The organism is Microvirga ossetica, from assembly GCF_002741015.1.
GTDB classification, from domain to species: Bacteria; Pseudomonadota; Alphaproteobacteria; order Rhizobiales; family Beijerinckiaceae; genus Microvirga; species Microvirga ossetica.
In genome coordinates this window covers 113,926-169,572 of sequence record NZ_CP016620.1, presented here as the reverse complement: position 1 = coordinate 169,572, position 55,647 = coordinate 113,926, and the positions used below count along the sequence as shown (strand labels likewise).

Annotated in this window: 56 protein-coding genes and 8 pseudogenes (1 of these 64 only partly in view); 27 read left to right on the top strand and 37 right to left on the bottom strand. The window is 61.1% G+C overall.

The features are described 5' to 3' along the window. Positions 1-480: 480 nt before the first annotated feature. Entirely contained in the window at positions 481-1,653 is a 1,173-nt protein-coding gene (locus tag BB934_RS43745; protein WP_099515819.1) for a YihY/virulence factor BrkB family protein, read from the bottom strand. A 244-nt stretch (positions 1,654-1,897) separates the two neighbouring features. On the opposite strand from BB934_RS43745, the gene BB934_RS43740 reads away from it, so the two are divergent. The 4 genes from BB934_RS43740 (at position 1,898) to BB934_RS43720 (ending at position 4,688) form a co-directional block, all read left to right on the top strand. Then, positions 1,898-2,392, top strand: coding sequence for a YciE/YciF ferroxidase family protein (locus BB934_RS43740; RefSeq protein WP_099515818.1), 495 nt, complete (start codon positions 1,898-1,900; stop codon positions 2,390-2,392). A gap of 661 nt (positions 2,393-3,053) precedes the next feature. Then, positions 3,054-3,476, top strand: coding sequence for a hypothetical protein (locus tag BB934_RS43730; RefSeq protein WP_157934696.1), 423 nt, complete (start codon positions 3,054-3,056; stop codon positions 3,474-3,476). Between the two features lie 120 nt (positions 3,477-3,596). Continuing rightward, positions 3,597-4,334 carry a Crp/Fnr family transcriptional regulator gene (locus tag BB934_RS43725; protein WP_099515815.1) on the top strand — a complete coding sequence of 246 codons (738 nt, stop codon included), beginning with the start codon at positions 3,597-3,599 and terminating at the stop codon, positions 4,332-4,334. An 84-nt stretch (positions 4,335-4,418) separates the two neighbouring features. Beyond that, positions 4,419-4,688: a DUF6894 family protein gene (locus BB934_RS43720; protein WP_157934428.1), complete on the top strand. Its 270-nt coding sequence runs from the start codon at positions 4,419-4,421 to the stop codon at positions 4,686-4,688. 137 nt (positions 4,689-4,825) lie between these two features. Here the strand turns inward: BB934_RS43720 and BB934_RS43715 are convergent, their stop codons facing one another. Next, on the bottom strand, positions 4,826-5,830 hold the full coding sequence (locus BB934_RS43715) for a sensor histidine kinase (protein WP_237050401.1): 1,005 nt from the start codon (positions 5,828-5,830) through the stop codon (positions 4,826-4,828). A 315-nt stretch (positions 5,831-6,145) separates the two neighbouring features. On the opposite strand from BB934_RS43715, the gene BB934_RS43710 reads away from it, so the two are divergent. From BB934_RS43710 to rsgA, 5 genes and pseudogenes are all read left to right on the top strand, one after another. After that, the gene (locus BB934_RS43710) at positions 6,146-6,487 is read left to right on the top strand and encodes a response regulator (RefSeq protein WP_099513771.1); all 342 of its coding nucleotides are present in this window, start codon (positions 6,146-6,148) and stop codon (positions 6,485-6,487) included. A 74-nt stretch (positions 6,488-6,561) separates the two neighbouring features. Then, on the top strand, positions 6,562-6,819 hold the full coding sequence (locus BB934_RS43705) for a DUF6894 family protein (RefSeq protein WP_099515814.1): 258 nt from the start codon (positions 6,562-6,564) through the stop codon (positions 6,817-6,819). Positions 6,820-6,997: 178 nt separating this feature from the next. Then, complete coding sequence (locus BB934_RS43700; protein ID WP_157934695.1) at positions 6,998-7,207, top strand: hypothetical protein; 210 nt, start codon at positions 6,998-7,000, stop codon at positions 7,205-7,207. A gap of 638 nt (positions 7,208-7,845) precedes the next feature. Beyond that, positions 7,846-7,971: pseudogene (locus BB934_RS51380) on the top strand (DUF6894 family protein); the annotation flags it as partial. Between the two features lie 68 nt (positions 7,972-8,039). Then, a pseudogene (gene rsgA / locus BB934_RS43690) lies at positions 8,040-8,771 on the top strand (ribosome small subunit-dependent GTPase A); the annotation flags it as partial. Between the two features lie 340 nt (positions 8,772-9,111). Here the strand turns inward: rsgA and BB934_RS43685 are convergent. The 8 genes and pseudogenes from BB934_RS43685 to BB934_RS43655 all read right to left on the bottom strand — a co-directional run bounded on the left by BB934_RS43685 (position 9,112) and on the right by BB934_RS43655 (position 12,086). Further along, positions 9,112-10,063, bottom strand: a pseudogene (locus BB934_RS43685) (IS630 family transposase). A 99-nt stretch (positions 10,064-10,162) separates the two neighbouring features. Beyond that, positions 10,163-10,450, bottom strand: coding sequence for a trehalose-6-phosphate synthase (locus BB934_RS43680; protein WP_099515810.1), 288 nt, complete (start codon positions 10,448-10,450; stop codon positions 10,163-10,165). Further along, positions 10,419-10,676, bottom strand: coding sequence for an MgtC/SapB family protein (locus BB934_RS43675; RefSeq protein WP_257792398.1), 258 nt, complete (start codon positions 10,674-10,676; stop codon positions 10,419-10,421). The genes BB934_RS43680 and BB934_RS43675 overlap by 32 nt, the downstream gene beginning before the upstream one ends. A 51-nt stretch (positions 10,677-10,727) precedes the next feature. Beyond that, the gene (locus BB934_RS48665) at positions 10,728-10,868 is read right to left on the bottom strand and encodes a hypothetical protein (protein ID WP_173909579.1); all 141 of its coding nucleotides are present in this window, start codon (positions 10,866-10,868) and stop codon (positions 10,728-10,730) included. A 41-nt stretch (positions 10,869-10,909) separates the two neighbouring features. Continuing rightward, complete coding sequence (locus BB934_RS50775; protein WP_335645690.1) at positions 10,910-11,044, bottom strand: hypothetical protein; 135 nt, start codon at positions 11,042-11,044, stop codon at positions 10,910-10,912. 189 nt (positions 11,045-11,233) lie between these two features. Further along, positions 11,234-11,407, bottom strand: coding sequence for a hypothetical protein (locus BB934_RS48160; protein ID WP_157934693.1), 174 nt, complete (start codon positions 11,405-11,407; stop codon positions 11,234-11,236). 116 nt (positions 11,408-11,523) lie between these two features. After that, positions 11,524-11,733, bottom strand: a complete 210-nt coding sequence (locus BB934_RS43660; protein ID WP_099515808.1) for a hypothetical protein — start codon at positions 11,731-11,733, stop codon at positions 11,524-11,526. A gap of 143 nt (positions 11,734-11,876) precedes the next feature. Next, positions 11,877-12,086: a cold-shock protein gene (locus BB934_RS43655; RefSeq protein WP_099515807.1), complete on the bottom strand. Its 210-nt coding sequence runs from the start codon at positions 12,084-12,086 to the stop codon at positions 11,877-11,879. 496 nt (positions 12,087-12,582) lie between these two features. Here BB934_RS43655 and BB934_RS43650 point away from each other — a divergent pair, with 496 nt between their 5' ends. The 3 genes from BB934_RS43650 (at position 12,583) to BB934_RS43640 (ending at position 14,892) form a co-directional block, all read left to right on the top strand. Next, complete coding sequence (locus BB934_RS43650; protein ID WP_099515806.1) at positions 12,583-13,302, top strand: spermine/spermidine synthase domain-containing protein; 720 nt, start codon at positions 12,583-12,585, stop codon at positions 13,300-13,302. Positions 13,303-13,415: 113 nt separating this feature from the next. Next, positions 13,416-13,610, top strand: coding sequence for a hypothetical protein (locus tag BB934_RS43645; RefSeq protein WP_099515805.1), 195 nt, complete (start codon positions 13,416-13,418; stop codon positions 13,608-13,610). A 328-nt stretch (positions 13,611-13,938) separates the two neighbouring features. Next, positions 13,939-14,892 (top strand): alpha/beta fold hydrolase, encoded by a 954-nt coding sequence (locus BB934_RS43640; RefSeq protein ID WP_099516128.1) that lies wholly within the window; start codon positions 13,939-13,941, stop codon positions 14,890-14,892. 20 nt (positions 14,893-14,912) lie between these two features. On the opposite strand, the gene BB934_RS43635 is transcribed toward BB934_RS43640, so the two are convergent. Then, positions 14,913-15,512: an ATP-dependent Clp protease proteolytic subunit gene (locus BB934_RS43635; protein ID WP_099515804.1), complete on the bottom strand. Its 600-nt coding sequence runs from the start codon at positions 15,510-15,512 to the stop codon at positions 14,913-14,915. Positions 15,513-15,683: 171 nt separating this feature from the next. Here BB934_RS43635 and BB934_RS43630 point away from each other — a divergent pair, with 171 nt between their 5' ends. Further along, positions 15,684-16,103 carry a CopG family transcriptional regulator gene (locus tag BB934_RS43630; protein WP_099515803.1) on the top strand — a complete coding sequence of 140 codons (420 nt, stop codon included), beginning with the start codon at positions 15,684-15,686 and terminating at the stop codon, positions 16,101-16,103. A gap of 93 nt (positions 16,104-16,196) precedes the next feature. Continuing rightward, positions 16,197-17,466, top strand: a pseudogene (locus tag BB934_RS43625) (extracellular catalytic domain type 1 short-chain-length polyhydroxyalkanoate depolymerase). Positions 17,467-17,682: 216 nt separating this feature from the next. Here the strand turns inward: BB934_RS43625 and BB934_RS43620 are convergent. From BB934_RS43620 to BB934_RS43590, 7 genes and pseudogenes are all read right to left on the bottom strand, one after another. Then, on the bottom strand, positions 17,683-18,756 hold the full coding sequence (locus BB934_RS43620) for an ABC transporter ATP-binding protein (protein WP_099515802.1): 1,074 nt from the start codon (positions 18,754-18,756) through the stop codon (positions 17,683-17,685). Positions 18,757-18,774: 18 nt separating this feature from the next. Continuing rightward, positions 18,775-19,434 (bottom strand): pyroglutamyl-peptidase I, encoded by a 660-nt coding sequence (locus BB934_RS43615; RefSeq protein WP_099515801.1) that lies wholly within the window; start codon positions 19,432-19,434, stop codon positions 18,775-18,777. A gap of 18 nt (positions 19,435-19,452) precedes the next feature. Beyond that, complete coding sequence (locus tag BB934_RS43610) at positions 19,453-20,220, bottom strand: ABC transporter permease (protein ID WP_099515800.1); 768 nt, start codon at positions 20,218-20,220, stop codon at positions 19,453-19,455. Between the two features lie 2 nt (positions 20,221-20,222). Further along, positions 20,223-21,062: an ABC transporter permease gene (locus tag BB934_RS43605; RefSeq protein ID WP_157934692.1), complete on the bottom strand. Its 840-nt coding sequence runs from the start codon at positions 21,060-21,062 to the stop codon at positions 20,223-20,225. Positions 21,063-21,116: 54 nt separating this feature from the next. After that, the gene (locus BB934_RS43600; protein ID WP_099515798.1) at positions 21,117-22,283 is read right to left on the bottom strand and encodes an ABC transporter substrate-binding protein; all 1,167 of its coding nucleotides are present in this window, start codon (positions 22,281-22,283) and stop codon (positions 21,117-21,119) included. 193 nt (positions 22,284-22,476) lie between these two features. Next, positions 22,477-23,625, bottom strand: a complete 1,149-nt coding sequence (gene repC, locus BB934_RS43595; protein WP_099515797.1) for a plasmid replication protein RepC — start codon at positions 23,623-23,625, stop codon at positions 22,477-22,479. 184 nt (positions 23,626-23,809) lie between these two features. Beyond that, a pseudogene (locus BB934_RS43590) lies at positions 23,810-24,761 on the bottom strand (IS630 family transposase). Positions 24,762-25,534: 773 nt separating this feature from the next. Here BB934_RS43590 and BB934_RS43585 point away from each other — a divergent pair. Beyond that, positions 25,535-26,492, top strand: a pseudogene (locus BB934_RS43585) (IS630 family transposase). A 50-nt stretch (positions 26,493-26,542) separates the two neighbouring features. On the opposite strand, the gene BB934_RS43580 reads toward BB934_RS43585, so the two are convergent. Both BB934_RS43580 and BB934_RS43575 read right to left on the bottom strand, forming a co-directional pair. Further along, the gene (locus tag BB934_RS43580; RefSeq protein ID WP_418294845.1) at positions 26,543-26,923 is read right to left on the bottom strand and encodes a hypothetical protein; all 381 of its coding nucleotides are present in this window, start codon (positions 26,921-26,923) and stop codon (positions 26,543-26,545) included. A gap of 125 nt (positions 26,924-27,048) precedes the next feature. After that, positions 27,049-28,284, bottom strand: a complete 1,236-nt coding sequence (locus BB934_RS43575) for an IS256 family transposase (RefSeq protein ID WP_099514402.1) — start codon at positions 28,282-28,284, stop codon at positions 27,049-27,051. Between the two features lie 1,084 nt (positions 28,285-29,368). Between BB934_RS43575 and BB934_RS51375 the strand changes: the two genes are divergently transcribed. Further along, positions 29,369-30,160: a PRC-barrel domain-containing protein gene (locus BB934_RS51375; RefSeq protein WP_418294844.1), complete on the top strand. Its 792-nt coding sequence runs from the start codon at positions 29,369-29,371 to the stop codon at positions 30,158-30,160. Positions 30,161-30,292: 132 nt separating this feature from the next. Here BB934_RS51375 and BB934_RS43560 read toward each other — a convergent pair whose 3' ends face one another. The 3 genes and pseudogenes from BB934_RS43560 to BB934_RS43550 form a co-directional block, all read right to left on the bottom strand. Then, a complete protein-coding gene (locus BB934_RS43560; RefSeq protein ID WP_099509067.1) occupies positions 30,293-30,631 on the bottom strand; it encodes a GYD domain-containing protein in 339 nt (112 codons plus the stop codon). Positions 30,632-30,681: 50 nt separating this feature from the next. Beyond that, positions 30,682-31,098 carry a cupin domain-containing protein gene (locus BB934_RS43555; RefSeq protein WP_099509068.1) on the bottom strand — a complete coding sequence of 139 codons (417 nt, stop codon included), beginning with the start codon at positions 31,096-31,098 and terminating at the stop codon, positions 30,682-30,684. A 375-nt stretch (positions 31,099-31,473) separates the two neighbouring features. Beyond that, positions 31,474-31,764: pseudogene (locus BB934_RS43550) on the bottom strand (PRC-barrel domain-containing protein); the annotation flags it as partial. A gap of 561 nt (positions 31,765-32,325) precedes the next feature. Here BB934_RS43550 and BB934_RS43540 point away from each other — a divergent pair. Next, positions 32,326-33,036: an IS6 family transposase gene (locus BB934_RS43540; protein WP_099515794.1), complete on the top strand. Its 711-nt coding sequence runs from the start codon at positions 32,326-32,328 to the stop codon at positions 33,034-33,036. A gap of 240 nt (positions 33,037-33,276) precedes the next feature. Here BB934_RS43540 and BB934_RS43535 read toward each other — a convergent pair whose 3' ends face one another. The 7 genes from BB934_RS43535 to BB934_RS43505 form a co-directional block, all read right to left on the bottom strand. Then, complete coding sequence (locus tag BB934_RS43535; protein WP_099515793.1) at positions 33,277-34,245, bottom strand: ABC transporter ATP-binding protein; 969 nt, start codon at positions 34,243-34,245, stop codon at positions 33,277-33,279. A gap of 2 nt (positions 34,246-34,247) precedes the next feature. Next, positions 34,248-35,258, bottom strand: a complete 1,011-nt coding sequence (locus BB934_RS43530; RefSeq protein WP_099515792.1) for an ABC transporter ATP-binding protein — start codon at positions 35,256-35,258, stop codon at positions 34,248-34,250. Between the two features lie 4 nt (positions 35,259-35,262). Next, entirely contained in the window at positions 35,263-36,180 is a 918-nt protein-coding gene (locus BB934_RS43525) for a dihydrodipicolinate synthase family protein (RefSeq protein ID WP_099515791.1), read from the bottom strand. 20 nt (positions 36,181-36,200) lie between these two features. Next, positions 36,201-37,082, bottom strand: coding sequence for an ABC transporter permease (locus tag BB934_RS43520; protein ID WP_099515790.1), 882 nt, complete (start codon positions 37,080-37,082; stop codon positions 36,201-36,203). A gap of 2 nt (positions 37,083-37,084) precedes the next feature. Further along, on the bottom strand, positions 37,085-38,044 hold the full coding sequence (locus BB934_RS43515; RefSeq protein ID WP_099515789.1) for an ABC transporter permease: 960 nt from the start codon (positions 38,042-38,044) through the stop codon (positions 37,085-37,087). Between the two features lie 76 nt (positions 38,045-38,120). Beyond that, positions 38,121-39,704 carry an ABC transporter substrate-binding protein gene (locus BB934_RS43510; protein ID WP_099515788.1) on the bottom strand — a complete coding sequence of 528 codons (1,584 nt, stop codon included), beginning with the start codon at positions 39,702-39,704 and terminating at the stop codon, positions 38,121-38,123. 12 nt (positions 39,705-39,716) lie between these two features. Further along, on the bottom strand, positions 39,717-40,439 hold the full coding sequence (locus BB934_RS43505) for a FadR/GntR family transcriptional regulator (RefSeq protein WP_099516127.1): 723 nt from the start codon (positions 40,437-40,439) through the stop codon (positions 39,717-39,719). Between the two features lie 127 nt (positions 40,440-40,566). Here BB934_RS43505 and BB934_RS43500 point away from each other — a divergent pair, with 127 nt between their 5' ends. The 5 genes from BB934_RS43500 to nagA all read left to right on the top strand — a co-directional run bounded on the left by BB934_RS43500 (position 40,567) and on the right by nagA (position 46,401). Next, positions 40,567-41,538, top strand: a complete 972-nt coding sequence (locus BB934_RS43500) for a Gfo/Idh/MocA family protein (RefSeq protein WP_099515787.1) — start codon at positions 40,567-40,569, stop codon at positions 41,536-41,538. Beyond that, positions 41,535-42,578 (top strand): Gfo/Idh/MocA family protein, encoded by a 1,044-nt coding sequence (locus BB934_RS43495; protein WP_099515786.1) that lies wholly within the window; start codon positions 41,535-41,537, stop codon positions 42,576-42,578. Before BB934_RS43500 ends, BB934_RS43495 begins: the two co-directional genes overlap by 4 nt. After that, entirely contained in the window at positions 42,575-44,188 is a 1,614-nt protein-coding gene (locus BB934_RS43490; RefSeq protein WP_099515785.1) for a putative N-acetylmannosamine-6-phosphate 2-epimerase, read from the top strand. Before BB934_RS43495 ends, BB934_RS43490 begins: the two co-directional genes overlap by 4 nt. A 69-nt stretch (positions 44,189-44,257) precedes the next feature. Further along, positions 44,258-45,271 carry an SIS domain-containing protein gene (locus BB934_RS43485; protein WP_237050885.1) on the top strand — a complete coding sequence of 338 codons (1,014 nt, stop codon included), beginning with the start codon at positions 44,258-44,260 and terminating at the stop codon, positions 45,269-45,271. Beyond that, positions 45,271-46,401, top strand: a complete 1,131-nt coding sequence (gene nagA / locus BB934_RS43480) for an N-acetylglucosamine-6-phosphate deacetylase (RefSeq protein WP_099515783.1) — start codon at positions 45,271-45,273, stop codon at positions 46,399-46,401. Before BB934_RS43485 ends, nagA begins: the two co-directional genes overlap by 1 nt. A 406-nt stretch (positions 46,402-46,807) precedes the next feature. On the opposite strand, the gene BB934_RS43475 is transcribed toward nagA, so the two are convergent. The 3 genes from BB934_RS43475 to BB934_RS43465 form a co-directional block, all read right to left on the bottom strand. After that, positions 46,808-47,002, bottom strand: a complete 195-nt coding sequence (locus BB934_RS43475) for a hypothetical protein (RefSeq protein WP_237050884.1) — start codon at positions 47,000-47,002, stop codon at positions 46,808-46,810. Between the two features lie 256 nt (positions 47,003-47,258). Then, positions 47,259-48,758: an ABC transporter substrate-binding protein gene (locus BB934_RS43470; protein ID WP_099516126.1), complete on the bottom strand. Its 1,500-nt coding sequence runs from the start codon at positions 48,756-48,758 to the stop codon at positions 47,259-47,261. A gap of 243 nt (positions 48,759-49,001) precedes the next feature. Continuing rightward, complete coding sequence (locus BB934_RS43465; protein WP_099515782.1) at positions 49,002-49,553, bottom strand: peptidylprolyl isomerase; 552 nt, start codon at positions 49,551-49,553, stop codon at positions 49,002-49,004. Between the two features lie 644 nt (positions 49,554-50,197). Here BB934_RS43465 and BB934_RS43455 point away from each other — a divergent pair. Together BB934_RS43455 and BB934_RS43450 are read left to right on the top strand one after the other, a co-directional pair. After that, a pseudogene (locus tag BB934_RS43455) lies at positions 50,198-50,446 on the top strand (transposase); the annotation flags it as partial. Positions 50,447-50,794: 348 nt separating this feature from the next. After that, positions 50,795-51,493, top strand: a complete 699-nt coding sequence (locus tag BB934_RS43450) for an IS6 family transposase (protein WP_099515781.1) — start codon at positions 50,795-50,797, stop codon at positions 51,491-51,493. 32 nt (positions 51,494-51,525) lie between these two features. On the opposite strand, the gene BB934_RS48155 is transcribed toward BB934_RS43450, so the two are convergent. Continuing rightward, the gene (locus BB934_RS48155) at positions 51,526-51,681 is read right to left on the bottom strand and encodes a hypothetical protein (protein ID WP_157934691.1); all 156 of its coding nucleotides are present in this window, start codon (positions 51,679-51,681) and stop codon (positions 51,526-51,528) included. An 86-nt stretch (positions 51,682-51,767) separates the two neighbouring features. Between BB934_RS48155 and BB934_RS43445 the strand changes: the two genes are divergently transcribed. Next, entirely contained in the window at positions 51,768-51,974 is a 207-nt protein-coding gene (locus tag BB934_RS43445) for a DUF72 domain-containing protein (RefSeq protein WP_099515780.1), read from the top strand. Positions 51,975-52,022: 48 nt separating this feature from the next. After that, positions 52,023-52,322: a hypothetical protein gene (locus BB934_RS43440; protein ID WP_099515779.1), complete on the top strand. Its 300-nt coding sequence runs from the start codon at positions 52,023-52,025 to the stop codon at positions 52,320-52,322. A 28-nt stretch (positions 52,323-52,350) separates the two neighbouring features. Here BB934_RS43440 and BB934_RS43435 read toward each other — a convergent pair whose 3' ends face one another. The 3 genes from BB934_RS43435 to BB934_RS43425 form a co-directional block, all read right to left on the bottom strand. Further along, positions 52,351-52,746, bottom strand: coding sequence for a response regulator (locus BB934_RS43435; protein WP_099515778.1), 396 nt, complete (start codon positions 52,744-52,746; stop codon positions 52,351-52,353). Beyond that, positions 52,746-53,051 (bottom strand): response regulator, encoded by a 306-nt coding sequence (locus BB934_RS43430; protein WP_157934690.1) that lies wholly within the window; start codon positions 53,049-53,051, stop codon positions 52,746-52,748. Before BB934_RS43430 ends, BB934_RS43435 begins: the two co-directional genes overlap by 1 nt. Positions 53,052-53,189: 138 nt before the next feature. Beyond that, positions 53,190-53,381, bottom strand: coding sequence for a NepR family anti-sigma factor (locus BB934_RS43425; RefSeq protein ID WP_099515776.1), 192 nt, complete (start codon positions 53,379-53,381; stop codon positions 53,190-53,192). Positions 53,382-53,777: 396 nt separating this feature from the next. Between BB934_RS43425 and BB934_RS43420 the strand changes: the two genes are divergently transcribed. Continuing rightward, positions 53,778-55,647, top strand: partial view of a response regulator gene (locus BB934_RS43420; RefSeq protein WP_418294849.1) — the 5' portion only. Its footprint extends 1,532 nt past the window's final position; the window shows 1,870 of its 3,402 coding nt (coding positions 1-1,870); the start codon lies at positions 53,778-53,780; its stop codon lies beyond the right edge, outside the window.

Genomic DNA, 55,647 nt, shown 5'->3' with positions numbered 1-55,647 from the left:
CCTCTTTGCAAGGAACAAGGCTAGCGCGGATGAGGTAAGATCGATATTCGGCGATGGTGGTAGCGGTGGTTCAAGTGCATAAACTGTTTGGATCTGTTGTGAAACGCTTTGATTTGGCGGCCCGCGAAGGGAGTTGTCGCACTGACGAGCTTTACTTGCCTGTACTGCTCCTCGCACCAATGCCTCGTGAACCCACCGTATCAGCGGCGTACAACGTCCTCTTTCTTCCATGCGATCAAAACTTCAGTGGATGGGGATTCCTTTCATCGATTCATTGGTCGCGCCTCCGGGAACCTCTACTGCCGTTCAGGAACTCGGTGCAGGGGCGGTCGAGCTGCGCGGCGTAGTTCAAGCCCGGCCTGATCGGGAGACGGTTCAGGACAGACGCCGCATGGAGCCGAATCCTACATCAGGTGCCCGCCGTAGAGCAGGTGCCGCCCGGTAAAGGTCGCGAGTCAGCATCGGAATGAGGACGTCGGATTACGCCTTTGCCGTGCCAAGTGTGTCGGCCATGGTGGCGCCGCGCGCCCCCATCGGCTTCGTGGGACCTTCCGTGGTGTCCTTGGCGGTCTGGTGCTCCATCTCGGCGTTGACCTCGGCCCCCAGCAGCACGACGATGCTCGTGATCCAGATCCAGGTCATGAAGCCGATCACCGCTCCCAACGAGCCGTAGGTCTCGTTGTAGCTGCCGAAGTTCGCCACGTACCACGAGACCAGCATCGACACGACGAGCCACAGCACAGCTGCCACGAGGCTGCCCGGCGTCACCCACTTCCACTCGGCCTTGTCGCGGCTCGGGCCGTAGCGGTACAGCACAGCCAGCCCGAGGTTCACTACAGCCAGGAGAACCGGCCAGCGGGCGATGGCGAGCAGCCATTCGAGGCTGCTGCTGAGGCCGACGAAATCCAGCAGGACGGGCAGGACCACGATTCCCGTCAAGGCGAGGAGAATGAACCCGACAGCCGCCAACGTGAAGCCCAGAGACTCGAGGTTCAGCTTTAGGAAGCCGCGCTTCTCCTCCTCGTCGTAGACGATGTTGAGGGCGTCGATGACCGCCTTCATGCCCGCGTTGGCGCTCCACAGCGAGAGCACCAAGCCGAAGACGAAGCTGAAGCCCAGGGTGCCGCCGCCCTGGGAGGCGATGCGGGTGACCTGCTCACGGATGATGTCGAGCGCGCCGCCCGGCAGCACGCCTGAGAGGGCATTGAGATGGTCCTGGATCGTCGCGGGATCAGCTACCAGGCCGTAGACCGACACCAGGGCGGCGATCGCCGGAAAGATCGCGAGCAGGGCATAGTAGGTCACGCCTGCTGCCACGGCCATGACCCGATCTTGACCGAACTCCTCGTAAGTCCGCCACAGGATGTCCTTCCAGCCGAGCGTCGGGATCTGCGTCGGCGTGGCGGCTTCGCGTCCGCGCTCCTTCTCGCCTGCTGCTGCGGGAGAAGCAGGCGGCCCAGCGCTGCGATCCTGACCTGGTCGACCCGCACTGGCCTGACGACCTTCGTGCTTGACTGCCGCTCCCGCACTTGCGGTGCCGACGAGGACGTGACGCGCCAGCGCCCATCCGGTTACGATGGCCAGCATGGTGACCGTCGCGGAGAGGGTCCGGCGCTCCTTTGGGTCCTGAGGCGGGGAAGTGGCGGTGGTCATGACGGAAGTACGCTCTCCGGTACGCGGGATACGCGCTAGGCTTGGCCATTGAAGTAACCGGGATCGGCGGCCCCGGATTCCCAGATCCCAATGCTGTCCGGATCCACGCACCCGGCGGTCGCGGGGCATCGGCTCACCTGCCTCCGGCTTGTCCACATTCCGCTTTGGAACTTCGGTGATGCCGTGCCGTTAGTCGCCGCATCAATGCCTTGCACCCTTTGACCCGAAGCCAGGAGAACCTTTCATGGCCGCGAAACAGAAGACGCTCGACGACCTGTTCCTCCACACCCTGAAGGACATCTACTACGCCGAGAAGCAGATCCTGAAGGCCCTGCCGAAGATGGCAAAGGGCGCAGAGTCGGACGAACTCAAGGCTGCCTTCCAGACCCATCGCGAGCAGACGCAAGGCCAGATCGAGCGGCTGGAGCAGATCTTCGAACTCCTCGGCAAGCCCGCGCGCGGCGTGCCCTGCGAGGCGATCAAGGGGATCATCGACGAGGGCACCGAGATCATGGAGGACTTCGCCGACAGTCCGGCTCTCGATGCCGGCATCCTGTCCGCGGCCCAGGCCGTCGAGCACTACGAGATCACCCGCTATGGCACGCTCAAAACCTGGGCTCAGGAGCTCGGGCTGACCGAGGCCGCGACGCTGCTCGACCAGACCCTCAAGGAAGAGAAGGAAACCGATGCCCTCCTCACCCGGCTGGCCGAGGCCCGGGTCAACGTCAAGGCGGCATAGGCGTCGCTCGGCGCGGCCGGCGCCGCCCGTCACTCCGCCTTCCCAAGCCGCACCAGGACTTCCACCCCGGCGATCTCCATCCCGGAAGGCGCAGGAGAGTATCGTCATGTCTGGATGGCGCCCGTTTGGCAACGTGATTGTGGGGGCGTCTACCCTCACATCTTGCGCTGCCCCCTCTCAGCTTCAGTGAGCCGCCTCTATACCTGACTGCCAGCCGGGCCGCGATGCCCCGGACCGATTTATGCACCTGTACCAAGGCGGCGCACGGCCAGTTCCAATGTAAGCTGGCCGTGCGGGCCAACCTGCCGGGAGCAACCATTTATGCACTCGTGCCACGAGCACCAGCGTTGGACTTGTGCCCCGGTGGGTTGGCCACGGCGGATGCCCAGTAGGAAGTTGCGCCTGTGAGCGCCAGTACAGGGATCGGCAAGCGTCGTGGCGGCCCGTCTTCACCGGAGGGCAAGAAACATGACTGAGGAGAGATTAATCTGGTTTGCGGGAGTCGACTGGGGCTCGCAGAAGCATCAAGCCTGCCTGCTCGATGCTGCAGGCGTGGTTGTCGGCGAGCGGGAGTTCCCGCACGGAGGCTCGGGTCTGGCGCTCCTGTGGGATTTGCCGCATTTTCCCGACCCGGATGCCTTCCTCCGGGAGGGCGTTCCGCGTGCTGCGCAGCGGGGGCCGCGTGGCCTTCAGCGCCTGGGCGCCGGCGCAGGAATGCATCGGCTTCGGCATGATCTACAGCGCCGTGCAAGCCCACGGTCGGATGGATGTTGCCCTGCCGCCCGGACCCAATTTCTTCCTGTTCGGCGATCCCGCCCAATGTGAGCGCAGCCTCGAGGCGGCGGGCTTCCTGTCCGTGACCGTCGCCAAGGTCCCGCTGGTTTGGCGGGTGGCGTCGCCGGACGAGCCAGTTGAGGTGATCACGAAAGGGACCGTCCGCGCCGCCGCCTTGCTTCGAGCACAAGCGCCAGACGCATTGGCGGCGATCCGCGATGCAGTGCGACAAGCTGTCGGCGCCTTCGCAAGGAACGGGGCATTCGAGCTGATGATGCCGGCCGTCGTGGCCACGGCCGAAAAGCCCTGAGCCCTCGTGCCCGCGAGAAAATTGCCCGCGCGATTTTCCGATAACTGTCTATATGGAACCGGCCACGCTGGGACGATCCCGCCTCATCCGCGTTGTGGTGCTGTAGGCGGAACCCGTGCCATGCCTCAGGGTCTGAACGCCAGTCATTGCACCAACCGGCTCCTGGCCGTTCTCGAGCCCGAGGACTTTGCGGCTCTCGCGCCGCATCTCGAACTCGTCGAGCTGACGCGCGGTCAGATCCTTTATGACGCCGGGGATCTGATCAGCCATGCCTACTTTCCCCACAACGCGATCATCTCGCTTGTCAACGTCATGGAGGATGGCGCCATCAACGAGGTCGCGGTGTTCGGGCGCGAGGGCGTCGCGGGCCTGCTCAGTGCTCTGGTGACGCGGGAGGCCTTCGGCCGTTATGTCGTGCAGATGGCCGGCACCGCCTCGCGGATTGCGTTCGCGCGCCTGAACGAGGTGCGGGATACCTGTCCCAACCTTCGGCTGGTGATCCTGCTCTATGGCGAGGCCTTTCTGGCCCAGACCTTCCAGACCGTCTCGTGCAATGCCCTGCATCCGGTCGAGGCCCGCTGCTGCCGCTGGATCCTGGGCATGCACGACCGGGCGGATGGGGATACCCTGCCGCTCACGCATGAGTTCCTGGCCGAGATGCTCGGGGTCCAGCGTTCCACCGTCAGCGTCGTGACCCGCACGCTGCAAACGGCGGGCCTGATCCGGCAGAGCCGCGGCAGCATTACGATCCTCGACCGGGCCGGGCTCGAGGAGACGACCTGCGAATGCTACGGCAAGATCCGCCAAGTCTACCAGCGCCTGCTGCCCGGCACGTATCCACCAGCCCCCTCGTGGTAGAGGATCCCCAGAGCCAGCGCGAGGCTCTTGGTCTCGGATCCGAACCCCTCAATTTGGTAAGGCGTCATGCCTTGGGAGATGGATGTGGCTCGCTACTATTTCGATATCCGGCATGGAACGGACCTTTTGCGTGATGACGAGGGTGCCGAGTTCGACAGCCTGGACGCTGCGATCCGAGGGACGGCTCGCTCGGCGGCTGAGATTGGCACAGACCGGCTGGCAAGGGGTGATCTCAGCGATGTCGTCATCGAGGTGCGGAATGAGCACGACCAGCGGGTCGTCACCGTGACCGCCTCGATGAAGATCGAGCGGCATGAGCTATCGTCTCCGCCTCCGGATCTGGGGCAGGCATAATTCGCAGAACACCCAGTATGGAACCGTTCTGTCGTCCTTCCTGGGGATTACTGGGTCCTCGTTCGCCAGAATTGGATTTCACTCTCCCGCGTGGCGCTGTCTTGGGATGTTGAAGCGTGCCAGACGAGGCAGGAAACTCACCGCGCGAGGCTATCCTTGTTCATCCTCAGCGTGATGACCACGCCTTCCTCAGACCAGTCGCAGTCGATCGCGCCGCCGAGCTGAGCGGACATGCTCCGGTTGACCAGCTTGCTCCCGAAGCCTCCAGGTCCTGTGGGAGCCACAACGGGCGGGCCGCCCCGTTCGGTCCAAACAACGACCGCTTCGCTACTATCGGCTGTGCACGAGATATCGAGCGTGCCGCTGGCCACCGAGAGCGCGCCATACTTGAGTGAGTTGGTCGCCAACTCGTGGGTGACCAGGGCCAGCGTCGTCGCCGCTGCCTCTCCGACACCCATCCTCGGCACCGAGACGCGAATGCGTCCGCTGAAGGCTCCCATGTCATCGTAGGGTGCGAGCAGGACAGCAAACAGGTCGCCGAGAAGCGCCGCCGTTCCCTCCTGGCCCGGAAGCGGACGGACGAGGTCGTGGGCGCGCCCCAGAGCCGTGAGCCGGTGCGTGAGGTCCCGTGCCATGTCGGCCGTCGTCGCCGCCGAGCGGGAGGTCATCGCGGTGAGGCCCGCTGCAATGGCCAACAGGTTCTTGACCCGGTGGCTCATTTCACCTGCCAGCAACTCGTGGCCTTCCTCGGCCTGCTTGCGACCGGTCACGTCGATGAAGATGCCGAACATGATCCGGTCGACCATGCCGACATCGTCTCCTTGACCCCGAGCGGAGACCCACCGGACTTCGTCCCCGACCATGATCCGAAAGTCGATCTCATACGCGCCCAAAACCCCGCGCGTCGCCGCGAAAGCGGCCCTCACCCTGTCACGATCGGCTGGATGGATATGCGATGACAGGTCCTCAAAGGTCACACCTTCTTCGCTTCTGAGCACACCCCACAGGTCATACGCGCGCTGGTCCATGGTGAGCCTGTCGGTATCGACGTTCCACGACCACAGGGCGACCCCGGCCGCGTCAATGGCGCGGCGTAAGTTTTTTGGCTCCCACACTGGAGGAGTCGATTGTTCAGACGACACTGTGCTTTGTCCTCCTGCTCGGCCAAGGCCAGCACGACCACTAGCATGCTTCCCCTGAGGCCTTGAAGCCCGCACCACGAGGCTAGGTTCGGAAGGCAATATTCCTGTTCGGCGCTGCTCGACGATGTGCCTTCGACTGTGGTTCTTCCCAAGAAGCTCCAGCAGCGGTTCTTGGCGTAGGTCTGGCACGGCACCGATCGTACGCGGGCTCACGTACACGAGCCACAAATTCCGCCGAAGTGTCCTTATGGAATCGGATAGGGTTGATGAGGGGACCTGGCTGACCATGTATGCAGGCCATCGGGCAGGAGCAGCATGAAAATTCTGGTAGTCGAAGACGATCCCTTTGTTCGTGAGATGGCTGTGGCAGGATTGGAAGATGCCGGGTTCGAGGTCACCGAGGCGGCCAGCGGCGGGCAGGCTCTGGAACTCCTGCAAGCTGGGATTACGGTCGATGCGCTGCTGACCGACATTCGCCTGCCGGGAGCCAATGGCTGGGCGGTGGCTCGGGCCTTTCGCGAGCGCTTCCCCGATCTACCCGTCCTGTATGTGACAGGGTATGCGGAGCAGATGCAGCCTGTCCCCGGAGGGATCATTATCTCGAAAGCCTACAGGATGGCTCAGGTGATCAGCGCTCTGGGAACATGGGCGGCCTGAGAGACAGTCCCTTTTGGAACAGGCAGCGAGCCCAACGGCGTTAACGGCCATTGTTCTCAAGCGCCGGAGCGCCCATGCCTCGCTTTTTCTTCGACATTCATGACGGCGAGGACTTTGCCCCCGACCGTCAAGGCGTGGACCTGGACGATCTTGACGCGGCCAAGGACGAGGCCAGGAAAGCTCTCCGCGACGTCATATGGGACAAATTGCCGGTCGGGGACCGGCGCGACTTTACCGTCGATGTCAAGAACACGGCTGGAGAGATCGTCTGGCGGGCTACGCTGTCGCTGGTCGTGGAAACCCCATCCCAAGGCTCAACAGCAAGCACCTGACACAGAGCTACGAATTGCGCGTAAAATCCCTTTGACGGAGTGGGACGCTATCTGAGGGCAGACTGAACAGAATGATCCCCAAGCGGTTGCCTCCTTTACTGGCAGGGCTGATCGAAGCATCGGTGACTGACGGATCTGTGTGCTTCCGCCGATGAGAGACGAGCAGGAGGTCGAGCCCATGCCGAACCAGTACAACGAGCGCTGGGAAGGTCCCATCAGAGGCCTTCGTCTGCCACTTGTCGCTTGGAACAGTCTGCACAATGAAGGCATCATGACCATCGTTCAGCTCACCGCTGCTGCGGATCGGCTCGAACGACTTCCCGGGATCGGGTTGAACATGGCTCGGGTGATCCGGGAAGAACTTGCCCGTGTGTCGGCAGCCGAATAACCCGATGACAATGCCGATCTTCGAAATACAAAGAAAAAGCGCCTCTCCGAAGAGCGCACTTTAAGTTTTCGGATCCGAATGGGCAAACAAACAAATCCCGTGAGAGCGACTTGCTCATACATCGCAGGCCCCGTCATTGTTCTATATTAGACTTAAGTGCGATATTCTGAAGCCACACAGCGCAGAATTAGGTGTTTAGCTTATTGCGCACCCAGTTGAATATAAGTATAGGACTGTTACCCGTAGGGGCAACTACGGTTCAAGGGTCGCGAACATCTTCACAAGGCTGGGCGCGGCCCTTTTTCATGCGCACTCTCGGTCGGTCACAGGCACACACGGGAAAGCCGCTGCGCAATTCCGAAAGGTTTGACCACCTTGGCCATAGTCGCGCGGGCGTGAATTGACGCCGGCTAAAGACAGGCGCATGGTGACGGCCTGCGTGGAGAGAGGGATCTGACCCGGTGCAAGTCGGGTGTAAGGTACCGCCCACAGCCTAAGCCCTGGAGAGATCCGGGGCTTTCGGCGTTTTAGGGCCGAGAATTTCGCGGAAGGCTGTTTACGGAACTACGAACAACCAGCCTCCTGATGAGTTTGTAGACACCCATCAGGAGGGAACAGTGCCACGCTTCTATTTTGACATGCGGGAAGGCGACAGCTTCACCCGCGATGACGATGGCCTTGAGTTCGTCAACCTGGACGAAGCCGCCGCTGAGGCTGCTAACAGCGCGGCTGAGCTCGGACGGGACCGGTTGCCGAAGGGTCATGCCCCCGAGATCATGGTTGAGGTTAGAGATGAGCATGGCGAGCGGGTGCTGACCGTGACAGCAAGACTCCGCAGCTCGCTGGCGCCAACGTCGATACGCTGTTCATCGTCACCTCATGCAATGCTGATTTCAACCCCGCCCGGCTGGAACGCTATCTGGCGCTGGCGAACGAGGCTGGGACCACCCCGGTGATCCTGCTGACCAAGGCTGACACCGTGGCGGATGCGCGGGCGTATGAACAGCAGGCCATGGCGCTGCAACGCGGGCTGGCCGTCGTGATCTTAAACCCCCGATCCAGGGATGCCGCAGCTGCTTTGGCCCCGTGGTGCCGTGTGGGGCAGACAGTGGCGCTGGTCGGTTCCTCCGGTGTCGGCAAATCGACGCTGGTGAACACACTGGCAGGCCCGACGCAGGAGCTGGCCCAGCAAACCGGGGGCATTCGCGAACACGATGCCAAAGGACGCCACACCACGACCTCGCGCTCGCTTCACGCCATAGCCGGCGGCGGATGGGTGATCGACACGCCCGGAATGCGCACGCTCCGCGTCAGCGATGCGGCTTTTGGTATTGAGACCCTGTTCGCTGAAATCACCGAGCTTGCCCCTCTCTGCCGGTTCAGCGACTGCACCCACGCCCATGAACCCGGTTGCGCCGTTCAAGGAGCCGCAGCCGCAGGCGCGCTGGACCCGGAGCGTCTGACCCGTTGGCGCAAGCTGGTAGAGGAAAGCAACAACAACACGTCGTGCCGCAGCGGGCCGCGTGGCGGCAGTGTTACTGCGGGTCGAAGCAAGAGGCGCTGAACGACTGGAAAGGCTGCTCACCTACGCGCGATATTGATTACTATCAAAGACGTCAGGCCGCATTGGACCCAACGCAGAGGCTGTAATGCGAAAGTCGCAATCGTTCTGAGGCTGAGGATCTGCTCTTTGGATATCTTGCTGCGTAAGCCCAGGCGGGCAGCGGTATTTGTCAACACACGGCTGAGGGAGACACCGGATCTTCAGCGGTTTTATTGCGGGTGGTGTCGTAAAGGTCAGCACCGAAGCGCTGTGGGCGGCGCACGCCATAGCCCCGCGGCGGGAAGAAAGAATGCAACAGATCCGACGATGCTCTTTGTTCGGCTCCTAGAGCATCGGCTGTTCAGACGAATCCATAACCTGCGGCAGTGAAGTAGTTGCGGCATTCCTCAGCTTCGACCCCATCACAGATGTCCCCGATGGCCCGCCAGAGCGCGTCAAAGGTGCGGGCTTCGGCTTTGCGCAGATGTGCTTTGATCTTGGCGAAGAGTTGCTCAATTGGGTTCAAATCGGGCGAATAAGCAGGCAGGAACAGGAACCAGGCGCCGCGTTGCTTCAGACACTGCGCCGCCGTCTCGCTCTTGTGCGCCGGCAGGTTGTCGAGGATCACCACGTCGCCCTTGGACAAGGTCGGAGCAAGCTGGGTCTCCACATAAGTCTCAAAGATCTGACGGGTCATCGGCCCATCGATCACCCAAGGCGCCGTCAGACCACAGTAGCGCAGCCCGGCGACAAAGGTCTGGGTCAGCCAGTGGCCGAATGGTGCCCTTGCATACAGACGCTGCCCTTTGAGGCAGCGGCCGCGCAGGCGCGTCATCTTGGTGGATGTGCCGGTCTCATCGAGAAACACGAGCCGGTGCGGCTCCTGGCGCATGCGCGGCTGGCGTTTTGTGTGCCAATGCTCGCGGGCCTGGCGCACGTCGGAGCGTTCTTGTTCGCTGGCCCGCAAAGTTTTTTTTGACGCTATAGCCGTGGCGGATGTACCAGCGCGCGATGGACGCCGGCGTGATCTTGGTGCCCAAGGCCAGCAGTTCGGCCGCGAGCTGGGGCATGGTGATGTCGTTCCTCTCGGCGACGCGACGGATCAGAAACTCGCGATGCGGGTCGAGCTTGGAGTAGCGCCAGCCGCCCTCTGGTTTGGGCGCCAGGCTGCCGGTGGCCCGATACGCCGCCATGAGCCGCACCACAAACGCGACCGACACCTCAAAATGGCGCGCGGCCTCATGGCAGGAATGCCCCGCCTCAACAAAGCGCACCACCCGTTGCCGCAGATCCAGCGAGTAGGACTTGGTCATCGCTCATCTCCTCTAAAGAGGGCCGAGATAAGGGAATCACAAAGCCGTCACGCCGCATAGCCTCCGATTCAATCAGAACAGCCGATGCTCTAGCAATCATCATTCTCTTTTCTTAGCGAGCTCCAATCCGCTGCGGGCCCTACCTGCCTTGTTAGCGGCCAGATCCGTGATAAATGCCGCCGCCCACCGTGAGACATCGGAGCTCCAAAGAACTTTGGACATTGCCTCCCAGCGCGCGACCCGCTCCTCCCCGCTCATGTGCAACGCGTGCTGAATAGCCTCTGCTACTTCGACCTTGTCGTTCGGGTTGACAATGAGTGCATCCGTGAGTGGTATCAGCCCCGCTATACGCAGCTCATTGAACACTCGGTGAAGGGCCAATGTCATCCCCACGCTGGTTTTGATGTTTGATCGGAGACAGACCACGGAAGGCGAAGATGGTGAAGTGGGCAATCACGTTGGCAACATCATAGCTTCGGAGCCTTATCGCAGCTCCGACCGCGCCACTCGCCCATAGACTTGCGGCTGTGGCAGTCCCTTGCACAGCACCTGATTGCCTAATGATGGCACCCCTACCCATGAAGCCGATGCCCGCGACGAGACCTGATCCCAACAAGTTCCGCGTGTTGAATAGGGTTCCTTCAGCAGGTGATGCGTGAAGACGCTATCGCTTGCCGCCGGTTGGTTTCGCAGGTGTGCTGCCCTTGCCCTGATTCGCGAAGGGTGATGTCAGGATTGCGTCCTTCGGCTTGTCCTTCTTAGGCTTCTTTGCCTCGCGGTTGCCGCGTTGTTCGCCTTTGGCCATGGGTAGCCTCCGTTGTCGCTGAGGTCGTGCGAAAGATCATCTCAGTCGTGGGTCGTGTTGTCGAGCAGATGATCGAAGTCGGCCATTACGCGGTCGATCAGCTTGCGGCGGCGTAGATCGCTTGCATCCAGACTCTGCGCCAAGAGGCCGAGCAGATAGCGTGCCTTCTCGACCACTTCCGGCCAATCGGCGGCAGGTGCGGCTGCCAGCAGGCCTTCGAGTTCCGCCTGTCTCGTGCGCAGCGCTTCCTGATCTGCTTCGACCTCGGACCGCGAAGGTCGGTTGCCTTCTGGGCTGCCATGCCGCGATGGGTATCGAGATTGGTCGGTTGATCAACCATGACGGGCTTTCCTCTGCTTTGTCGCTTACGCTCTCTCGGCCAGAAGTCGTGCCAGCGTCTTGGCCGGCTGGGCATCCTGGCCGACAGGCTCGGGCGGCACGAGGTGCCACGCATGTGCCCGAAGCGCCCATCCCACGTCCGAGAGGCTGCCGAGCGGCTCGTGCGGCCAAGCGGGCTCGCCCGTGGGCGTGAGGATCATGAGCTGCCGTGACGCCTTTCTGCCAACGCGAGCGACATACAAGATCTCGTCATCCTGCCTGAGTAGCGCGACCGGATCGTAGATCTGCGATCCCTGAAAGAATGCGTCGCCGCTGGTCAAATGACGGAAGCCTTGGCCGCGATCTCGCTTTCGCGCACGGCATGCTCGCCGAAGCCGGACGATTTGATGCGGTACGATACTTCACCCGTCTGGTCCGCCGGCATGAGGCGCGTCACCTCGTAGATGCCGCTGGCACTTGCGCGCTTGTCCGAGATACGCGGATGGGTGATGCGGACCAACTGATGAACCTGATACTTATGGGACATTCATTCCTCCTGGGCTTAATCGTTATCGAGCAGAGCAGGTAGCCGCTGCTGGTCGTTAGCCGGTACAAACGAAAAAGCCGCCCCACGTGGGAGCGGCTTCGAGGCTTAGCGGCCCAGATTCTGGTCTGAGCCAGTGATTACGATCACGCGTTCTCGATGTTATTGACGGCGATCTTGCCGGAGCGGCGGTCTTCGGCCGTATCGAAGGAGACCTTTTGGCCTTCAACAAGGTTCCGCATTCCGGCGCGCTCAAGCGCGGTCGCATGGACAAAGACGTCCTTGCTGCCATCGTTCGGCTGAATGAAGCCGAAGCCCTTCATGTCGTTGTAGAATTTTACAGTGCCCATAACCATTGGGGTAGCCTTTCGCGATTGTTGCAGATGCACATGAGCAAAGGCTCGCAAATGCGCGGCCTGAACTCGGTTCGTCGATGTAATGGTGAGAAATTCCGAACGTGCGCCTGGCAGAACCAAAAGCGAAACGACCCGATTGTCCGGCCAAAATCCGATAAACATTCTATAGACAATTGCATGAACAATAGCAAGTACTAGCTGAAACTACCCATCACCTGCAGAAAAATTATCATTCCCAGCCATACTTCGTGGCTGCAACTCTGTAGTGCGGTGAAAGAAATCACTTCACTACTTATCGGCTCTATCTTGGGCGCAGCCACCAGCTGACATTGCTCAAACACTCAGGCGCCGAGCTGCACCGGATAAGTTGCGTCGGCCTGCCCAATTTTGAGGGAGCTGAATGGGTTTGGAGGGCGGAAGCCGTCGACGTCACGACAACTCGGCTATCGCGGATGCTGCGATGGAGCCACAATGACCAGCCAATGCGGAGCATACCATGAGTGCCCTCTTTGAGGAGCTTGATTACCGTCCCACTCCCATGGGAGCACTCAGCCTTCGGCGCCGGCGTGATCTCTTGAGTGGAGGTGACATCTACGAGATCAAGCTCGGTGACGAGTTCCTGATGTCAAGCCTGTTCACCGCATCCGAGATCGCCCTTGCACAACTCGGGCTCGCAGCCCTGCCCGGAACGTCCCTCGATGTGATCGTCGGTGGCCTTGGCCTCGGTTACACCGCACGAGCCGTGCTGGAGCATGCACAGGTGGGCTCGCTCCTGGTGGTCGACGCCATTGCGGAAGTGATCGAATGGCACCAGCAGGGCCTGTTGCCGCTCGGAGCCGAGCTAACCTCCGATCCACGGTGCCGGCTGGTTCTTGGCGACTTTTTTACCGGGGCCACTTCAGAGGCGGGCTTCGATGCTGAGCATCCAGGACGCCGCTACCACGCGATCCTGGTCGATATCGACCACTCACCGAAGAACGTCCTGCATCCGAGCCATGCAGCACTCTACACAGTCGGTGGCCTGACACGTCTTGGGGCGCACCTTCATCCCGATGGCGTCTTTGCCCTGTGGTCGAACGATCCTCCTGATGATGAGTTTCAACAGGCCCTTCGTGAGGTGTTTGCCACCAGCGCGGCCCACATCATCGCCTTCGACAACCTGCGGAACGATGGCGAGGTGACGAACACCGTATACGTCGCAACGCGCAGTCGCTAACAGCCTTGGTGGAGCTCTCGTCCTTGGGCCAGCGCCACCCACTGTCCATCCGCTCGCTCAGAGTGGATCATTCGCGGGTGCACGGGTGTTCTCGCTATGCTACGGAGATACGCATGGCCCAATTTCCTATCATGAAGACCCTTGCCCGCATTGCCGTCACACATGTTGATGGAGAGTATCGCATCCGGATCGAGGATCAGTCCGGCGACACTGCGGTTTATCGCGCCTCGTCCGATCAGGTGGTGGATCTTGCTGACATGCTCGACGATCTCCTTTCTGACGAAGACGAGGAGCAGACCGCTGGATAAGGCGCTCTGAAGCGATCTGTGATCAAGAGGGCCGTGAGCCGTCTGGGAGCTTGTTAGGAAAGGGCTTCTGCCTTGCATTAGTGCGCTGCAGCAACCGACTGGACTCTTGGGCGTTCTCCACGATCAGCCCACATGGAGAGCATGCAGGTCCCGCACGGAGACAAAAGCCGAGACGAGCCCGCCCGACCCAGACGGTGCGGCCCTTCATTCTGCCGAGCCACAGCGGGCCAATACCCATCGTCACCGTCGTACGACTGCGAAGTCGGGCGGGACGTCCCGTACCAGGCAGGCCTCTCACCCAAGTCGCTGGCGTTGGCTTGCGCCGGTTCTGGCAGGCTCGGCCGCAGCACTGGGCGCCGCTGTTCTGTACAACTGGCAGAGAGCTGAAGCTGCCGAACGCAAGACGCCGCCAACAGGCCGGTTCCTCAATGTTGATGGCGTGCGTGTGCACTATATCGAGCGCGGCGAGGGCGAACCTGTCGTGCTGATCCACGGCAACGGCACCATGATCCAGGACTTTACCGTCAGCGGCCTCGTGGATCGTCTGGCGTCCCGCTACAGGGTGATCGTGTTCGACCGACCTGGGTACGGCTATAGCAGCAGGCCCCGCCAGCTCTGGACACCACGAGCCCATGCGAAGCTCTTCCAGCGTGCATTGGGGCAACTCGGCGTCGGGCATGCAGTCGTCTTGGGCCACTCCTGGGGCACCCTGGCCGCGGTAGCCCTTGCCCTTGAATCCCCCTCGCTTGTTCGCAGCCTTGTGCTTGCCTCGGGCTACTACTGCCTAACCCTGCGGGCCGACATGTTCCTGTTCTCGCCACCGGCTGTTCCAGTGATCGGCGATGCGATGCGCCACACCATCTCTCCTCTGGTCGCCCGGGCCATCTTGCCGGGCCTGATCAAACAAATGTTTGCACAAGCGGTGGTGCCAGAGCGGTTTGAGAGGCAGTTCCCCAAGGAAATGATGCTGCGTCCGTCGCAGCTACGCGCCGCGGCTGAGGACGCAGCCCTCATGACACCCTCAGTGATGGAGCTGCAGCACCACTACCGGGAGCTGCGGATGCCGATCACGATCATCACAGGTGCCGACGATCAGATTGCGGATGTGGGCCGTCAATCGGAGCGCCTGCATCGGGAGCTGCCGCAGAGCGAGTTCATCGCCCTTCCAGGACTTGGTCACATGGTCCATCACCTGGCTCCCGACGCAGTCGCCAGTGCGGTAGAACGAGCCGCACAGAAACTTGGAGAAGAGGTTCGCGATCAGCCGCGCGTTGTTCTTTAGCAGGTCAAGCTGAGCGCTGTTCAATCCGGTAGCCCGGCGAGATACTGATCCGTCAGATAGAACACATCCTGGATCGGCATCGTCGGCGTGACGATGCCCTCGATAAAGCCGTGCCGCAGAGCATCCTCGGCAAAATAGATGGTCGTGCGGGTCGCGGCAGTCTCCACGTCTTCAACCGAGAGAGGCGCCTCAGCCTTCGAGGCTGTCTCAGAGGCGATAACACGGTGGGTCTTCTGGTCCACCGCAAGCAGCTCCAATTCGGACTTCTTCAGATCGGAGTAGCTGTACCATTCGGGCAGGGGAGCCTTCGAGAACTTGGTCTGGTGCACCATGAAGCTGGAAGCGGGAACGCCGTACCGCGTCTGGAAACCAAGGAAGAACAGCACACCCGCCGAGTCGACGCTCGACATATTGTAGATGGTCGTTCGCTCGGGCCTTGCTTTGAAGAAATTGTAGAGCTCCATTCCGGAGCTCGGGTTACCGCCACCAGTCACCAGATAGACTACGAACTCGTCCACGCCGCCTTTAGCGGCACTGATCGAGAAGACGTAGCTTGTGAGCGCGTCACACATCTTCTTGCTGATGATGGCGCTGCAGTAGATGTGCTGAACGGTGGGCATTGCAGTCTCCCCATCAGATCTCACGCCAGGCCCGGCTCCCGCTCAGGAGCCTGACGAGTGATATAGACGCGAGGAAGCGGATCGGGTTCAGCGAAAGATTATCGGCAGGTCTTGAACTCGCCTGCCGCACCGTCTATTTACCATCCATACAGATGGTTGAGGGATGGCCACATGGCGAGCAATTTGCACGAACTTCGGCCTAAGGCATCGGATAGCGAGAAGATCACGATCAACCTTGGCTATGTCGACTTGGGCCATATCGATCTGCTCGTGCAGGAGGGCTTCTACTCCAATCGGACCGATTTCATCCGGACAGCCATTCGAAACCAGCTTGATCGGCACAACGATGCCGTCAAGAAATCGGTCGAACGACACCGGCTCGACCTCGGCCTGCGTCACTACAGCCGACAAGATCTCGAAGCCGCCCAAGCGGCCGAAGAAGTGCTGCACATCCAGGTTCTCGGTCTCGCCAGCATTGCCAACGATGTCACGCCTGAGCTGGCGCAGCAGACGATCGCGTCCCTTCACGTCCTTGGCGCCTTGCACGCCAGTCCCGCTGTCAAAGAGGCGCTGAAGGACCGCATTCGCTGACCATCCGCTAGCACCCGCCGCACAGTAGAACCTGCCCAACCCTTCCCGCGAGGAAGGGATAGCCCCGCTTTGTCCAACAACAGGACTGAAACCATGAACGCAAATCCAAACATCAACATGCTCGAGGCAACCCGCCTGACCCGTGAAGGTCGGCTCGCAGAAGCCATGGCACTCCTTCAGGGAATGCCTTCATCTGCCCATCCGTCACCCGCTGCGGACGATAACGATAAAGACGCAGGCAAGCGCCTAGGGAGGCCTGCCGCGCGGATCATCGATATGATGCCGCCATCGGTCCGGAGGAGTGGCATGGACCCCGCCGAAGTTCACCTTCCCAAACCCCACGCCCAACGCTTTCAACGGTCCCACCGGAGGCTTGGACCAGGCAGAGGTACCGGAGGCACTGCGCGTCTTCCTCGACCGAATGAGCCAACCTGGCCTGATGCCTGGTCTCGACGGGCTGGTCGGACGCGTGCCAATACGTGCACCGGCCCCGCTGCCAGAGGGAGCGCGCTTCGAAGAACAAACCTTTGCCAACGAGGCGGGAAGCAGAGCTTACAAGCTTTACATCCCAAGCGGCTACACAGGTCAGCCTGTGCCGCTCGTGGTGATGCTGCACGGCTGTACACAATCGCCAGACGATTTTGCAGCCGGCACCCAGATGAACGAGTTGGCCGAGGAGCAGACGTTTCTTGTGGCCTACCCGGCGCAGGTCCAGTCCGCCAATGTCTCGAAGTGCTGGAACTGGTTCAACGCAGCCGATCAGCAACGGGATCGGGGTGAGCCCTCGCTGATCGCTGGCATCACCCGTCAGATCATGCGTGACTTCTCCGTCGAGCCAGGACGCGTCTATGTGGCTGGGCTCTCAGCCGGTGGGGCAGCCGCGGCGATCATGGGCTCGGCATATCCGGACCTGTATGCGGCCGTGGGCGTCCACTCAGGGTTGGCGTGCGGGGCCGCGCGTGACATGCCCTCGGCGTTCGCCGCCATGCGGCAGGGCGGGGCACCCCATCATGGTGGGGCGAAGCAGCTCGTGCCGACCATCGTGTTTCATGGCGATCGCGACACGACGGTAAACCCTGTCAATGGGGACCAGGTCATTGCTCAGTCGAAGGCGGGCTCGGATTTCCAGACAAAGGTCAGCCGCGGTCAGGCTACAGGCGGGATAAGCTATACCTGCACGGTCGCGTGCGATGACAGTGGACACCCGATGCTTGAGCATTGGGTTCTCCACGGGGCGGGTCATGCCTGGTCCGGCGGAAGTCCGGCTGGCTCGTACACTGAACCGAAGGGGCCTAATGCCAGCCGTGAGATGATGCGCTTCTTCCTTGAACACCCAAAGCCGACAGCCGCACGCCCCATTTAAGCACAAGAGCCCGCTGGACCTCGTTGTGGTCTGGCGGGCTTTGACTTGAGATCTTCCACACAACTCGGCCCGGATTATACCTATCGCCGTTTAGTTCGCCCCGGTTCAAACGAACCCTGAATTAACATCACACCCGGGTAGCCCAGCAGGGGCAGGCCAATCCCCTCACCCATCCGCTATCCAGGTCGTAAACTACTAGGCATGTTGAGCCGGAGCTTAGGTTGGCTCAGCGTGGAGGGGGACGATTGCCTCGGCTCGTACCGCCACATGGACGGCTTGCCCGACCGGGATCTCCTGTCCCGATGTCGTCGACGCCGTAATAACCTGGCCGTCAGCCAGTCTCAGCTGATAATCCGTATAGACACCCCGGTAGGTCATCCGTTCCAGAGTAGCATTGAACGTAATGTCGTCGGGATTGGGTTGACTGTTGATGCGGATATCCTCTCCTCGGATTGCAACTGCAGGCGGATTGGCGGGCTGTGCTAATAGGTTCGGAAGCACAGCCCGGAATGAGGAGCATTCAAAAACGTCAGTCCCACTGCGGCCAGCAAAACGTCCCTCAACAACATTGCTGCCCCGAAAGAAGCCGGCAACGAACTTCGTTTTTGGCCGGCGGAAGAGTGCATGTGGTTCGTCTATCTGAACAAGGTGGCCCCAGTTGAGCACTGCCACCCTGTCACTCATCGTCAAGGCTTCTTCCTGATCGTGGGTCACATAGACAAAGGTTGTCCCGGTTGCCCTCTGAATGTCCTTCAATTGAGCTTGCATCTCACGGCGGATCTTCTCATCAAGAGCTGAGAGCGGCTCATCGAGCAGGAGCAGTCGAGGCCGAGGTGCAAGGGCACGCGCTATAGCGACACGCTGCTGCTCACCTCCTGAGAGGCGCGTTACCGGACGCCCCTCGAAACCGGGCAAGCTCACGAGCTCAAGCAACTCGGCGACCCGTTTGCGTACCGCATCGCGGTCGAGGTTCCTGCGCCTAAGGCCGTAGCCGATATTCTGGGCTACCGTCATATGGGGGAAGTTGGCGTATTGCTGGAACACCATTCCAAGCTCTCGCCGCCAAGGCGGTAGGTCCGTGACATCCTGCCCGCTGATCAGGATGCGACCACTGTCAGGCTGCTCCAGACCTGCAATCATTCGGAGGACGGTGGACTTGCCGGATCCACTTGGTCCAAGCATCGTGAAGAACTCACCATTCCCGATTTGAAGATCGACTCCTGCAGCTGTGATCCGCTCGCCGAACTTTTTCCAAACGGCACGAACATGGAGAAGAGAAGAAGATGCCATTGCGTCCTGCTTGGGTAGTCAGTCCGGGTCGAGTGAGAGGGCGAGGGTAGTGCTAACCGCATCAAGCATCATGTCGAAGCACATTGACGCCAAATCAGCTCGTTGATGAAGCTCAAGGCGCCCCTCACTGCTGAGATCATCGAGAAGTGCGGCGACCTGTTGCGGGAGATAAGGCAGGTGGACGAACCCGCAGCGCGCGCCAGTTCCGATCCGCTCGCAGGCGCCGAGAGCCCGGTATAAGGTCGTGTTGCAGAGGAATGTGCCGGCGGTATCCGATGTTCTGGCCGGGATCCCTTTCTCACGAAGCGCAGGAATAATCGTTCCGACGGGAAGCGTTACGGCTCGGGCGACAGGTCCCTCCGAATCGACATTCTCGTCGAGCGGGCGCTGCCCATCGTTGTCAGGCATCTCAAAGCTGGCGCGATTGACCGCAACCCGTTCGAGCCGGATGACCGGCTCGCCTGGCCAGAGCCCCGTGGAGACCACTACGGCCGGATGATGTTCCGCAATCGCATCATCCAGCGGCTGTTTGGCAGCCTGGAAAGAAACCGGAAGCAGCATGCCCCGGACCAAGCAGCCGCCGATCTTGGTTCCGTCGAGAGCCCGGACGATTTCAGCGGAGGGATTGAGCTGGCGCCCGCCATAAGGCTGAAAACCGGTCAGTAGAATCTCTGGCATGGTCTGCTTCCCATTGGACTAGATTGCGGGTTGCCGTTTGCGTCCCAGTGCCACGAGCACCACGATAAGCAATAGCGTGACGGCGATGATGATGCTCATGAGAGCGTACATGTTCGGGGTGAGACCGACCTGCTGATACCGTGACCAGATGAAAGTCTGAACCGTGTTATTGCCCCCCTGCACGACTGCGGTGCGAACCGTTTCGTTGAACGATAGAATGATCGAGAAGGTTGCCGCTCCACTTATTCCCGAGGCAATCTGAGGAAGCTCAATCTCCCAAAATGCCTGCGCGCGATTCGCCCCGCACGTATAGGCGGCCTCTAGGTACAGCGTATCGAAGCCTGACATCACGGTCAGAATAATTAGGAAGGCAAATGGAAGCGCCCAAAGGGTCTGGACCGTAGCCATTGTCAGAAGGGAGGGATCAATCCCAGTGAGATTGAAGAAGAGGCTGGTGGAGACCCCCATGCTGACGCCAGGAATGAAGAGCGGCAGCAGGATTACTGTGACAATAAAGCGTGGTACTCCGAAGCTTCGAACGGCTTGGGCTGCGGCTAGCCCCAACAGCGGGGCAGCCACCCCGACAATTGCAGCGAGAACGATGGAGTTTATCAACGCTCCGACAAGCGTGGGATCAGAATGGATTGTCGCGAAGTTCTGAAAGGTCGCCTTTCCAGTGGCTGGATCCTGGATCGCTAAGAGCAGTGGTGGCAGAAGCGGAGCATACAGAAAGGCCAGAATAGCTGCGAGGCAAAGCCAGACGAGAATGTTGGTCTGGGGCTTCATCGTTACCGCCCCAGCATTTTGCCAAGGAAGAGCCGCAGATCGAACAACCGCAGCCAGAGTAGAAGCAGGACCAACATGCAGCCGACCACAACGGTCGACATGGCGGCTGCCATTGGATAGTTCAAAACGTCCAGTGAACTCGTGATTGCGTTGCCCATGAGTTGGTAGCCGACGCCGCCAAGGATTTGCGAGACAGCAACCTCGCCAAACGCTCCCACAAAACCAAAAATAGCGGCGGCAAAGACACCAGGTAAAGAGAGAGGCAAGATTACCCTCAGGAAGGTGCCAAGGGGAGGCTCACCCAACATCCAGCTCGCCTCGATGAGTCGCCGGTCAATTGCACTCAGCGACAGCCAGATGGGATAGACCATAAAGGGCATGTACGCTGCGATCAGCCCTAGATAAACAGCGAAGTCACTGAACAGCAGCCAATCAACCGGTTGGCTTTTGAGTCCCGTCCATTGCAGGAGCTGATTGACAGGTCCGGTTCGCCCAAGAAGATAGGCCCAGGCGAAGGTCCTAATGACATAGTTCACGAGAAACGGAACCGAGAGAAGAAAGAGAAAGATCCGGGTCCGGTTCGGAGGGAGCTTGAATGTGATCAAGTAAGCGACAAGGTAGGCGATCGACAGCATGAGAACGGTCGAGCTTGCCGCGACCCAGAAGCTTCGCTTTAAGACAGAGAACCGCGCCCCTTCGAAGAAGAGAGCGTATGAGGCCAGACTGAAGCCCGGTCTCATCCCGATCATCTGGCGCTCCCAGAAGCTGATGATCAGCGTCAGTACTAGTGGGACCACAATCGCGAGGGCACACAGGAGGACAGGCCCTCCGAGCAGAGCCATTGTCCCCAGATCCCGACGCTTAACAACAATGCTCATTTTGGATCAGGAGGATTGTTACGCAGCCTTAAAGCGCTGCCACTCCTCCTCGTAGGTCTCAATGTTCGTTGGCCAGCGGGCTTGCCACGTACCACCGGATTGGAATTTCGTTTTCACACCAGCGTCAATGTCAGCAATCTTCTTTGCAGTCGCCGGATCGAACTTTCCAGATTTTGAGGCGAACTCGGGGGCCTCGGGGTGCGTCATGTAGCCCCGCAGGTTTGTGATCATCGCGCCGTACTCAGGACTCAGCATGTAATCGAGGAGCTGATAGGAAGCCTCAAGCCTCTCGGGGGAGCGGTTGCCGGCAACGAGATAGGCGGCCATCGCCCAGAGCAGATAGCCTTCTTTTGGTGTGGCATAGACAGCGTTAACACCCTTGGCCTTGGCAGCGAATACCATCGGCTCCCAGCAGTCCATTACGTAAACTTCCTGGTTCACGAGGAGGTTGACCGCCTGTTCAAAGCTGGACCAGACAACGCGGAACTGCCCTTCCTTCTTCTTTTGGGTCAGGAAGTCGACCACCTTCTTGATCTCCTCCTTGGTCATGTCCGAAGGATCTTTGATATCGGTCAAGCCAGCGGATTTTAGATAGAGAGCCGCCTTTTGGCCCGCGGTCGTGTAGTTATCTTCAATCGCGACATACCCACGGAACTTCGGGTCAAAAAGGGCCCCATAGGAATTCAAATCGCCGCCCGTCTTCTCTGGAAGATATGCGAAGGAATCTCCCTGAAGAACCGTCGGAACACCGTACACCTTACCCTCGTACCCGATGAAGTCGAACCCTTTGGAGCCTGACTTGAAGTATGAGGCGATGTACTCGTTGTTTTGCCAATTCTTCAGCCGGCTGACATCAAGCGGCAGGATCAACTTGTTTTCAACGAGCGGCTTCTGCATGCCGCCAACGATGTTGATGATGTCGTACGTCTGACGGCCACCCCCGGCGATCAGCTGGTTCAGGACGGCGGACGGGCCGTTGCCAATCGAGACAACATTGACCTTGTTCCCTGTCGGATTCGTGTAGCCAGACCAATCCCCATTAAGATCGCCGACGCCGATATCAGCGAGGGTCACAGCTTGCCCGGCTGCGAATGCAGCTCCCGGCCGGAGGGCTAGGACTCCGATGCCCAGCGCGGCGCTCTTTAGGAGAATTCGGCGGTCAATTTCCTTAAGATCTGTCGTCACTTACTCCTCCTCAAATCGCCCTCGCAGGTGATGATGGTGCGGGATGATGTCGATAACTTGTCGAAACGCTCGCTGAAGCCTTTTCGTCCCATCATGGGTGCCGTGTCCGGTGGTAGCCGCCATATGAGTTCGCCTCCTCACCAGCGAGAGAGGCCTCTCTCGCCTTGGGCATCCCTCCGCAATCGAGGCATTCTCAAGCCAGCTTGCGTCTCCGCAGGGTAAGTAGGGCGGTCTCAAGGTCGAGTTGGCCGCCCTTGATCAGCCGAACAATGGACCGGAAGTAACCACCCGCATTTCGGATGCTATTTCTGCCGCTCGAGGCATCGTCGTCATAGAGTTGCAGGACATAGATCACTGCGACGGCGGCATGGATGGCTCCGATCTCCGCGACGGCCTCGGTCCAGGCGCTCGGGTGTGCCCCCAACGAGGCTCGTAGAAAGCGCCCCGCCGCGACGATGTCGACAGCGTCTCTGATCGGTTGGGCCCAATCGGCGATCACAGGACAGGCTTCAACGATCAAGGCTGGGAGCAGCAGCCGCGAGGATAGTCCGTGTGAGGTGGCCGGTTCAGAGTCAGTCCGGTGGCTCTTGTCACAAGTCTCCTTGGGAGATTCGTTTTCTGCTTCTATCTGTCGGCATGCCGTGCCGTCACAGCCCGCCTGGTAGAAGGTATCTTCTGCGAGGTGTCTGATTTCGGTCCACGCCTGGAGAAGATCAGCGGGGAGGTCGGTTCCGGATCGTTTTGGCGTTCGGGCTCGCAACAGGCTGAAGCGGCTTTCCAGGGCGGCGCGGTCAATGGCTGGATAGTGCTGCGCAAGCGCGTTTAAAGCCTCTTCGGTGGCGCGGCGGCAGATCGTGATCTCATCGAAAGCGCGTTTCAGGAGTTCCTTGCGCTGCTTCTGCACAGCGAGCGCCGCCGTCCATTCGCCGCGACGCACGTAGAGCGGGCTCAGATCGAAGCCAAAGGCATCGACGACAGCCCCCTCCGCATCGCGAATCGCATAACGCTTTCCGTTTGGCGAATCCTTGGGGATCACTAGTTGCCGCTCGATCAGCATCCGGATCGCATTGCGAATGGCTCGCTCTGATAATCCGGTGGTCGCCATCAGACGCTGATTGGACGGCCAGACGAGAAGTCGTCCTATCGCGTGTTCGCCCCAGCATGCGACGAGCTGACCGAGGACAAGACGTTGCGGGGCGCTCAGTTGGAGCGCTCTTTCGGCATCCCGTGCAACCCCCGAGAGTTCTTTGCGTGTGACGGTGCGCCCGGTTTCGAGCACAAAAATTCTCGCAGCCAGAGCGGAATGTCTCAGCCGCCGGCCTCCAGACGATGCGAGTTGCATCGTACCCTCCATGTTGAGGGCAAAGCAGGAGTGTTCACCGAAACCGATGTTCTTGACACGCAGCTTGTCGGGATGGCATAAGGATTGTCGCCAAACTAATCCGGTCGCCGTCCCTCGGTGACTCCAAAGGCCCTCGAAGTTTCCAGCTTCGTGGGCCTTTTGCTTTGCCTAGAGCATCGGCTGTTCAGACGAATCCATAACCTGCGGCAGTGAAGTAGTTGCGGCATTCCTCAGCTTCGACCCCATCACAGATGTCCCCGATGGCCCGCCAGAGCGCGTCAAAGGTGCGGGCTTCGGCTTTGCGCAGATGTGCTTTGATCTTGGCGAAGAGTTGCTCAATTGGGTTCAAATCGGGCGAATAAGCAGGCAGGAACAGGAACCAGGCGCCGCGTTGCTTCAGACACTGCGCCGCCGTCTCGCTCTTGTGCGCCGGCAGGTTGTCGAGGATCACCACGTCGCCCTTGGACAGCGTCGGAGCAAGCTGGGTCTCCACATAAGTCTCAAAGATCTGACGGGTCATCGGCCCATCGATCACCCAAGGCGCCGTCAGACCACAGTAGCGCAGCCCGGCGACAAAGGTCTGGGTCAGCCAGTGGCCGAATGGTGCCCTTGCATACAGACGCTGCCCTTTGAGGCAGCGGCCGCGCAGGCGCGTCATCTTGGTGGATGTGCCGGTCTCATCGAGAAACACAAGCCGGTGCGGCTCCTGGCGCATGCGCGGCTGGCGTTTTGTGTGCCAATGCTCGCGGGCCTGGCGCACGTCGGAGCGTTCTTGTTCGCTGGCCCGCAAAGTTTTTTTTGACGCTATAGCCGTGGCGGATGTACCAGCGCGCGATGGACGCCGGCGTGATCTTGGTGCCCAAGGCCAGCAGTTCGGCCGCGAGCTGGGGCATGGTGATGTCGTTCCTCTCGGCGACGCGACGGATCAGAAACTCGCGATGCGGGTCGAGCTTGGAGTAGCGCCAGCCGCCCTCTGGTTTGGGCGCCAGGCTGCCGGTGGCCCGATACGCCGCCATGAGCCGCACCACAAACGCGACCGACACCTCAAAATGGCGCGCGGCCTCATGGCAGGAATGCCCCGCCTCAACAAAGCGCACCACCCGTTGCCGCAGATCCAGCGAGTAGGACTTGGTCATCGCTCATCTCCTCTAAAGAGGGCCGAGATAAGGGAATCACAAAGCCGTCACGCCGCATAGCCTCCGATTCAATCAGAACAGCCGATGCTCTAGCCTTAGTTCACGGTTGTCTTCCCCTGTTCGAAGAGTGTTGCGAGGTCGGGATGATCGCGGCCCAATAAGACCGAATGCGCTCTCTTGTGCCGGCACTGATCTCGTTGATCACCAACACAACGATCTCCCGGAAGTCCGTCTGGCAAGGGACCTCTCGGAAGCACTGTTGATTTTGGTGACTCAAGCTTTCGGACGTTGTGAACTCCACTCTCTCGCAACACCTGAGAGATGAACCGATTCGGTGTTACCGTGGAGTCGATCTGCAAGAATCGATTAATCTTGATTGCGATTTCCACTGGGAATCTGAGTCGGAACCGGCGGATCACTCAGGAACCGTAAGTCAAGTCGCAGTCAAGTTGCCGCGTCCCCGGCACTCAAGACTCAATCTAGATTCTGTTCTTGCCGAGGACAGTCTCGAATAGACTCTGTACTTTCGGACTATGTTGCTTCGACATACCTCAACAGCAACAGATTACTTTTAGATTTTATTGCACAACTCGACAGCTCTGTGGTTCAAGAGTCGTGCTCTGGATACATGAACTGAGTGCACGTAATTTTGGAACCTTCTGACCCAGGATGCGGGGGCAGTTCCGCATCCTAGAGCCTCGGACCGGAAATGAGACTCCTGGCTTCTGTGCGAGGCCGAGCTGTGATTCACTGCCTGGACCGGGAGGTGGATTATGGGTCATTGCTATTCCCTGGATCTGCGGGTGCGCGTCGCCGACTTTGTCGATGCAGGTCATTCCTGCCGGGCGGCAGCCCAGCACTTTGACGTCAGCGAGAGTTTCGCCATCAAGCTGGTGCAGCGGAAGCGGCGGTTCGGCTCGCCGGCACCGGCCCGGCAAGGCCGTCCGCCCGGACGCGGCAAGCTGGTGCCCTATGAGAGCTTCTTGATCCAGACGGTCGAGGCCGAGCCGGCCATCACCATGCCCGAGCTGGCCGCAAGGCTGCTGACTGAGCATGGGATCGTTGCGGCTCCCGCGATGCTCTCGCGCTTCCTGTGCCGGCACGGCTTCTCATATAAAAAAATGCCTGATGGCGGCGGAGTGCGCACGCGCCGATGTGCGGGATGAGCGCCGGGTCTGGCATGCCCAGCGCCAGCCGCGCATGCGCCAGGAGACGCACCGGCTGGTGTTCCTGGACGAGACGTACGTCAACACCAAGATGACCCGCCTGCGCGGACGCTCTCGCCGGGGCCAGCGGCTGCGCATGAGCGCTCCCTTTGGACACTGGAAAACCCATACCTTTCTGGCTGGGCTACGGTGCAACGAGTTGTGCGCGCCGTGGATCATCGATGGCCCGATCACCCGGTTGGCGTTCGAGGCTTACATTGAGACGCAGCTCGCGCCGACGCTGCGCAAAGGCGATGTGGTGATCCTCGACAACCTGGCTGTCCACAAGAGCGAAAAGGCTGCGCAGTGTCTGAAGCAACGCGGAGCCTGGTTCCTGTTTTTACCTGCTTATTCGCCTGATCTTAATCCAATTGAACAGGCCTTCGCCAAGATCAAGGCGCACTTGCGCAAGGCCGAGGCCCGAACGTTCGACGCGCTCTGGCGAGCGCTCGGTGAGATCTGCAACCTGTTCGAACCACATGAGTGCTGGAAATACCTTAAGGCTGCCGGATATGCGTCCGTTTAACCGTCCGATGCTCTAGTCTCTTCTCCATGCCTCTCGGAGGCGTCGTACAGTCAGTTCGTAGGCTCTGTCTTCTTGGCCGACCCGAACAAGCTCTTGATCATGGCGAACATGGGATGGTCGGCTACTGAGGTATGTGTCACTGCATTCTGCTGAACGACAGCCATACGTGTCCTCACCTCCTCTGGTGCCAGAAGGTCAGCCTGGCGTCCAATGGCGAGCGCACTCTTGAGGATGTTAAGTCGCTCCCGGAACGGGAGATGATATCTCAGGCGGGACGCGATATAGACTTCCCGCTCGCGCTCCGCCTCTGCGGTGTCGGCGCAGCCCAGGCAGGTCACAAAGGGCAGCAGATGCTGCCGCTCCTCGTCAGTCGCCTCATCGTTCAACTGCATTGCCAATGCGCAGATCGGGCGCGAGAAGCAGTCTGGCATGTCCTGCACGGACCGAACGGGCCGGTATGGAAAACCTGCCGCGACGATGGCCGCTTCGTTGATGCAGGTTCCGCCGTCCTAGCCGGGGAAGGCCAGCTATGACGGAATTTAGGTGATGGGGCCGGTCAGGCGGCGCTGTGTGTTGGCACCGTTGTGATCTCGGTGCCGTCTTGGAATCTGACACCGGCGATTACCTTCGGCAACTGGTTTTCACCCATCAATCTCCGCCAGGTTTTCGAAGCCGCCATGATGAGCTTGAACACCATCAGCCGAGCGGTGGTTGGCGACAGCGAGCCCTTGGTGCGCACGGTCCTGTGCCGGACTGTCGCGAACACACTCTCGATCGGGTTTGTGGTCCGCAGATGGATCCAGTGCTCAGCCGGCCAGTCAAAGAAGGCCAGCAATGCTCGCTGATCCTTGCGCAGGCACTCCACCGCCTTGGGATAGCGCGCCTGGTAGGCGTCGGCGAACAGATCGACGGCCACCTCAGCCTGGGCTCGGGTGGGCGCGAGGTAGATCTCGCGCAGGGCCGCCTTCATGCCGGTCTGCACGGACTTGGGCACCTTGTTGAGCACGTTGGTGGTCTTGTGCAGCCAGCAGCGCTGATGATGCGTGCCCGGGAAGAGCTCGTCGAGTGCCTTCCAGAAGCCGAGCGCCCCGTCTCCCACCGCAATGCGAGGCGAGATGGACAGGCCCCGCCGCTTGATCTCGACGAGCAGCTCGCGCCAGCTCTGGGCGCTCTCGCGCACGCCGGCCTGGAAGCCGACCAGCTCCTTCTTGCCTTCCGGCGTGGCGCCGATCAGCACCAGCATGCATTCAGCCTGGTCCTCCATCCGGGCCTGCAGGTAGACCCCGTCGGCCCAAACGTAGACGTAGTGACGCGCTGAGAGATCGCGCGCCTGCCAGCGCTCGTATTCGCCCTGCCATTCGCTGGTGAGCCGGGTGACCACCGTGGGCGAGAGGTTGGGCGCATCCCTGCCGAGCAGGGCTGAGAGCGCCTCCTGGAAGTCGCCGGTCGAGAGCCCGCGCAGGTACAGGATCGGCAGCAGCGCATCCAAACTCTTCGTCCGCCGAGCCCATTTCGGCAGGATCGCCGAGGTAAAGCGGATCCGATCCTCGCCGGTGGCGCCGCGGTCGCGGATCTTGACCCGGCTGACTTCGACGGGACCGATGCCGGTCTGGATCAGGCGCTCGCGCCCGTCCGGTAGCTTGAGATCGCGCATGCTGGCCAGATAGGCCTCGGCCTCGCTCTCGATGGCCTGGGCCAGGAGCTTGCGGGCGCCGGTGCGCAGGATATCGGTCAGTGGATCGTCAATCGCGTCGGGCTGACGAAGGCGCAAAACATTGGTAGTACCGTTCATGGCGTATCGCTCTCTCGAAGAGGTTCTGGCAGGCTCGTCACCCGCCTCGATACGCCGCCCTTCTCACACCGTCATCACCCAGTTTCCGCCATAGCTGCGGGGAAGGTGTGCGAGCCCTGTTTCAGCTTCCAGTTCAGGACGTGGTCGAATTTGTCCATGGCAGCCATCCTTGTGGCGTGCCCCCCCCCCTCGAATGGTGATCCTCCGCCGTCCCGGCTGACAATTGTCGGGAACGACACGGCCAGTGGGTCTCAGGAAGGCCAAACATTCAATCCGTAGTTTTCCCAGGAAGAACACAGGAGAGGGCATTAAGTATCGAAGTTGCACAGGCACTTAGGTAAACCTGGGAGTGCGATACGGCCCGTATTTCGCCGTAGGCTCCCGTACCCTCTCCCCCAGCTTTTGTCGCCGCTCCCGTCACTTCTGACCGGTATATCCGGCCTGGGTCTGCATGCTCTGCCTACATGGAACCACTACACTGTCGTTCTCATTTCGTTCACATATAGCTATGGGACGGCGATGGTTGAACGGCTGTGCGATTTTCCATGGATAATCGTCCGGATCGATTGCCCCCTTTGTCCTCACCGTAGGGGTCAGTATCGGCTGGCACGACTTGCGGCGGAATATGGGGCCGACATCCAGCTATGTGACCTCCTCGATAGGATCTCACTCGATTGCCCGAGGAAGTCCCTCCCGTGGGAGCGCCCTGCTGGTCAATACGATCCAAAGTGCAAAGCCCGCTTCACGGACTTGGAGGCAACCAGTCGCCCTCCTCCGGATCTACCACCGATGCTGCGAAAGCTCATGCTGATCCAGGGTGGAAAACGGTGAACGCCGAAAGGTCCAGTGAACTGAACTATCTCTGCCCAGATGGGTCCTGGCAGCTACCCTCCCCGCTCACACTTTGCATCGCCACAAGGGCGCAAGGACAACTATACCAGCGCGGCTGTAGGATTGCGTATTGGAATCCGTACATCCAAACCACCGCAGTCGAGCCTCAGGGTACGTTGAACGATAAGCTGGTCGAGGAGTTGGAAAGCCACACCCAAAGAAGTCAGGTCGTCATCTCAACAGGAGAGTGATCATGGACGAGAAACAGGGAACAGGAACCGGGCAAGCTGCAAACGTGCAGTCCAATGCTGCAACCCAAGCGGGCGGTAATGGCCCTAACCCTCAAGGGAATGCTCAAGGGAGCGGGGGCTCGACCGAAAGCTTGGTTGACCAAGCGAGGAACACTGTTGCTGACGTTGCAGACCGTGCCTCCGATGTGGCCCGTGAGGCTTACGATCAAGGTCAGCGGTATGTCCGCGAAGCAAGTGACCGGTATCCTCAGGCCCAGCGCTACTATCAACGAGCCACACAGTCCATCGAGCACCAATTCACTAACGCCCCGCTCGTATCGCTGCTGGCGGTCGGAGCGGTCGGCCTTGGTATGGCCTGGGTCATTGGTGGTCTGACCAGAAGCCAGGACCGTGCGCCATCTGGTGCCAGGAGCCGAAGGGACTCCCCTGGTCAGCGCTCCGGCAAGCCTTTGATCGAAAGCGACCGGGTGGAAGGAACTGCCGTCTACGACCAGAGCGGCAAGCGCATCGGCACCGTCGAGCGGGTCATGATCGATAAGCTCAGTGGACGTGTTGCCTATGCCGTGATGTCGTTTGGCGGCTTTTTTGGGGTTGGTGCGGACGAGTACGCCGTCCCCTGGCGCATGCTCGATTATGCCCCCCGCCTGGGAGGTTATCAGATCCAGACTACCGCAGAGCAGCTTCGGAGTGCGCCGCGTCTCTCCCGTGATCGCGGTCAGGACTGGCCGGATCGGCAGAGTGAGCAGGATCTGCACGACCATTATCAGGTGTCCTACTACTGGGTCCTGACCTGACGATCTGGACAGGCAAGCGGCAGAGGTATTCCGCTCCCGGTCCCCTCATAGGACCGGGACTTATCAACGAGACCCTGCCTGCGGCGCAGGTGTCGGTCCAAACCTCGCTTCTTCAGACCTAAGCTCCGGTCATCACGCCGCCTGCCCGGCTGACCTGAAGTTCTTGGCGAGATCCCCTGCGGCGCGGAAGGCTTGCATGGCCTCAGCCCCGGTCATTGCAAGGGTGGTCTTCATGTCTGTCACGCCGCCGCCTGCCGCCGCCGTGATCACCGCCGCCGCAACCGTGCGTGCATCCGGCGCTTCGACCACGAGGAGCCAGTCGTACTCGCCGAAGGTCACATAGTAGGACAGAAGCTTACCGCCCGCAGCTTCAATGAGCTTGGATACCGGCTCAGTCCGGTCTTCCGGCGTGGTCGCCATATTGCGCATCGCATCTTGCGAATACCGACCCTGAGAAATGAAGATAGGCATAGCGCTCTCCTGAGGTTGCCATGGGAAGGAAGTGTCCATCACCTGCTCGCTCATGTTGTCAGCAGGTCGATGATTCTCATGATGGCGATTGCATTGCTCTTGTTCTGGGTGCCTTCCGTGGTGTTGCCCTTGGCGCAAGTCCACACGTCTCCCTTCTTGACCGTGAACTGTTTGTCGTTCTGCACCACCGCGAGTTCGCCCTCGGACATGTGGCAGAGCATGTCGTTCATCATTGTGTTGTCCGGGGTCTTGGCACCGGGTTGTAGAACGATGTCACGCAAATGCACCTTCTTGTAGGCAGGGATCAATGACTCCCGCTCCCCTAAGTCAATCTGCCTGACGCCCTGGATCAGTTCCTTACCCTCGTTGGGGCCATAGGTTTGGGCGGCAGCCTGTTCTGGAAGAACAAGCCCTGATAGCCCGGCAAAACCGATGGCAAGGGCTGATCTACGGTCGATGTCCAGCATAGCGTCCTCCTGTTGTTGAGGTCGCCTGCTCCGGGCCGGGGCCGACTTTCTTGCTCGACCCGAGCAAGAGCGACGTGGCCGGTGAAGGTGGGCCGAGGCGCTGCCCGACCTTTGCGCTTGATGACAGAGGCATCCAACTCAGGGCAGCCAGAACACTTGTTATTGGGCCAAAACTATACTCCTCCGAGACTGCGACCGCAAAGGCTAGGAATGTTCGTCAGTAACGTTGCATAGCATCCTTGGGATCGGCGCGGACGAGCATCCCGTCTCGTGGAGCGTGCTTACTAACAGCATCAGCCTGGACCGACATCGCACCGATACAATGCTGAGCAGCGGCAAGGTTCAGGCTTGGGCGGTCAGTGTTGGCAATGCTGCTCACCAGCCCCAGTAGGGCGGCACTTTCCAGTGATCGTGATGGTCCTGCTCACGCCTGCGGTCCCCCCAATCTTTCTCATCGCCAGAGACGACCGGAGCATCAGTTAGCTGCTCCTGCGTGATATCGGTTCTGTAGCCGCCAAGCTGGGTATCGTACTTCAGTTTCTCCCATGGGATTGTGTGCCCATGGCTGCCGATCCCAAGAAAACCCCCAAAGGTCATCACGGCGTAAACCACTCGCCCGCTCACCTTCTCATTGATCAGGTGGTGGATCGTGCCGATGCGGTGACCTCGTGGGTCGTAGAGGGATCAGCACCCTCCTAATCCCTGGGCGGATCAGAAGAGGCGCTTACCCATAAGTGCTACTTCCATAGGATCATTGCGTGGAACTCAACGACAGCCCACGTGGGCCAGTAACAGGCTACGTCAGCAACCAATAACAAGCCGAGGGAACACATGGCCGCTAACCCGGAACGTCGATCTTCTAACGCTGGAATGGATGCTTCTCGGATGTATCCTCCTGAGCTTCTGCCGTTGGTGCAATCGCTTCTGGCGACCGTAGCCGACATTGACTTCGAGCATGAGAGTGACGTTGAGACTGTCAGGAATAGCTCAGCGGATGAGTGGCTGAAGCAGACGACGATTAGAAAGCTGCAAGAATGCCATCGAGAGCGGCGTATGCCCTACGTTCAGCAGCTTGAAAGCTTGCAGAGGCGGCTTCGGGCTCTGGCTGCCTGATTGCGAACTGGAGCCATTGAACTCCATTGAGGTCGTTCAGGGCACATCAGGCCACACCTGCCAGGGCATCGTCAGGTTAACGCGGTAGTGACTACTGAGAGCCATACGTGAGGGATGGTATCAACTCGTCATCCTTTCTATGCCCGCCACCGCTTCCCGGCTGAGGTGATCAGCCATGCCGTCTGGCTCTACTTCCGGTTTCCGCTCAGTCTGCGCATGGTCGAGGAGATGCTCGCGGCACGGGGCATCGAGGTCAGCCACGAGACTGTGCGGCAGTGGGCGCTGAAGTTCGGGCAAGGCTATGCCAACCAAATCCGGCGGCGTCTGCCCGCGCCCGGGGACAAATGGCACCTCGATGAGGTGGTGGTCAGCATTGCGGGCCGGAAGCATTGGCTCTGGCGCGCGGTCGACCAGCACGGCGTCGTGCTCGACATCCTGGTTCAGAGCCGCCGCAACGCCAAGGCCGCAAAGCGCCTGCTGCGCAAGCTGCTCAAGAAGCAGGGTATCGTCCCTCGAGTGATGATCACGGACAAGCTGGCCAGCTACGGTGCGGCAAAGCGCGAGATCACGCCGAGCGTGGAGCATCGGCAGCATAAGGGCTTAAACAATCGCGCGGAAAACAGCCATCAGCCGACGCGACGACGCGAACGCGTTATGAAGTGCTTCAAATCAGCCGGGCAGGCCCAGCGATTCCTCTCAGTCCACGATCAAGTTGGAAACCTCTTCCGCCGACCCGCCAACTCCACCGCCGCTGATCATCGCAAAGCGCGGGCCCAGGCCCTTACGACCTGGGCCGAGGTGGCTGGCCTCGCTGCTGGCGTCTGACCGGCTGATCCCGTGAGGCTTTGCGACGTCAGCTCGTTAACCTGACGGTACCGTTTTGGGAGCAGATCTTGTTCCGGACCCGGTCTGGCCAGTCTGGTTCAGCCGCTGCGACGTTCAGGGACAGTCCAATAGCGGCGACTGTTCCGACGAGCGACTGCGCAAGTGGCCTGGAAGTCATGAGCATTCCTCCCGTTTCTGGTGATGTAGGCTTGGTGCGCTCGACGCTTCAGTACCCGGCCCTCATCCGCTCACGTCACGGCGGATGCAGGCCTTGAAGTGGCCGGGTGACACCTCTTCGAGCGGCGGCACGACTGCCGCACATTGCTCGGCTGCGAACGGGCAACGGGTGCGGAAAACACACCCGGAAGGAGGGTTGGCCGGACTTGGAATGTCCCCTGTTAGGATCTGCCGGGTGCGAGCTCTGGCTGGATCGGGAGACGGAATCGCCGAGAGCAACGCTCGCGTATAGGGGTGGCGCGGATCGGCATAGAGCTTTTCGCTCGGCGCGATTTCCATGATGCGCCCGAGGTAGAGCACGATGACGGTATCACAGATGTACTCAACAACGGCGAGATCGTGCGAGATGAACAGCATGGTCAGTCCAAGGCGGATCTGCAGATCGCGCAGCAGATTGACGATCTGAGCCTGGATCGAGACATCAAGTGCGGAGACAGGCTCGTCGGCCACGATCAGCTGCGGCTCTAGCGCCAAGGCGCGCGCGATCCCGATGCGTTGGCGCTGCCCACCCGAAAACTCATGCGCATAGCGGTCGAAGGCATCGGCTGGCAGGTCGACGGTGGCAAGTGCTGCCTTGGCGCGCTGTGTCCGCTCCTGACGCGTTCCCACTCGTTGGATCTCAAGGCCCTCTGTCAGGATCTGGCCGATCGTCATTCGCGGCGACAGGCTCGCGTAGGGGTCCTGGAAGATGTACTGCATGCCCTTGCGCTGTCGGCGCATCTCGGCGGATGAGAGCTTGGTGAGGTCGGTACCATTGAAGTGCACCTCGCCGGACGTCGGCTCAATCAGGCGCAGCACCGAGCGCCCGATTGTGGTCTTGCCGCTGCCTGACTCTCCGACGAGGCCGACGACCTTACCGCGTGGTACATCAAAGGAGACATCCTCGAGCGCACGTACGACGGAGCCACGGGAAAAGCCCGCCGGCTTGAAATGCTTGGTCAACCCCCTGACTGAAAGCAGTGGTTTCTCCATCCCTAAACCTCCTGCCATCTGATACAGCGGCTCTTCTGGCTATTGCCGGTGTCAAACAAGGGTGGCACATCGGCCCGGCATGCGTCGATCGCATAGGAACAGCGGGGCGCAAACGAACAACCTTTCGGGAGTTGCATGAGGCTTGGCACAGAGCCCGCAATGGTCGGCAGGGAAAGACCCTTCCGTTTCAACTCGGTTGCCTCGCCCAGCTTAGGGACGGATCGCATCAGGCCGACCGTATAGGGATGGCGCGGATGCGCGAACACGTCGGAAACGGTGCCGGTCTCAACGATCCGGCCCGCATACATCACGGCCACCCGGCCGGCGATCTCCGCCACCACGCCTAAGTTATGCGTGACGAACAGGATGCCCATGCCGCGTTCTGCCTGCAGCGTCTGCAGCAAATCGAGGATCTGGGCTTGGATCGTCACGTCGAGCGCGGTGGTGGGCTCGTCGGCGATCAGCAGGACCGGATCGCAGGCAAGTGCCATTGCGATGGTGGCACGCTGGCGCATGCCTCCTGAGAGCTCGTGCGGGTATTGCCTGGCACGCCGCTCGGGATCGGGGATGCCGACGTCGGCCAAGAGTTTGACCGCGGTGCTCGCGGCATCCTTGTGGCCGCGCCCGAGATGGATGCGCATGGGCTCGGCGATCTGCTCGCCGATGGTATAGACCGGGTTGAGGCTCGTCATAGGCTCCTGGAAGACCATGGCGATGTCATTGCCGCGGATCTGCCGCATGCTCTCAGCATCGAGTTTGGCAAGGTCGAGTGTCTGGCCCGACTTTCCTCGAAACCGAATGCTGCCGTCGGCCACCCGCCCGATCCGCTTTGGAAGAAGGCCCATGATCGAGAGGCTGGTGACGGATTTGCCTGAGCCGGATTCGCCGACCAGCGCCAGGGTTTCGCCTGGCGCAATGGTCAGATCCAGGTCCTGCACGGCCGCAACGTCGCGCTCGCCAATCCGGAAGACCGTCTTGAGACCTGAGATATCCAGGATCTGGTCGGCGTGCATGGCTTCAGCCCGTAAGCCCGGCGGCTCGGACGATCTCTTCAACCTTCGCGGTCTCCTCACCGTTGAGCGAGCGCTGAGGCCGGGCCATCGTGTTGGTGGCAATGACACCGAGGGCGCGCATCGCGGTTTTGAAGGCGCCGACGCCCGCCGAGCCGGCGCTCGTGCGGGGCAACGAAACCCAGACCATTTCAAACAGCCGGCACAATCTCTCCTGCTCCTTGCGCGCGGCCTCCCAGTCTCCAGCCTGAGCGTGGTCCCACAGCCGCACGTAACCCTGCGGATCCACGTTCGCGAGACCCGGGACGACACCATGTGCTCCCATCTGGAGGGCGTTGTCGACAATGATCTCCGAGCCTGTCATCAGGAACATGTCAGGCTTGTCGGCGAGATCGAGCAGACAGAACCGGAAGTTGCCGTCGTCGCCGCTCGAATCCTTGAGCCCTGCGATGGTGCCTTCGCGGGCCAGTGTCACCGTCGTCTTGCGCTCGAGCTTAGTATGAACGCAAACCGGAATATCATAGGCGATCACGGGGATGTCGATCGCCTCGCGCACATACCGGAAGTGGTCGACGACCTCCGGCTGGCTCGTCCGGGTATAGAACGGAGCCGTGACGACGATGGCATCGACACCGATCGATTGCGCCGCTTTCGCATGACCGATTACCCGGTCGGTGGTCGGATCGATGACGCCGGCGAGGATCGGCAGGCGTCCGTTCACCACCTTTACCGTGTGCTCGAGGATGTGGCGCCGTGTGGCTTCGTCATGGAATATGACCTCGCCCGTCGAGCCGAGCACGAAGAGGCCATGCACGCCGCCTGCAATCAGATGCTCCAAGACCCTGGTGTAGGAGGGATAATCGACCTCGAAGTTCTTGGTCAGGGGAGTAACGACGGGGGGCACGACGCCGCGAAAGTTGATCATAGGACACCTTTGTTGCTTGGTTATTGAAGATCGGAACGAGGGTCGAAGGCGTCACGCAGGCCATCGCCGACGAAATTGATCGCGAGCACGGTGATGACGAGCGCTGCGCCGGGGAACATCCACTGCCAGACATATTGTTCAAGGACGCTGGTCGAGCGAGCGGCGTTCAGCATGTTGCCCCAGCTGGCCTCAGGCGGAGCGATGCCGAGTCCGAGGAAGGACAGGCCCGCCTCGAGCAGGATGGCGTTGGCAATCTGCAAGGTCGTGTAGACCACGAGGATGTCGATGCAGTTCGGGAGGCCATGCCGGAACAGCAGGTGACCCATTCCGGCTCCCATCCCGCGCGCAGCGACCACGAAGTCGCGTTCGCGCAGTTCGAGAAGACGGGCCCGGACCATGCGTGACAGCACAGGCCAGGACAGCAACGAGATCACGGCGATTGTGGGCACAATGCCGGTCCCGACGATCGACGCGAGGACAAGCAGCAGGATCACCGGTGGCAGCGTCATGGCAAGATCGACGAGGCGCATGATGGCGCCGTCGACCACACGGCCACTGAAGGACGACACCGCGCCCACGAGGAAGCCGATGACCAGGGAAACTGCAACCGATGTGATCGCGACGAGCAGCGAGATCCGGCCGCCCTGCATCAGACGAGCAAGGACGTCGCGGCCAACGCCGTCGGTTCCGAACCAGTGGCTGGCGCTCGGCCCCTTGTTGAGAGCGCGCAGGTCGATCTGATTGGGCGAATAGGCCCACCAGAGCGGATAAGTCAGGATCGCTGCGAGAATGAGGGCGAGGGCCACAAGCCCCAACAAGGCGACCCGGTTGGTGACGAACCGCCCGAGGGCCCGGGCAGTCGGTCCTTTGCGAGATCCAGCGACAGCAACTGCAGCACTCATCGTCAGGCCACCTGGATGCGGGGATCGACAGCCGCATATGCCATGTCGGTCAGGAGGTTGACCACGATGACGCAGGCTCCGATGATCAGCGTCGCGCCCATGATGACCGGGTAGTCACGGGTATCAACGGCATTGATCAGCAGCAACCCCATGCCTGGCCAGTTGAAGACGCTCTCGATGAAGATCGCGCCGCCCACGGCAATGCCGATGGTCGATCCAATGAGGGTGACGACCGGCAGGAGCGCGTTACGCAACGCGTGTTTCATGATCACCCAGAACTCCTTGACGCCCTTCGCCCGAGCGGTGCGGACATAATCCTGGTTCAGCACCTCGAGAAGCGACGCGCGCATGTAGCGCATGATTAGAGCAGCGTGGCCGATCGACAGGAGGCACGCGGGTAGAATGAGATGAGCCAGGAGGTCCCCGATTGAGAACGGGGCGCCGGGTGTCAGCATGCCGCCGGACGGTGCCCAGCGGAGAACCACCGAAAACAGGTACAATCCGAGGATCGCTGTCAGGAAGGCCGGGCTCGAGATGCCAAAGAAGGCGACGACGGAAAAGCCGATGTCAGTTGGGGAGTTGCGCCTGACCGCGCTGAGGATCCCCGCCGCGATGCCGAGCACAATGGCAATCGCAAGACCGGCGGCCATCAGCAGGACGGTGGGCCCAATGCGCTCGAGCACGAGGGGCAGGACCCTCACGCCATTGCGCTGGATTGAGAAGCCAAGGTCGCCGGTGGCGGCAGCCCGCAACCATGCCAGGTATTGAACAGGCAGAGGCTGGTCGAATCCGAGACGCGCGCGTAGCGCAGCCATTTCCGCCTGGGACATGGCGACGTTAGGATTGACATAGGCGTCGATGGGGTCGCCAGGTGCCAGGCGAAGAAGCACGAACACAAGAATGCTCAAGGCGACGAGCATCAGCAGACCGGTGGCGAGGCGTCGCAAGATATATGGCAGCATGAGTATGCCCTTGTGGCTTTAGGAAGGCGGCCCAAGCGAGAGCGAGCCGCCTTCCGTGATGCTTCGGCAGTTGCGCCTACTTCTCGATCGACCATTTCTCCGGATGCGCGTTGTAAGGTCCGCCAGCCGGAGCAGGCACCCAGATGAAGTCCTTGAGCTTCGCCGAGGCGACGCCATACCGGTTGGCGACCCACATGGTGGCCCAGGGGAGTTTGGCGTTCATCGCCTTGCACACGTCCTGATAGCGGGCGTTGAGCTGCTGTGGATTGGTTTCGGCCAGCGCGGCATCGAATGCCTTGGTCAGGTCCTGCATGTCGATGCGGAGGAAGTTCGCTCCGGCTGGTGGCTTTTGCGCTGCATTGAGGCCGATGTTAAGACCCGATGGATCGGGTCCGTTCTGAAGCCCGGCGTAGACAAGCGGAAACTGACTGAAGTCGGGGTTGCCGGCGTAAATGATACCGTTATACGTCGGGGTGTCGACCACCCGCGGCACAACGTTGATGCCGACCTGCGCGAGCATCGCCTGCACGGCCGCCATGACGTTGGCGGCTTGTGGTGTGTTGTAATAGGTCAGCCAGGTGATCGGCTTGCTGCCGTTGATCTTGTCCCAGCCGGCCTCTGTCAACAGCGCCTTGGCTTTTGCCGGATCGTACTTATAGGGGTTTAGCCCTTCAGGGACGAGCTGCTTGGCGACATAGCCGCAGTTGGCCTCGGTCGCAGCGCCGCCGTAGAGGCTGTCGATGATGGCCTGGCGGTCGATGGCGTGCATGACCGCCTGGCGCACGCGAACGTCCTTCCAGAGCGGGACCTGCTGGTTGAAGCCGAGATAGTTGGCGACAAAGGACTGCCCCTCGATGACCTTGAACCCTTTGTTGTCCTTGAAGGCCGCGACGTCGTCAGACTCGACGTAGGTGAACTGGATCTCGCCCGCGCGCAGGGCCGCTACGGCCGCGGCCGTGTTCTTGAAGTAGCGGTTGATCACCCGGTCGGCCTTCGGACGCCCGAGGCGGTAGTCATCATCGGCCACCAACTCGACGTATTGGTCGCTCACGTACTGCTTGAACTTGAACGGACCGGTTCCAATCGGCTTGGTCGCCCACCAGGTGCCGGTCGCCAACTCCTTTGGCGTCATGCCGGACAACGCATGCTCAGGCAGGATCATGAGCTTCGTCAGTGTCGCGAGGAGACCCGCATCAGGGCGCGAGAGCTTGATAACTGCCGTCCGCTCGTCAGGCAACTCGACAGATGACACCGCGTTGAGGCGAGCGGCGAAGACGGTTCCGGTCTCGCCATTCTTGGCAAGGTCAACCGTGAACTTTACGTCCTTGGAAGTGAAGGGCTTGCCATCGTGCCAGGTCTCGTTGGCGAGCTTGAAGGTGTACTCGGTCTTGTCGGCGTTGACGGCATACTCGTTGGCGAGTGCGCTTTCGATCGCTGTCAGATCGGCATTGTAATTGACCAGCGGCTCGAAGTAGACGTTGAGCCAGGTGAACCCGCCTGTGGCTGCGAGCGGGTTGAAGTTGCCCTGGAAGCCGCCGGGCCCTACGTCAAAACCACCGGTGATCGTCTTCGGCTCCTGGGCTGCGGCCGATGTGGTCAGGGCTGTCGCCCCGAGTAACGCCGCGACGGAGATGGCTCGTGTCAAAGTCTTCAACTGCATCGGTTCCTCCTGTTAGCTGTTGGCCGCTCGTCTGTTGCTCGCGATAACGTCGAGAATGCCCTCATAATGTTTGTCGAGCCTCTCCCGAGCTCGTTCGACATCGCGCGCGGCGACGGCTTCAACGATCTCGTGGTGATCCCGCCATGTCGAAAGCGGGTCCGAGTTGGCGAGGTTGGCGAAGTTGGACACTTTGTAGAAGGCCCGCCAGAACACCTCGATCAGGCCGGTGAGCATCCTGTTGTTCTGGCAACGGAACAGCAGTCGGTGAAACTGCTCGTCTTCCTCGACGAAGCTCTCGTTGCGCTCGGCGCGTTGGCGCATGCGTTCCGTCACCTGACGCAAAGCGGCGAGATCCTCTTCGCCAATCATCTCGACCGTCTTGTGGATGAGCCCGGTTTCGAGGACGCGTCGCAGCTCGCGGAGTTCCTCGATATCGCGTAGGCCGTCGCCGAGGCCATAGGCGAGATTGTCCAGGAGCGGCTGGAATGAAAACGCCTTCACGAACACGCCGATGCCGCGGCGGGTTTCTAAAACCCCCACGGATTCGAGGGCCTTGATCGCCTCGCGGACAGAGTTGCGGCTGACGCCGAGCTGCTGAGCGAGGAATGACTCCGGTGGCAGGGCGTCCCCAGCCTTGAGCTGGTTGTCCTCGATAAAGCTGCGCAGGCTCTCCTGCACGCTCACATGGAGCGATAGCGGGCGCCTCAGTGGCTTGAGCTGTCTGACACTTGGCATCATCGGCCTCCGCGGCCTAGGGATCAGTGAAATAAGGTTTAGATCTGCGATAGCACTTGTTTAATATCAGCTTGTAGGATATCCAGCAAGAGGATTTGTGCATGGGTCTGATTTCAGGATCGAAACGATGAGAGTTGCCTTACTGGGCGTAAGCCATTGGCACGCGCCGATGCACTTGGATGCCGTTATATCGTCAGGCGGTGAAGCCGCCTTGGTCTGGGATCCAGATGCGACAGCGACAAGGCGCTTTGCTGCCGAGCATGGGTTGGCGACCGCGCAGAGCCTGGATCAGGTCATCGAGGCCCGCCCTGATCTGATCCTGCTTATGGGACATCCATTGGCAGTTCCGGATGTTGCTATTCAGGTCATCGCGGCAGGTGTTTCGCTGGTCCTTGAGAAGCCGGCAGCCAACGCCACTGGGGGCTTGATGCGCGTCGTTGAGGCTAGCCGGAGATACGGCAGCTTTGTTGGCGTCCCGCTTCCCAACCGCTTCGGGCCTGTCTTTCGAGCAATGGCGGAGCTTGAGGCAGAAGGCCGCCTCGGCAAGCTCGCCTACGGCCATTTCCGGATCGTCAATGGTCCGCCGCAGCGCTATCGCGACGACGGCGTCGGCTGGATGCTCGATCCAGCGATCGGCGGTGGCGGGGCGCTGCGCAATCTCGGCATCCATGGCATCGATGCCGCCCTCTCCCTCGCGCAGGGAGCCTTGCGCGTCGTCTCGGCCTTGATCGGCAACCGCATCCATGACGAGCCGGTCGAGGACCATGCTCATGTGACCCTCTGCGACGAGGCCGGAACACTCTTCACGGTCGAGGCCGGCTACACCTATGCCTCGATGGCCCCGGGCGGAGACTTCGAGTGGCGGATTGCCACCGGCAACGCCTACCTGAGCGATCGCGGCGAGACGGCGCAATGCACAACGCTGGACGATGGCAGCACCCGAATGCTTGCGCCCGAGCATCCTGGCATGCGCTACCGCCTGTTCATGGCTGACACGTTCAACAGACTCCGCTCAGGGAAGCCCCCGGGGGTGAGCATCGAAGATTATCTGGCAGCGATGCAGATCATCGATGCCGCATACGAGAAGGCAAACTCATGATCGGCGTAGGAATTATCGGAGCCGGCCACTTCGGAGCGGTTCATGCCCGGGCGATGGTGGAGGTCGATGAGGTCAGGCTCGTCGCGTCGTGCCGGGAGAACGCGGATGCCGCAGCTGCCTTCGCGGCCGAGCATGGTGGCACGAGCTACCGCGACTGGCGTGCTCTGCTCGATGATCCGGCCGTCGATGCCGTTCTGATTGCCACGCCGCACGACCTGCATGAGGAGATCGCCATCGGAGCCGCGCAGGCAGGCAAGCATATCCTGCTGGAAAAGCCCATGGCACCCAACGTTGCTGCGTGCGATGCCGTGCTCGCGGCTGCTGACGCGAGCAGGGTCAAACTCATGATCGGGCACGTGATGCATTTCGCCCTGCCCTGCCTTAAAGCCAAGGAGATCGTCGACTCGGGAGTGCTGGGCGCCCCTGTCCTCGGGTCGAGTTGGATGATCAAGCTCTGGATGGAGAGCAACCGGCGCCCTTGGCATCTCGATGACGCCTCAGGCGGCGGCATGTTGATGACGGCCGGCATCCACGCGCTCGACCGGTTGATCTGGCTCATGGGAGAGCCGGTGGTTGGGGTCAGCGCGATGACCGGCACCTTCTTCCACGAACAGGAGGCCGATGATGCTGCCCTGATTGGCTTACGCTTCGCCAACGGCCGGATCGGCCAGGTCGCCAGCGTTGGCTACCGCAATGGAGCGGTGACGTACGCCATGGATCTTGTGTGTGAGAACGGCACGATCCGGATCGATTTCGATCACGGGGTCAGCACGGGCCGAGATGGAGTCTGGGCGCCGGTGCCCGGTTCCATCGAGCCGAACTGGATGGGCGCGGCAGTGGCACGCGAATGGCGGGCCCTCGCCGCCAGCATCCTGAACGATACGCCTTCGCCGGTCAGCGGAGCGTATGGACGCCATGTCGTCGCCTGCATCGAGGCGGTCCACCGGGCCAGCGCCGGCCGGTGTGAGGTCCCGGTCACCGGCGCCACCCTGATGCAACCCACCATTCGACAAACCCACACAAGTCCGGAATCGTCATGACATCGCAGCTTGCGACCGAAGCACTCACCGAAAGATTGAAAGGCGGCTTGGTCGTCTCGTGCCAGCCCGTTCCCGGCGGTTCGTTCGACGATCCCGCGTCGGTCGTTCGCTTCGCACTGGCCGCCCAGAGCGCCGGCGCCCGGGCTCTCAGGATCGAAGGCGTCGCCAATGTTGCCGCGGTCGCTGCCGCCTGTTCGCTGCCGATCATTGGTCTGGTGAAACGCGACCTTACGGATACGTCCGTCCGGATCACACCCTGGATCGACGATGTCCGCGTTCTGGCTGAGGCTGGTGCAGCAATCATCGCCTTCGATGCGACTGACCGGGTCAGGCCTGTCCCAGTAAGGACCCTCGTTGAGGCGGTGCACACCCGGGGCTGCATCGCAATGGCGGACATCGCGACGATTGCCGAGGCACGGAATGCAAGCGCACTGGGCGCAGACATCATCGGCACTACGATGTCGGGCTACACGGATGCGGGGCCGCCGCCGCGTTCGCCGGACATCAGCCTGGTGGTGGAGGCCTGTAGGTTGGATAGGCCGGTCTTCGCCGAAGGCCGCTACAACGAGCCCCGTCTAGCCGCCGCGGCCTTACGCGCGGGCGCTGCGGCGGTGGTCGTCGGCTCCGCCATCACCCGCCCCGAGTACATCACGCAATGGTTCGCTGACGCAATTGCACGTGAATCAGCCCCGGCGAGACCAGTTCTCGCGATCGATATCGGCGGCAGCAAGACAGCCGTGGCGTTGGTCCTGGAAAACCGCGTCCTCGAGCGACGTCAGGTTCCGACACGGCCCGCCGACGGAGCGGAGGTGTGGCTGCGAGCCGCCGCCGATGTCGCACGGGACTGGCGTGGGCAGTATGACGGTGTCGCGGCCGCTGTGACTGGCCTGATCCGGGACGGACGCTGGACGGCCGTCAATCCGACGACCTTGCCCGTTCCGGCGGAGTTCCCGCTCGTATCACAACTGGCCGATCACTTCGTCGGCCCCGTTTTGGCTCTGAACGATGCTCAGGCCGCGGCTTGGGGTGAGTATCGCTTTGGGGCCGGCCGAGGCCGCGATCTTCTTTTCCTGACCGTGTCGAGCGGAATCGGTGGCGGAGCTGTCGTTGGCGGTCGGCTCTTGAGTGGATCGGGCGGTCTGGCCGGGCATGTCGGCCAGATCCCGGTGCCGGCGCCGGGGAACCGGTATCACCGCCTGGAGGATTTGGCGTCCGGATTCGCCATTGCGGCCGCAGCCCGAAAAACTGGTCATGAGGTGGATGCCAAAGCGGTGTTCGCCGCCATGGCAGCGGGTGAGAGTTGGGCCGAACGCATCGTCGCCGCGGCCGTGGATCATCTCGCCTTGGCACTCCCGGGGTTGCAGGCTCTCCTCGATCCGCAGGTCATGGTGATCGGCGGCGGCGTCGGCCTCGCGGCAGGGTTCCTGCCTCGTCTCGAGGCGGCCCTGTCCCGCTTCCCTTCCGCCCTCAGGCCTACCTTGGCACCAGCCCTCCTTGGAGTCGATGCCGGTCTCCTCGGCGTAGCAGATCTGCTGAACAGGCAGATGTCCTTCGAGATCCAAGAAGTTGGCACGGCCCCGGTCATTGGTGCTAACGCACCCAATGCCTAGCCGCCGTGTGTCCGTGACGAGCCAGTATCCGGGTGTGATATGTCAGAGCGATTGAACAGGGGAACAAATATGCTGCGCGAGGCTCGGGAAGCGCCTCAGGTCGTCGCGCGCCTCATCGAGAGCAACGCGCCCCTGTGCCGTGACCTCGGCAAGCGCCTGCGCGCGTCTCCGCCGCCCTTTGCCGTCACCTGCGCGCGCGGCAGCTCGGACAACGCGGCGACCTTCGTCAAATATCTGCTCGAGATCCATTCCGGCCTCGTCACCGCCTCCGTCGGTCCTTCCGTGACCTCCGTCTACGAGGCGCGCCCGCGCATGCGCGATGCGCTCTTCCTCGCCGTGTCGCAATCGGGCCGCAGCCCGGACATTCTCAACCTCGCCCAGGCCGGGCGTGACGACGGCGCGCTGACGGTGGCGCTCGTGAACGACACCTCCTCTCCCCTCGCCTCTACCTGCGAGGTCGTGCTGCCGCTGCATGCGGGACAGGAGAAGAGCGTCGCCGCCACGAAGTCCTTCATCGCGGCGCTCGCCGCCGGGTTCCAGCTCGTCGCCCATTGGTCGCAGGACCAGGAGCTGCTCGATGCGCTCGACACCCTGCCCGATGTGCTCGCCAGGGCCTCAGCAACCGATTGGTCGGCAGCGGTTCCCATCCTGACGGAAGCCGACAACCTCTTCGTCGTCGGCCGCGGCGTTGGCTTCGCGGTGGCGCAGGAGGCGGCGCTCAAGCTCAAGGAAACCTCGGGCATCCATGCGGAGGCGATGAGCGCCGCCGAACTGATGCACGGCCCCTGGACGCTGGCGGGCGACCACTTTCCGATCCTGGTGCTCAGCCAGCAGGACGAGACCTTGAGCGGCGTCAACGATCTCGTGACGAAGCTGAAGGAGCAGGGCGTTCCCGTCATCGTCGCCGGAGCGGCGGAAGGCCCGGCCAGCGTGATGCTGCCCTCGGTCGAGGACGTGCATCCCTATCTTGCGCCGATCGCCCTGATCCAGAGCTTCTATCCTCTCGTGAACGCCACTGCCTTGGGCCGCGGACGCAATCCGGACAATCCTCCGCGCCTGCGCAAGGTGACGGAGACCCTCTGATGACCATTGCCCTGACCGGCGCCCGGATCTTCGACGGGTCGCACATGCTCGACGGCCGCGCCGTCGTCATCGAGAACGGCCGCATTCGCGCCTTGCCCGAGGAGAAGGATCTCGGCGCAGGTATCGAACGCCGGGCGGCGCAGGGCCTCCTCGCTCCCGGCTTCATCGACGTGCAGGTCAATGGCGGCGGCGGCGTTCTCTACAACGACGTGCGCAGCGTCGAGGGCGTCAGGACCATCGCGCAGGCCCACCGCGCCTATGGCACCACCGGGCTGCTGCCGACCCTCATCACCGATACCCGTGAGACCGTGGCGGAAGCGGTCGAAGCCATGCGCGCGGCGCTCGATGCCGGCATTCCAGGCGTTCTCGGCATCCATCTCGAAGGCCCCTTCATCAGCCCCGAGCGCAAGGGCGTGCACAATCCCGCCTTCATGCGTCCGATGGAGGATGAGGACATCGCCATCATGACCTCCCTGAAGAAGGGCCGCACCCTGGTGACCCTGGCGCCGGAGCGCAACGGCATGGACGCCATCGCGCGCCTTTCGTCCGCCGGCGTGCTGGTATGCGCCGGTCACACCGCGAGCGACTACGAAACGGTGATGGAGGCGATCCGTCACGGGCTGCGCGGCTTCACGCATCTGTTCAACGCGATGCCGCCCATGGCCGGACGCGATCCGGGCCCCGTGGGCGCTGCGCTCGACAGCCGGGATACGTGGTGCGGCCTCATCGTCGATGGGCATCACGTGAGCGATGCGGCCCTGCGCGTCGCCATTGCCGCCAAAGGCACCGAGCGGATGATGCTGGTGACCGACGCCATGGCGGTGACGGGGACCGACCTCGCCAGCTTCGAGCTGCATGGCCGGACGATCTACCGCAAGGACGGTAGGCTCACCACGGCGGACGGAACGCTCGCCGGCTCCGATCTCGACATGGCAGGCGCCGTGCGCAACGGCGTGGAGCGCCTGGGCCTCGCCCTGCCGGACGTGCTGCGCATGGCATCGCTGATCCCGGCGCAGTTCCTGCGGCTCGATCACGAGTTAGGACGCATCGCGCCGGGCTATCGCGCCGACCTCGTGCTCCTCGACGACAGCCTGAAGGTAGAAAGCACCTGGATCAACGGAAAGAGTTAGCACCGCCTCAAGCATGTGCATCCGCCCCGCTAGGCCCAACCGTCATCATCACATTGCCAAACGGTCGCCATCCAGACATGACGGTGCCGCTTGAAGAGCTTCGTGACTGCCTCGCGGAAGACCCTCAAGTTACGACGGCCCTGCAAATGCCGGATAAAGCTGCGACCGAGGGTTCGGCGGATGTCGTCCCGCCAATTCTGCGAGCACTTTCGCGCTGACGTTCGGCCATCGGCTCGTGATATGCATGTGGTGGAACGACCGGGACGCGGAGGCAGATGCTCTGCGCCGGCATGATTTCACACCAATCCTTTATCATCTGCTCACAGGACTGTCCCACCGCTTTGATGTTACGGAACCGTGTTGCATGGATCGGCTTGTGAACATACCGAGCCCATCCCACGCCTTTTCAGGCGATGCGGATGGACTTCGGGCGTCCAAGCTCAAGCATGCGGTTCACGGCATAAATTGCAACGGCGACTTCATTCGCGCGACGCCGGTCCACCCGCGAGCGCAGCGAATCGCCGATTACTCGTTTGAATCGGCTGATGGATGCCTCTACCAGGGCCCGACAAGTGTACCCAGTGCTCTTCTGCCAGCCCATGCGTCCATGCTCCTCGATGCTTTGGAGTTGCAGGTCGCGTTGGGTCGGGGCCCGACCTGTAGGGTTGATTGGAGCGCTTGGACGTTGGCGAGGCTCTAACGGCGGCCGGATGAAACTTCAGTGGCAGGTCACGCGAGGGGCTGCGGGAGATCGTCATTGCAGCGGAGGCTGAACTGCTTGAGCAATCGGTGGAGGTGCCCAGCATCAGGGTCGCGACACGGGATTTCCGGTGATGGGCCTGAAAATGCCATGTCGCCTATTTGGCCGGGTGCACGCCGCGAAGGCGGATCATACCGTCGGGATAGGATTTGAAGTCCGCGACACGGTTCGACACCGCGTAAATAAGAGGCGAATAATAGGTATAGATGATCGGCAGTTCGCTCTGCAGGATTCCCAGCGCTTGGTTGTAGAGGCTCTTACGAACCTCCACGTCCGGCGTGAGCCGCGCCTCGTTCAGCAGGCGGTCCACGTCAGGGTTGCAGTACTTGGAATCGTTCTGGGTTCCTTTGCAGGTCACAAACTGATGGATATTGCCATCGGGATCGATCCGGCCCGACCAGCCACTCAAGGAGGCCTGGAAGTTTCCTTTCTGCATGTCCGCTAGCATGGCTGAAAACTCCATCGGACGCAGGCTGATTTTAAATCCGGCCTCACCTGCCATTGCCTGAATCATCTCAGCCAAGGAAGCCGTTATTGTCGTATTGCCATAGGATAGTTCGAAGGCGACTTCAGGCTGCTTGGCTTGAGCCAGCAGAGCCTTGGCCTTCGCAACATCGCGAGTCGTAACCGGATATTGCTTGTCGTAATAGGGACTGGCTGGCGGGAATGGGTGCTGTGCAGGATCATAGAGTCCATGGCCAATAACTTCATTGATGACGTCACGACCGATGGCCGCCTGGAACGCCTGCCGCACAAGCTTATGTTTGCCAAGAGGGCCATCAGCCTGAGGGCCGGCTCCCACGTTGATCACGATGTTTTGGAATCCCAGCCCTGACAGGACGAGGAACTTTAGGTTCCTGTCGGCCTTCACGGCATCCGCATCAGATGGGTTCAGACGCTCCACAAGTTCGAGATCACCGGCTTGAAGATTGGCGAGGCGCACGGTCGTATCTGGAATCGGACGGAAGACTACCCGATCATAATGATAATCCTTGGCGTCCCGGTAATCTGCGAACTTCTCCAGCACGATCCTGTCGTTCTGGACGCGCTCCACGAAGCGGTACGGCCCGGAGCAAACCGGCTTACGACCGACATCCTGACTGTTGAAGGTTGCCGGAGAAAGCATCATGCCCGCGCGGTCGCTCAATTGTGCTAACAGAGTCGCGTCCGGCTGCTTCAGGTGCAGCACTGCGGTTGATGAATCGATGACCTCCACTCGGTCGACTGACCCCAGCTCTCCCTTGCGCTGGCTGTCCGGCAGCGTCAACGCCCGGTCCAGATTGGCTTTGACAGCCGCTGCGTCGAACTTCGTGCCATCGTGAAATTGTACGTCGGTGCGCAACTTGAATGTAAGTGTCTTGTTGTCGGCGCTCCATGACCATGCGCTTGCAAGTTGGGGGGCGATCTCCAGCTTGTCAGTGACGTCAACAAGTTTGTCGCAAAGCGAGGTGAAGACCATTCGCCCCACTGTGGTCCGGGCGCGATGAGGATCAAGGACATCTGCATCTTCCTGCACACCGATCCTGAAATCGGCTGCCAGGGTCACCTGGCTCGTGAAAATACCGACTGCCAGGATGGCCAAAAATCCATTGCGCATCATCACCACTCCACCGTCCTTTATTCCATGGAACTTGATAGTCCCGCCGGGCCTCAACCTTGTTTACGACGAGATGAGGCGACGACGCTGCGGGAAACCGGCGTCGGCAAGCGTGACTACCCGCAACGAACCTCTACTCTCCGTACAGAATAGTATCGCCTGAAACTCATGCCAACCGGACTTAGCGGGCTCAACTTCGATGCAGTTCTGGATCAGAGTCAATGCAAACTAAAACCTCCGCACTCAGATTCGTGTGACGGATTTGATCGGGATCGGGTGGGACAACTGATCGGTCGCATCCCCCGCCTGAGCAAAGATCGTCCGGACGACATCCATTCCGTCCACAATCTGGCCGAAAGCCGCGAAGCCTTGTCCATCCGGATTGCGGCGCCCGCCAAAATCCAGTTCAGGCTGATCCCCGATGCAAATGAAGAATGCAGATCCGGCGGTTCCTGGCGCGAGGCGCGCCATTGACAAGGTTCCGTCCAAGTGACGCAGCCCTGTTGCGGCGGTCGTCTCATGAGCGATTGGTGGAAGGGCATCTGTTTCTCGTGCGCTGGATGTGGGGATGCCGAATTGGACCACCTCTATCTTTGCCGGGGTCGTGTCAGGCTGATTGGCAAGGGTGACAATACGGTAGATCGACGAATTGGCGAGAAGGCCCTTCTCGACACGGTTGAGTAGATTGGCTGTGGAGATCGGCGCTTCCCTTTCGAACAACTGAGCCACAAAACGGCCGTACCTTGTCTCGAAAGCGACCTTGGGGTTACTCGCCGGCGGTGTCGTATGAGCCATGTTTGAGCTTATTCCTTAGGACGTTGTCTTCACTGCTAGCGAGTGAGCATAGCAGTTGCTCCCAGGCGGATCTACTCTGGAACCCTAGGTCACCGGGTAGAGGGCTTCAAGATAGGAATAGGCGGCCGCTGCCCTCTGTGCACGCTCGACCCTCTGCAAGGCGATGGTGATCCGAGTTGGATATTGAGCAGAATTGGTTGCGGCGTTGGCTTGGACTCCGTTAGATCAAGTTAGTCGAGGCGGTCTCGCGTTTTGGTCGACTGCTGAGCAGGGATCGTGCGGTCTCGGCTTCTTGTCTGCACCTCACGCCATCCAAGGATGCAAGCTTGGACTGTCTCCCCCGTTATCCCGTTCCGCCACTCGCCGTTTATGCGCTCACACAAAAATGGAACGATGTAGGTTCCAATATGATCCTCAGCCAGAATCTGCACCTGTAGGCCAGCGTCTGGATATCCGTCAGTTATGAAGTCCTTCAAACGGGCAATTCGTGTCACCATGCACTCGCTCCAACTTACGCTGACATGCCGGTCGATCAGTTTGGCGATGCTGGCGAGAGTCTTAGTGATACTTAGAACACCCGGAGTTAAGATGGACAAGCAGTAATACTCAACTTCGGCTCGCCTCTCATTCGAGGAGAATGGCTGTGGTTGGGCCTGACCACCCGACGTTACCAGTCGGGCGAGGTCGACTACGATGGTCATATCTCGCGCCGAGGCGATCGTCAGGTGCGGGGGCTGCTCTTCGAGGCCGCAACGGTCATCCTGACCCGCAGCTCGGCCGAGAGTGGCCTGCGGATCTGGGGCCTCAAGCTCCGGGAGCGGGTCGGCTTCAAGCGAGCCGCCGTTGCCGTGGCGGCGTTGTCATGTCTGGATGGCGCCCGTTTGGCAATGTGATTGTTGTTGACGTTTAGGCCTAGCGGGGCGGGTGCAGTCATGTCTCCGGCCTTTGAACGCGGTTCTTCATGACCACAGGCCCTGATGTTTTACGCTGGAAGCTGGTCCCTCTCACATTATCGCGCTCGACTGACGCAAGACAACGCCACGGGTTCTCCAGGTCCGGCGGTCCATACCGCTTTGGCTTCACATCATTCCATCGTCACCGTGCCAACTGGAATACCCTACGAGCAGATCGTCTGAACTGGTCGTCTATGCCGCCGGCGCGGCAACTCCGTTGCTCCCGGGGGCACCGTTGCATTAACCTTGGCAGTGTAGTGGCGGGCGGCTACCGTAGGAGCTGTCCTGTTGTCTCTGTTCAAGCGCCGCCGCTTTCCGGTTGAGATCATCCTTCTATGCGTGCGCTGGTATTGCAAGTATGGGGTCAGCTATCGCGATCTCGCCGAGATGATGCAGGAACGCGGTGTCGCAATTGATCCATCCACGATCTTCCGTTGGGTTCAGCGCTATGCTCCGGAGATCGAGAAGCGGGTGCGACCATACCAGGGACATCGTTCAGGCTCATGGCGAGTGGATGAGACCTATGTGCGAGTGGGCGGACGCTGGCGGTACTTGTTTCGAGCGGTCGATAAACACGGCCGGCTAATCGCCTCCATGCTGTCCCATCGGCGTGATACTGGAGCGGCGTATCGCTTCCTGCGCAAGGCTCTCAAGACCGTAAGCGACTATCCGCCATCCTCGATCACGACCGACAAGTTGGCGTTGTATCCGAAGGCAATCCGGCGCTTGCAGAACGAAGGGCTGCTGTCGAAAGATGTCGAGCATCGGACGTCAAAGTACTTGAACAACATCCTTGAAGCGGATCATGGCGCGCTCAAGCGCGTGATCCGACCGACGCGCGGCTTTCGCACAATGAAAACCGCCGCCGCGACCCTGAAGGGTTTTGAGATCATGCGTATGATCCGCCGCGGTCATTGCATCCAGCGGGAACGTCAGGCGACAGGCGAAGTCCGTCTCGTCAACAAGCTCTTCGGTCTTGCTGCCTGAGCGGCCCGTTCGACGAGATTTCTTTGCCCGTTTCAAGTTACTGCAACAGTGCCCAGAAGGCCGCCATGGAGTTCCGACGCGACCTTGTCAGCTGCGCCCTGAGCCGTCATGGGGTCGGGCAGATCCACTCCCTCCCTGTCCCGCATCAACGGGGCCTTGGAGCGCAGATGGACGTCGTAGCGGGGCATCAGCGTCCCCATCGTTCATGAGGCGGAGCCGCGGGCGGCTGGATACTAAACGTCAAGCCTCGGCCACTTGTTCGATCATAGAGCCGGTGAGATCCCGCACGGGTGAGGAACATCCATTTCACCAGGGATCTGCCTACAGCCCCGAATGCCTGTCAGCCATCGCGGAGGTGCTCGCCAGGGATGCCGCTGCGGGTGTCGAGACCTGGTTCATCTTCGACAACACGGCCGCCTTCGCGGCAACCGGTGATGCGCTCACGGCCAGAAGACTGGTGGAGGCCTGGGCTGAACCTTGACCGCGCATAGGCGTTGTCCCCTCTCAGACACAAGCAGGGGAACAGCCTTTGACCACTGATATCGTCGAGATCTACTGGAATGCACGCCCACATCTTCAACGTCTTGGCGTCAACCTTCGCCGCAGCGGGATCGACGACAGAGGACAGCATGTTCTGGCGGAGGTCCGCAAAAGCCTTGTCGAGGTGTTTCCCGGGACCCCCGTCCTGGTGCGATTTGCGGTGCATGCCAAGGCGCCGGCAAATGATCTCCGGATACTGCGCCGGGGCATCGAGCAGCTTGGTTGCGTAGATGAGGTCCGTGCCGCCATCGAGCACGCTCTCCAGCAGGCTGAATGCGAGGCCGCCTGACCACCTCGCTCCGGTATTAAGAACCCCTCTATGATCCTCGCTGCATCTGCATCAGTCCTGAGATGCTGTGCACCAGGGTGACGCCGTAATACGGCTTTGGCAGAAACCGGCCGTGATCCGGGATCTCGTCGGGATCCGGCTGCGCACGGCCAGAGGAGATCAGCAACAGGATGTGCGGCCAACGCCGGTGAACTTGCTCGGCCAGCGCCATTCCGTCCATCGAGCCCGGCATGTGCACGTCGGTGAACTGCACCTGCACCTCGTCGGAACGCGCCTCCAGCACCCTCAGTGCTTCGTCTGCGTTCACGGCTTCCAGCACCGGGAAACCGGCCTCCTCCAGTTCGTCCACTGCGGTCATGCGCACCAACGGCTCGTCCTCGACCACGAGAACCAGGGGTGCGACGGGAGCTTCGGAGAGTCCCATCAGGACACCGGCAGTTGCGGCTGGTGCACGGCCTTCTCGGCCTCGATCAGCACATCGAGGCCGCGCCAGGGCTTCGGCATGAAAGTGACGTAATCAGGCAGATCATCCAGTGCGTCGACAGCGGCGCCCGAGGTGAGCACGATCCGGATCGTCGGCCAGAGCGTGCAGGCCGCCTTGGCGAGCTGAACCCCATCCATCGAGCCGGCCAAGCGGATATCGGCGAAGATCATTGCGACGTCGCTGCCATGCTCCTGCAGATAATCCAAGGCAGCCTCCGCGCTCTCGACCACCAGTACATGCGGCAAGGTTTTATCCATCGCGGGGTGAGCTGACAGCCTTCCGGGATCGGGGCGATCCTCCTGCCGTCGAGGCATTCAGGCACATGGCCAGTGCAGCGAAGCCTACAAGACCAAGGCAGCTTGGATGAAGAGGCCGCGTTCTGGTCAGAGCTCTTTGCGCCCCAGCTCACGTTCGGCGCGCCGTAACGCAAGCAACAAGTCGATCTGGTCGTTGGGAATCGGCTGACCCTCGATTTCAGCGTAGACGGCTTGAAGTTGGGCTCCGATATGCTCCCGTGCGTCCGGTCCAAGCCGCGGACGCGTGATCTTCTGATCCGGATTTCCCTCGGTACTCATTGGGCTCCTGTTGGTACTGCGCCCCAAGCAACATCGGCTGCGAACCAGCCTTGTGATTTGCCCAAAATCATCCCGGAACATGGTTAACAGACCGTAAGCGGTTCTCCGCTCAGGGACTGAACAGGCGCACCGCAGATCGGCGCTCCCCACCCTTTGTATCATTCGACGCAGAACCCGCGAATAATTCAACCGCCGGAAATACGGCTCAACGGCAGCTCGTCAATGGCTCGCTCGCAAAGAGCATACCTGATGCGTACATAGCGAAACGGTCCTCATTTTCATCTGGATCGAGGCCTCGACGCTCGGTATACACCTCCGCTTTTGCAAGCTCGGGAGATCGTATCCTTGCCAGCGCCCACATCCGGAACCCCAGAGATCTTTGTCGGCAATGGCGAGATGGCGGCCCTGATGCGGGCCAAGGATTGGACCCAGACTCCACTTGGCCCTCCGGAGCGTTGGCCGGAGGCGTTAAAAGTCGCAACCCGGATCCTCCTCACCTCACGCTTCGAGATGTGGCTCGGCTGGGGCCCGGAGATCGCTTTTCTCTACAATGACGCCTATCGCCCCACTCTTGGCATCAAGCACCCGGATGGTCTGGCCCAGCCCACACGCGAGCTGTGGGCCGAGATCTGGCCCGATATCGAGCCTCGGCTGCGCAAGGTCTACGAGCAGGGCGAGGCCACCTTTGACCGTGCCCTGCTGCTGCTCCTGGAACGCCATGGTTACCCCGAGGAGACCTATCACACGTTCTCCTACAGCCCGGTGCTGGACGACGATGGCCAGGTCGGGGGCGTGCTCTGTGCCGTCACGGAGGACACGGATCGCATCATCAGCGAGCGCCGGCTCAGCTCGCTGCGCGTGCTGGCCGGCGGCCTGGCCGGTGCCGACAGCCGAACGGCCGTATTGGCCGCTGCACATGCCGGCTTGGCAACCAATCCGCAGGATCTCCCCTTCAGCCTCACATACCTCTTCGAGGACGATGGCTCCGCCCGCCTTGCCTTTGCCACTGGGCTCCCGTCGGGTCATCCCGCCGCGCCCGAGCGTCTGGATCGCTCCACTTCCAGCCTATGGCCGCTCTACAGGGCCGACGCCGTGGTCGATCTCTCCGGCCTCGCAGACCTGCCCACCGGCGCCTGGAACCGCCCTCCGACCCAGGCGGTGGTTGTTCCGCTCATCGGGCAAGGTGGCGAGGCCCCGGTCGGCGCCATGGTGGTCGGCCTCAACCCGCACCGGCTGTTCGACGCCGACTATCTCGGCTTCCTGAAGCTGCTCGCCGGTCAGATCTCGTCCGGTCTGGCGAGCGCCGATGCCTTTGAGGCGGAACATCGGCGCGCGGCGGCCCTGGCCGAGGCGCTCGGGATGCGCCAGCAAGCGGCTAAAGCGCTGGAAGAGGTCAATGCGCACCTTGCCTCCGAAGTCGAGCTCACGACCGCCGAACGTGACCGGCTGCGGGCCCTATTCCAGCGGGCGCCCGGCTTCATGTGCGTCCTTCAGGGACCGGAACACATTTTCGAGTTCATGAACGAGGCCTACCAGCAGCTGGTCGGGCATCGTGACCTGACCGGCCTTCCAGTCCGACAGGCCCTGCCTGAGATTGAGGGACAGGGGTTCTTCGAGATCCTGGATGAGGTCTATCGGACGGGCGAGCCCTTCATTGGCCGCAGCATGCCGGTCGATCTGCAACGGGAGCCGGGCACTCCACCCGAAAAGCGCTTCGTCAACCTCATCTACCAGCCGATTGTCGAAGCCGATGGTTCCATCTCGGGGATCTTCGCCGAAGGCCATGATGTCACGCATCAGGTGCGGGCTGAAAACGCCCTACGGCAACTGAACGAGACGCTGGAACAGAAGATCCGGGAATGCACGCTTGAGCGCGACCTCGTCTGGCGCATGAGCCAGGACCTTTTCCTGCTCTGCGGCCTCGATGGGCTCTACCGCAGCGCCAATCCAGCCTGGTCTGCGGCGCTCAGCTATGAGCCTGCGGAACTCTTGGGCATGCGGTTCGATGCCCTCGCCCATCCAAGCGACCTTGTTGCGGCACAGATGCAGTTCGAGCGGCTGGCCGCAGGCCAGATTGTCCGCGACTTCGACATGCGCATGCGGGCCCGGGACGGCTCGTACCGCTGGTACAGCTGGTACTGCGTTCCTGAAGGCGATCAGTTCTACGCCGCCGGCCGCGACATTACCGAGCGCAAGCGGTTCGAGGAGCATCTGCGCAGCTCGCAGAAAATGGAGGCTCTGGGTCAGCTGACCGGCGGGGTGGCGC

Bases quoted from the DNA above. Each gene is read 5' to 3' on its own strand.
- BB934_RS43535 (WP_099515793.1), bottom strand. From the start codon at position 34,245: ATGGAGAAACCACTGCTTTCAGTCAGGGGGTTGACCAAGCATTTCAAG.
- BB934_RS43465 (WP_099515782.1), bottom strand. From the start codon at position 49,553: ATGGCTCATACGACACCGCCGGCGAGTAACCCCAAGGTCGCTTTCGAG.
- BB934_RS43425 (WP_099515776.1), bottom strand. From the start codon at position 53,381: ATGAGTACCGAGGGAAATCCGGATCAGAAGATCACGCGTCCGCGGCTT.
- BB934_RS43495 (WP_099515786.1), top strand. From the start codon at position 41,535: ATGATCGGCGTAGGAATTATCGGAGCCGGCCACTTCGGAGCGGTTCAT.
- BB934_RS43630 (WP_099515803.1), top strand. From the start codon at position 15,684: ATGGCGAGCAATTTGCACGAACTTCGGCCTAAGGCATCGGATAGCGAG.
- BB934_RS43620 (WP_099515802.1), bottom strand. From the start codon at position 18,756: ATGGCATCTTCTTCTCTTCTCCATGTTCGTGCCGTTTGGAAAAAGTTC.
- BB934_RS43635 (WP_099515804.1), bottom strand. From the start codon at position 15,512: ATGCCCACCGTTCAGCACATCTACTGCAGCGCCATCATCAGCAAGAAG.
- BB934_RS43505 (WP_099516127.1), bottom strand. From the start codon at position 40,439: ATGCCAAGTGTCAGACAGCTCAAGCCACTGAGGCGCCCGCTATCGCTC.
- BB934_RS48155 (WP_157934691.1), bottom strand. From the start codon at position 51,681: ATGCCCCGCTACGACGTCCATCTGCGCTCCAAGGCCCCGTTGATGCGG.
- BB934_RS43475 (WP_237050884.1), bottom strand. From the start codon at position 47,002: ATGGGCTGGCAGAAGAGCACTGGGTACACTTGTCGGGCCCTGGTAGAG.
- BB934_RS43710 (WP_099513771.1), top strand. From the start codon at position 6,146: ATGAAAATTCTGGTAGTCGAAGACGATCCCTTTGTTCGTGAGATGGCT.
- BB934_RS43705 (WP_099515814.1), top strand. From the start codon at position 6,562: ATGCCTCGCTTTTTCTTCGACATTCATGACGGCGAGGACTTTGCCCCC.
- BB934_RS43515 (WP_099515789.1), bottom strand. From the start codon at position 38,044: ATGCTGCCATATATCTTGCGACGCCTCGCCACCGGTCTGCTGATGCTC.
- BB934_RS43470 (WP_099516126.1), bottom strand. From the start codon at position 48,758: ATGCGCAATGGATTTTTGGCCATCCTGGCAGTCGGTATTTTCACGAGC.
- BB934_RS43605 (WP_157934692.1), bottom strand. From the start codon at position 21,062: ATGGCTCTGCTCGGAGGGCCTGTCCTCCTGTGTGCCCTCGCGATTGTG.
- BB934_RS43500 (WP_099515787.1), top strand. From the start codon at position 40,567: ATGAGAGTTGCCTTACTGGGCGTAAGCCATTGGCACGCGCCGATGCAC.
- nagA (WP_099515783.1), top strand. From the start codon at position 45,271: ATGACCATTGCCCTGACCGGCGCCCGGATCTTCGACGGGTCGCACATG.
- repC (WP_099515797.1), bottom strand. From the start codon at position 23,625: ATGCAACTCGCATCGTCTGGAGGCCGGCGGCTGAGACATTCCGCTCTG.
- BB934_RS43580 (WP_418294845.1), bottom strand. From the start codon at position 26,923: ATGCCAGACTGCTTCTCGCGCCCGATCTGCGCATTGGCAATGCAGTTG.
- BB934_RS43650 (WP_099515806.1), top strand. From the start codon at position 12,583: ATGAGTGCCCTCTTTGAGGAGCTTGATTACCGTCCCACTCCCATGGGA.
- BB934_RS43700 (WP_157934695.1), top strand. From the start codon at position 6,998: ATGCCGAACCAGTACAACGAGCGCTGGGAAGGTCCCATCAGAGGCCTT.
- BB934_RS43660 (WP_099515808.1), bottom strand. From the start codon at position 11,733: ATGTCCCATAAGTATCAGGTTCATCAGTTGGTCCGCATCACCCATCCG.
- BB934_RS43680 (WP_099515810.1), bottom strand. From the start codon at position 10,450: ATGACATTGGCCCTTCACCGAGTGTTCAATGAGCTGCGTATAGCGGGG.
- BB934_RS43540 (WP_099515794.1), top strand. From the start codon at position 32,326: ATGGTATCAACTCGTCATCCTTTCTATGCCCGCCACCGCTTCCCGGCT.
- BB934_RS51375 (WP_418294844.1), top strand. From the start codon at position 29,369: ATGGACGAGAAACAGGGAACAGGAACCGGGCAAGCTGCAAACGTGCAG.
- BB934_RS43725 (WP_099515815.1), top strand. From the start codon at position 3,597: ATGCCTCAGGGTCTGAACGCCAGTCATTGCACCAACCGGCTCCTGGCC.
- BB934_RS43575 (WP_099514402.1), bottom strand. From the start codon at position 28,284: ATGAACGGTACTACCAATGTTTTGCGCCTTCGTCAGCCCGACGCGATT.
- BB934_RS43655 (WP_099515807.1), bottom strand. From the start codon at position 12,086: ATGGTTATGGGCACTGTAAAATTCTACAACGACATGAAGGGCTTCGGC.
- BB934_RS43435 (WP_099515778.1), bottom strand. From the start codon at position 52,746: ATGGGACTCTCCGAAGCTCCCGTCGCACCCCTGGTTCTCGTGGTCGAG.
- BB934_RS48665 (WP_173909579.1), bottom strand. From the start codon at position 10,868: ATGGCCAAAGGCGAACAACGCGGCAACCGCGAGGCAAAGAAGCCTAAG.
- BB934_RS43615 (WP_099515801.1), bottom strand. From the start codon at position 19,434: ATGCCAGAGATTCTACTGACCGGTTTTCAGCCTTATGGCGGGCGCCAG.
- BB934_RS43525 (WP_099515791.1), bottom strand. From the start codon at position 36,180: ATGATCAACTTTCGCGGCGTCGTGCCCCCCGTCGTTACTCCCCTGACC.
- BB934_RS43745 (WP_099515819.1), bottom strand. From the start codon at position 1,653: ATGACCACCGCCACTTCCCCGCCTCAGGACCCAAAGGAGCGCCGGACC.
- BB934_RS43555 (WP_099509068.1), bottom strand. From the start codon at position 31,098: ATGCTGGACATCGACCGTAGATCAGCCCTTGCCATCGGTTTTGCCGGG.
- BB934_RS43490 (WP_099515785.1), top strand. From the start codon at position 42,575: ATGACATCGCAGCTTGCGACCGAAGCACTCACCGAAAGATTGAAAGGC.
- BB934_RS43740 (WP_099515818.1), top strand. From the start codon at position 1,898: ATGGCCGCGAAACAGAAGACGCTCGACGACCTGTTCCTCCACACCCTG.
- BB934_RS43560 (WP_099509067.1), bottom strand. From the start codon at position 30,631: ATGCCTATCTTCATTTCTCAGGGTCGGTATTCGCAAGATGCGATGCGC.
- BB934_RS48160 (WP_157934693.1), bottom strand. From the start codon at position 11,407: ATGATCCTCACGCCCACGGGCGAGCCCGCTTGGCCGCACGAGCCGCTC.
- BB934_RS43520 (WP_099515790.1), bottom strand. From the start codon at position 37,082: ATGAGTGCTGCAGTTGCTGTCGCTGGATCTCGCAAAGGACCGACTGCC.
- BB934_RS43610 (WP_099515800.1), bottom strand. From the start codon at position 20,220: ATGAAGCCCCAGACCAACATTCTCGTCTGGCTTTGCCTCGCAGCTATT.
- BB934_RS43510 (WP_099515788.1), bottom strand. From the start codon at position 39,704: ATGCAGTTGAAGACTTTGACACGAGCCATCTCCGTCGCGGCGTTACTC.
- BB934_RS43485 (WP_237050885.1), top strand. From the start codon at position 44,258: ATGCTGCGCGAGGCTCGGGAAGCGCCTCAGGTCGTCGCGCGCCTCATC.
- BB934_RS43530 (WP_099515792.1), bottom strand. From the start codon at position 35,258: ATGCACGCCGACCAGATCCTGGATATCTCAGGTCTCAAGACGGTCTTC.
- BB934_RS43645 (WP_099515805.1), top strand. From the start codon at position 13,416: ATGGCCCAATTTCCTATCATGAAGACCCTTGCCCGCATTGCCGTCACA.